A 57,671-nucleotide genomic window follows, 5' to 3' on the forward strand; every position below is an offset into this window, starting at 1 on the left:
CAGCGGTTCAGCAAGTGTTTGTGGTGCCGGTGGACGACGTTGAATTTGGCCAGCGGCCCGTTGCCGTGGTTGAGATTAGTTCCGGATGTGAGTTTAACGACATTGCCGCCTGGCTTGACGGAAAACTGCCACGTTTTCAGAGGCCTGTGCGCTGGCTGGCGCTGCCGCAGGAGTTAAAACAGGGCGGGATTAAAATCTCCCGCCGCAGGCTGAAAGAGTGGGCTGCAGGGGCATAACCCCTGCAAGGTATTACTTATTGTTCTTCAGTGCCTGAAGTGCATTCGCTACCCCGGCACCGTATTCAGGATGTACCTGGCTGAACAGGCAAATCTGACGGTTCTGAATGCTTTCCGGGACGTCTTTCATCTCACCCGCAATGCGCACAAACATACGCTGATGCTCTTCATCGCTCAGCAGGTTATACAGTGCGCGCGGCTGGCTGAAGTAGTCGCTATCTTCGCGATGGTTCCAGTGGTCGGCTGCGCCTTCCAGGCTCAACGGCGGCTCGCTGAAATCTGGCTGTTCCTGGAAAACGTTAAAGCTGTTTGGCTCGTAGGTTGCGCCATTGCCGCTGTTGCCGTCCACCCGCATGGCTCCGTCGCGGTGGTAGTTGTGGAACGGGCATTTTGGCGCGTTCACCGGAATTTGATGATGGTTCACGCCCAGGCGGTAGCGGTGTGCGTCACCGTAGGAGAACAGGCGACCCTGCAACATGCGATCGGGTGAGAAACCAATGCCCGGTACGACGTTGGCCGGGGACATCGCCACCTGTTCAACGTCAGAGAAGTAGTTTTCCGGGTTGCGATTCAGTTCCAGCACGCCCACTTCTATCAGTGGATAGTCGCCGTGTGGCCAGACTTTGGTCAGATCAAACGGGTTGTACGGCGTTTGTGACGCTTCGGCTTCCGGCATAATTTGCACGAACAACGTCCAGCGAGGGAAATCACCAGCCTCAATGGATTCGTACAGATCGCGCTGGGAGCTTTCGCGGTCCTCTGCGATCAGGCGGCTGGCTTCATCATCCATCAGGTTCTCAATACCCTGCTGGGATTTGAGATGGAACTTCACCCAGAAACGCTGATTGTCGCTATTGATAAAGCTGAAGGTATGGCTGCCAAAACCGTGAATGTGACGATAAGAGCGCGGTAAGCCACGGTCGCTGAAATCAATGGTCAACTGATGAAGGGCTTCCGGCAGGTGCGAGAAGAAATCCCATTTATACGTAGGGTTACGCAGGTTGGTGCGTGGATCGCGTTTGACGACGTGGTTCAGGTCGGGGAATTTCAGCGGATCACGGAGATAGAACACCGGCGTGTTGTTGCCCACCAGGTCCCAGTTGCCCTCCTCGGTATAGAATTTCATGGAAAAGCCGCGAATATCTCGTTCGGCATCCGCCGCGCCGCGCTCACCGGCCACGGTGGAAAAGCGCAGGAACAGCTCAGTTTTTTTGCCGACTTCTGAGAATAATTTTGCCCGGGTGTAGCGGGTGATGTCATGCGTCACGGTGAAATGACCAAACGCGCCGGAGCCTTTAGCGTGCATGCGGCGCTCAGGGATCACTTCGCGGTCAAAGTGGGCGAGTTTTTCAAGGAACCAGACGTCTTGAAGTAGCATCGGGCCTCGCGGGCCTGCGGTAGCAACGTTGTTGTTGTTTACAACGGGAGCGCCTGCGCCGGTTGTTAATCCTTTCTTGCTCATTAATGCCTCCTTGGGAGCCAGGTTTCACAGTAAAAAAGCGTTTATTTAAATCCACTTTTTTACTGTGTTTATTATTCACCTGCTCAATGTGTCATTTCGCGCTACCCGGCTGCATTGATCTTGTCACACAAAAAGGCGTCTTTTCATTTTCTTACAATCAAGGAAATATTGGCATTTTCTAGCGTGTTAATAAGATAATGCGCCACGCCATCCAATGGCATTTTTAAGGGCAGCCCTTTTTCTTTTTCAGGAACCAAGGAATGAATAAATTACTTTTAGCCGGCGGCGCGGGTTTGCTGCTGGTTTCCGCAGGTGCCAGCGCAATTGGCGTGAGTGCTGAAGTCGGCAAAGAATACACTAACCTCGGCGTGGGTTTTGGCACCGAAAGTAGCGGCATCGCGGTAACCGGTAACTATGCGCATAACGACGACAACGGTGATACCGTAGGCCTTGGCCTCGGTTTTAATATTCCTCTGGGGCCGATGATGGCAACCGTAGGCGGTCGTGGCGTTTACCTGCACGCAAAAGATCGCAAAGAAGGTTATGCGCTTGCGGCGGGTGGCGGTTTGAGATGGCCAATCACTTCTGACATTGCCATTTTTGGCGATTACTACTATTCCCCGGACTCTCTGTCCAGCAGCGTGAAGGACTACAAAGAGGCCAGCGCCGGTGCAAGCTGGAACTTTATGCGTCCGTTTTCAGCGCAAGTGGGTTACCGCTATATTAGCCTTGGCGGCAAAGACGGCGATCGTACCGACACCGTGGCCGACGGTCCGTATGTGGGCGTGAGCGCCAGCTTCTAATCCATTAACGCGGCTTTTAGCCGCGTTAATGTTGCAGACAAAGAGGAAAAAAGCGTGGTTTTTCCCTCTTTGCGGTTATCAGCCGAAAATCAATGAATTGATTTTCCGTTTTTTGACGAATCCTTTGGCCTTTTTTCTATGCCCAGAGGTTGGTCAGTAGTCTAAGCGCGGCTTTTAGCCGCGTTTTTTATGTCTGCCGTTCTTTGGTGCCTGCGCTATAGTGGGGCGTTCCCCTGCTGCGGAGTAAAAGATGTTAAAAGTAGAAATGCTGTCCACCGGCGACGAAGTGCTGTACGGGCAAATTACCGATACCAATGCGGCCTGGCTTGCCGACTATTTCTTTCATCAGGGTTTACCCATGTCGCGCCGCAATACGGTCGGCGACAGTCTGCCTGACCTGGTTGCCGTGCTGAAAGAGCGCAGCCACGAAGCGGATGTGCTGATTGTTAACGGCGGCCTGGGACCAACCAGCGATGATTTAAGCGCGCTGGCGGCGGCGACGGCGGCGGGCGTTGAGCTGGTCGAGCACGCGGAATGGTTAACCTATATGGAGCAGTTTTTTGCCGAGCGCGGGCGAGTGATGGCGCCGAGTAACCGCAAGCAGGCGCTAATCCCGGCTAACAGTGAAATGATCGACAATCCCGTCGGCACCGCCTGCGGCTTTGCATTGACCTTAAACCGCTGCCTGATGTTTTTCACTCCCGGCGTACCGTCAGAGTTTAAGGCTATGGTGGACAAACAAATCATGCCCCGGCTGCGTGAACGTTTTACCCTCCCTGAACCGCCGATATGCCTGCGTTTAACGACTTTTGGACGCTCAGAGAGCGAGCTGGCGCAATCGCTTGAGCCGCTGGTGCTGCCGAAGGGCGTGGTGATGGGCTATCGCTCATCGATGCCGATCATTGAGCTTAAACTTACCGGCCCGGCCGGCCAGCGTGAAGCGATGGAGGCCGTCTGGCCGGAAGTCCGCCGCGTGGCAGGTGAGAGTCTGATTTTTGAGGGCACTGAAGGGCTTCCCGCACAAATAGCGCGCCGCCTGGGCGAACGCTCCCTGACTCTGGCCGTGAGCGAACAGTTCACCGGAGGCCTGCTGACGCTGCAGTTAAACCGGGCGCAGGCCGTGCTCCGGGCGAGCCGCGTTTTACCGCAGGCACCTGAAACATTGGCTCAGGCATTAGCATCCAGCGCAGAATGGCGCCTGAATCAACAGAGCGATCTGGCCCTGGTGATTTCTGGCGAAGAAGATCAGCAGATAAATTTTGCGCTCTCCACGCCAGACGGCACTTTTGGCCTGGGCGTGAAGTTTGGCACCAGCCGCCACGCGCTGGCAATACGCCAGGAAGTTTGCGCCATGATGGCGCTGAACGTGCTGCGCCGCTGGTTCAACGGCCAGCCGCTGGAAAGCGAACACGGCTGGATTAAGGTCGTAGAGTCAGCCAGCCTTTAACCTTCAGGCGAGCGCCCGGGCAAGTAGCGTGATCGGGTGCTCGCAGCGTTTGCTGGTCGACATTTCTATCTGCCATTTACAGGTTTCGCAGTCCGTCACCACCAGGTCTACGCCACTCTCTTCTATTTGCTGGAACAGCGGGGCGCCAATTTGCTGGGAAGTCGGGTAATTTTCCTTTTTAAACCCATAGGTCCCGGCAATGCCGCAGCACTGGGAGTCCAGCATCACCAGTTCCACGCCGGGAATGCGGCGCAGCAGCTCAATGGAATAGAGCGTCCAGCCCATTTTCTCCATATGGCAAGGCGTATGATAGGCGATACGCAGCGGCGTGTTTTTTAACGGTAGCGTTCTGCCATCCTCTTCCAGCAGTTTCCAGATATAACGCGTGGCGAGTTCAATCTGCTCGCGAACCGGGGCCGTGTCGATACCAAGAATATGCGGATATTCATCGCGCAGCGTGAAGGTACAGGTTGACGAGGTCGCAATGACCGGCAGCCCGCGCTGTATGACGGCCTCTTCCAGCGAGCTGGCGTTTACCCTTGCCTGTTTCTTTGCCTTTTCGATAAAGCCGTTGGCAATAAGCGGCACGCCGCAGCATTTTTCTCTTTGCAACAGCTGGACGCCGATGCCCATCGCGTTAAGCACTTTGACCATGTCTTTGCCGAGCTGCGGATGGTTGTAGTTCACGAAGCAGCCGTGGAAGAAAGCAACCTGCTGCGGGAAGCTGGCCTGGTGCGCGGCCTGGCGCCGATACCACTGGCGAAATGTGCCGAAGGAATATTTGGGCAACTCGCGGTGGGAATCAATTTTGAGGGTTTTATCCAGCAGCTTGCGTACGGGCTTCAAACCGGTCGCGGCGTTGATCAGCGGGGCAAAAGGCGTGGAGAGCGTACCGAGTAAATCAGTATGACTGAGAACAGCATCGCGCAGCGAAGGTTTATGTTCGCCATATCTGGCCCGCGCCCGCTGGATGATATCGCCAATGTTGACTTCGGACGGGCAGGAGACTTCGCAGCGCTTGCAGTTGGTGCAGTACTTCAGCGCGTCGTCGTACAGGGAGGGATCTTTCAGGCGCAACCTTTCTCCGTCGGGCCCGGCCTGTTTTGGCCCCGGATATTCCGGGCGAACGCGGCTTACCGGGCAAGCCGTGGTGCAGACCGTGCATTTAATACAGCTTTCAAAGCTGGTTTCATCAAGCAGGTTCATGGCAAGCCTCCGCGGCAACAAGGATTTGATTGGCCACACAGAGCGCCGTGAGCATCGATACGCCGGCTCCGCATCCCTGATGAATAGGATCAAAACCCCCCAGCACCGAGCCAATAGCGTAGAGATTTTTGGTGTATTCCCCGTGATGGAACGGCTGGAAGTGGTTATTCACGGTTAGCCCAAATTGCAGCCAGGGCTGCGGCGTAAAGAAATCTGTTTTGCTCCAGGCGGCTCGCTCGGCCTCGATGTTCACGTCCAGCCCGAAGATGGGCTCGATGACATGTTGCCGGGTAGCCTCCAGCCCACCGCTGAAAAAGCTGCCGCTGGCCAGGATGACATGCCGGGTCCGCAGCGGCACTTCACGATGATTTTTGGTGAACAGGGCATTGATACGCCCTTGTTCAAGCTGAGCGCCGGTTACGGTATCTCCGGGCATAATAAGCCCGCCCAGGGTCTGAAAACGGCGGCGGAGCGCATTGTGTAGCCTCATCCCAAGCACCGAAGGCGGTAGCGTTGGCAGGAGTTTTACCGGCACGCCGAGGGCTTGCTCAACGGCGGCTACCGTTCGTGCTTCCAGGTTCAGGCAAGCGGGCAGAATCATAGCCTCGCCGCTGCCCAGCAGCAGCCTGAGTTCATCCACCAGCGCCGGAAGATTTTCCGGCAGATCCAGCACCCGGGCGATGTTCACGGCGCGAAACTCGCTTGGGTTGTTACGTAAGACATCCAGTACGGGCAGGGTGAGCTCGGCGACGTGCGCGTTACAGCCGATGGCAGACAGTGAACCCGCCACCAGCTCTGCCTGAAAATCCAGGAAGCCAGCAATGTTAATTACCGTCACTTTTTGCCAGGGCAACGGCGCCTGCGGCACTTCCGGCGGGCTGAGCCAGCTGGCTCTTTGCTTGCCCAGCGGCGTGATTCTGAGGTGATTTTGGCCATGATGACCCACCAGCGGAATGCCAGCCCTGGCCAGCAGTTGCTCACTCTCTGCAGCGAGCGCCAGCACCCGCTCTTTGCCCATCAGGCTGTAAGGATGCTGAGGCGCTTGCTCCGCCAGGTTTTCCAGCACCGTCTCTGGCTGGTGAACGGGCGTGCCGTCCGGTAACGTTGAAAGCAAATCCAGCGAACCAGAAGAGAAGTGCAGCGCGCTTTGCCCGCGGCTGACGATGGCGCAGCGCTGGCCGCTTTCCGCCAGCTTTATGCCGGCTGTCAGCCCGGCCAGGCCGCTGCCGATGATAATCGTGTCAAATTTCATCCCTGTTCTCCGTTGTCCAGACCGCATAGTCCCTGATAAATCCAGGCGGTAAATTCGCTTTCTCTCAGTGCATTTCCCCAGGCGACAGGGCGAACGCCCTTCCAGCGTTCGTTGAGGAAGTGAGAGAGTTGATCCAGCGATTGGGCAGGCGTAGTGAGCTGGAAGCGTTGCAGGAGACCGGCCGCCCGGCAGGCGCACAGCTCGCCCTGGCAGGTGCCCATGCCCACGCGCGTTCTGCGGCGCAAATCTCCCAGGTTTTTTACGCCGAGGGCATCAATGGCATAGCGTACTTCGCCGGTGGTGACGGCTTCGCATTCGCACACCAGGCTGTTGCTGAGTCGGCTGTTATTAAGCAGCCGCGTGGCGCGGTCGCCGTGCCGCCAGACGGCGGAACCGCGAATTGTCGGTGGCAAGGAGATAACTTTCCCCAGCGTTTGTTCTGCCGTATGTTCGGAGCCCGGCAGCGACGCCGAGGCGGTGGAGCAGGGCGTGGTATTCCCTAAACGCTCGCAAACCAGGTCCGTTGCCCACTCCGCCATCAGACGATAGGTCATCAGTTTGCCGCCGGTAATGGTGATGAAGCCGTCCATGCCGTCGCGTTTCCCGTGGTCCAGCAGCACAATTCCACGGCTGACGCTGCGCCCGGTGGGATCGTTGTCGCTGGCAACCAGAGGCCTGACGCCAGCGTAGGCCCGAAGAATACGGGTTCGGCCAAGCGCCGGAGCCAGCTTTTCCCCTTCACGAATCAGCGTGTCCACTTCATCCGGTGTGACGCACATGTTGTCGATTTGGTCGTAGTCGATATGCGTGGAGGTGGTGCCAATAAGCGAAATTGTATCGCCGGGGACCAGAATATCGGCGTCTGCCGGTTTACGGCAGCGGTTGATGACCATGTTGTTGATGCGGTGCCCGAGGATCAGTAACGCCCCTTTGGCCGGGAACATTTTTACGCTTAGATCGGCGTATTCCGCGATGCGTTGCCCCCAGATGCCTGCCGCATTCACGACCATTGGCGCCCGGAACTCGCCTGCCTGTCGGGTAAGGTGGTTGAATACGCGCACGCCGCAAACGCGTGAGCCTTCACGAATCAGCCCGACGATCTCGCAGCCCGTCAGCACTTCTGCGCCGTGTTCTTTGGCATCAAGCATGTTAGCGGCGGTGAGGCGGAATGGATCGACCGTGCCATCCGGGACACGAACCGCGCCGAGAAGCGAAGGGTTGGCTGACGGCTCCAGCCGCAATGCCTCTCGGGGATCCAACGCTTCTGCGGGAATACCGGCCCGGTGGCAGGCGGCGATAAACCCGCTTTGAAACGCCAGATCATCTTCCGGCAGGGTGATAAACAGGCCATCCGTGGGCTCGATACAGTGGCGGGCAATACGCCGCAGAATGCGGTTTTCTTCGATGCACTCTTTGGCGGATTCCCCGTCGGTGACCGCATAGCGTGAGCCGCTGTGAAGCAGGCCGTGATTGCGGCCGGTGGCACCCGTTGCGATGTCGTGACGCTCAAGCAGCAGGACTTTCAGCCCACGGCGGGCACAGTCTCGCGCAATCCCGGCGCCGGTCGCTCCTCCGCCGATGATTATCACGTCCGTTTCTCTGCTCACATGGCGCTCCTTTATCCTCTTTTTAATTACCGTTATTCAGCCACAAAGAAAGTGTGGAATGTTTGATTGCGAGCAAATTCGAGCAATAAACGAAAATTATTAATGGGAATATGCACCATTTCGCCTTTTTGTAATAAAAATGTAACATTGTGTGCGATGTTTCACAGTAAATACGCGCCCAGATCACTACCATGCGCTCGCAAAAGAACATTTGGCAGGAGCCGCTTGCTCCCGCTGAACATCAACGCCACGGAGGCTCTATGTTAAGTATCTTCAAACCCGCCGCGCATAAGACGCGTTTGCCAGAGGAGCAGATAGATCCGACCTATCGCCGCCTGCGCTGGCAAATTTTCATGGGTATCTTCTTCGGTTATGCCGCTTACTATCTGGTAAGGAAAAACTTTACCCTTGCTATGCCGTATCTGGTGGAGCAGGGCTTCTCCCGAGGCGATCTCGGTTTTGCTCTTTCAGGGATTTCGATCGCCTACGGATTTTCGAAATTCATCATGGGCTCGGTCTCTGACCGCTCGAATCCGCGCGTATTTCTACCCGCTGGGCTGATTCTTGCCGCCGCCGTGATGCTGTTTATGGGCTTTGTGCCCTGGGCAACGTCCAGCATCGCAGTCATGTTTGTGCTGCTGTTCGCCTGCGGCTGGTTCCAGGGCATGGGATGGCCGCCGTGCGGGCGCACCATGGTGCACTGGTGGTCGCAGAAGGAGCGTGGAGGCATTGTTTCCGTCTGGAACTGCGCCCATAACGTCGGCGGCGGTATTCCTCCGCTGCTGTTCCTGCTGGGGATGGCGTGGTTTAACGACTGGCATGCGGCGCTGTATATGCCCGCTTTCGCCGCCATTATTGTGGCAATTATTGCCTTCGGCTTGATGCGCGACACGCCTCAATCCTGCGGCCTGCCGCCGATTGAAGAGTACAAAAACGACTACCCGGACGATTACAGCGAGAAAGCGGAAGAAGAGCTGACGGCTAAGCAGATCTTCATGAAGTACGTCTTCCCGAACCGTCTGCTGTGGTACATCGCCATTGCCAACGTGTTTGTCTATTTGCTGCGTTACGGCATCCTGGACTGGTCGCCAACTTACCTGAAAGAAGTAAAACACTTCGCTCTGGATAAATCCTCGTGGGCCTACTTCCTTTATGAATACGCGGGTATTCCAGGCACGCTGCTGTGCGGCTGGATGTCGGACAAGGTGTTTAAAGGTAACCGCGGCGCGACAGGCGTGTTCTTCATGGTGTTGGTGACGATTGCCACCGTGGTTTACTGGCTCAACCCGCCGGGTAATCCGGGCGTGGATATGGCCTGTATGATTGTTATCGGCTTCCTGATTTACGGCCCGGTAATGCTGATTGGTCTGCATGCGCTTGAGCTTGCACCTAAGAAAGCGGCAGGGACGGCAGCGGGCTTTACCGGCCTGTTTGGTTACCTGGGCGGCTCGGTCGCGGCCAGCGCGATTGTCGGCTACACCGTGGACTTCTTCGGCTGGGACGGCGGCTTTATCGTGATGATTGGCGGCAGTATTTTGGCCGTGCTGTTGCTGATTGTGGTGATGATTGGCGAGCGCAAACACCACGATGAAAAAATGCTGAAAAACGGCTAAGGAGTGCATCATGAAACTGATGGCAAAATCTTTACTGGCGGGCGTGGTGCTGGTGGCGACCAGCAGCGTCTTCGCCCAGACCACGGACAAAATCGTGATTGCCCACCGGGGCGCCAGCGGCTATCTGCCTGAGCATACGTTACCGGCAAAAGCGATGGCCTATGCCCAGGGTGCGGATTACCTTGAGCAAGACCTGGTGATGACCAAAGACGACAGGCTGGTGGTGCTGCATGACCACTATCTGGACAGGGTGACCGACGTCGCGAAGCGTTTCCCGGATCGGGCGCGCAAAGACGGGCGCTACTACGCCATCGACTTTACGCTGGCGGAAATCAAGTCCCTGAAGTTCACCGAGGGCTTCGACATCGTTAACGGCAAGCAGGTGCAAACTTATCCGGGGCGTTTCCCGATGGGCAAATCCGACTTCCGGGTGCACACCTTTGAAGAAGAGATCGAGTTTGTTCAGGGGCTGAACCATTCCACCGGGAAAAACATCGGTATCTATCCTGAGATAAAAGCGCCGTGGTTCCACCACCAGGAAGGCAAAGATATCGCGGCAAAAACCCTTGAGGTACTGAAGCAGTACGGCTACACCGGCAAGCAGGACAAGATCTATCTTCAGTGCTTTGACGCCGCCGAGCTGAAGCGCATTAAAAACGAGCTTGAGCCGAAGATGGGCATGAACCTTAATCTGGTGCAGCTTATCGCCTATACCGACTGGAATGAGACTCAGGAAAAACAGCCGGACGGCAAGTGGGTGAACTACAGTTACGACTGGATGTTTAAGCCGGGCGCGATGAAGCAGATTGCCGAGTATGCCGACGGCATTGGCCCGGACTACCATATGCTGGTGGAGAAGGCGTCAACCAAAGGGAACGTGAAGCTCACCGACATGGTGACCGAAGCACACGCCAGCAAATTGACCGTGCATCCTTATACGGTGAGGGCGGACGCGTTGCCGGACTACGTGAGCGATGTGAATCAGCTGTACGACGTGCTGTATAACCAGGCGGGCGTAGATGGGCTGTTTACCGACTTCCCGGACAAAGCCGTACGGTTTCTTAATAAGCCGTAATCGCTAATGAAAAAGGCCGCATTTGCGGCCTTTTTACATCACTACATCTCGAGTTCGATATCTCCCCGTGCTTTGCAGCAGCAGGGGAGAATTTCACCGGGCTGGATAAACGCCAGCGGCTCGGTCAGCCACTGAACTTCCCCCGCCAGCAGCTTAGTGCGGCATGAACCGCAATAGCCTTCCCGGCACTGATACTCTACGCAGACTTTGTGTGACTCCAGCGCCGCCAGTAGCGAAGGGTGTTCTTCTTCGCTCATCAACTGCGCGCCGGTAATGCTGAGCGTAATGCGGCCCATTGTTTACAGCTGGAAGTTGCTCAGATCGTCGGTATCGACTTCCGAGTCAATCTGGCCCACCAGGTAGGAGCTGACTTCCACTTCCTGCGGCGCAACCTGGACGTTGTCGGACACCAGCCATGCGTTGATCCATGGAATCGGGTTGGAGCGAGTCTGGAACGGCAGATCAAGGCCCACGGCCTGCATGCGGATGTTGGTGATGTACTCCACATACTGGCAAAGGATGTCTTTGTTCAGGCCAATCATCGAGCCGTCGCGGAACAGGTAGTCTGCCCACTCTTTTTCCTGCTGGGCGGCCAGCACGAACAGGTCGTAGCATTCCTGGCGGCATTCAACGGCGATTTCCGCCATTTCCGGATCGTCTTCACCGCTGCGCATCAGGTTCAGCATATGCTGGGTGCCGGTCAGGTGCAGGGCTTCGTCACGGGCGATCAGCTTGATGATTTTGGCGTTACCTTCCATCAGCTCGCGCTCGGCGAAGGCGAAGGAACAGGCAAAGCTCACATAGAAGCGAATCGCTTCCAGGGCGTTAACGCTCATCAGGCAGAGGTACAACTGACGCTTCAGCGCACGCAGGTTCACGGTGACGGTTTTGCCGTTCACGTTGTGTGTGCCTTCGCCCAACAGGTGCCAGTAGCTGGTCATCTCAATCAGGTCGTCATAGTAGCCAGAGATGTCTTTGGCGCGCTTGAGGATTTCCTGGTTGGTGACGATGTCGTCAAAGACGATCGCCGGATCGTTCACGATGTTGCGGATGATGTGGGTGTAAGAACGAGAGTGAATGGTCTCGCTAAACGCCCAGGTTTCAACCCACGTTTCCAGTTCTGGAATGGAGATCAGCGGCAACAGCGCGACGTTCGGGCTGCGGCCCTGGATGGAGTCCAGCAGCGTCTGGTACTTCAGGTTGCTGATGAAGATGTGTTTCTCATGCTCCGGCAGCGCCTGGAAGTCGATGCGGTCGCGGGAGACGTCCACTTCTTCCGGGCGCCAGAAGAAGGAGAGCTGCTTTTCAATCAGCTTTTCGAAGATGTCGTATTTCTGCTGGTCGTAGCGCGCCACGTTAACCGACTGGCCAAAGAACATAGGCTCGGCGAGCTGATCGTTTTTCGTCTGTGAAAAAGTAGTGTAAGCCATGAGGTTAAATCCTGTAATACGTCGGAAAAATCCCCTCGTAAGAGGGGATTAAGCGTTAAATCTTACATGCGCCGCTTTCGCAGCCATCGTCCTGGATGGAAGGTGCCAGGTCATCCTGAGTGTCTTCCGCGCCGTCACGGGTGTTTTGATAGTACAGGGTCTTCACGCCGAATTTATAGGCGGTGAGCAGATCCTTCAGCAGCTGCTGCATTGGCACTTTGCCTGACGGGAAGCGCGTTGGGTCATAGTTGGTGTTGGCAGAGATCGACTGGTCGATAAACTTCTGCATCAGGCCAACCAGCTGCAGATAGCCATCGTTGCTCGGCATTTCCCACAGCAGCTCGTAGTTGTTTTTCAGCGCTTCATAATCCGGCACAACCTGGCGCAGGATCCCGTCTTTCGACGCTTTAATGCTGATGTGGCCGCGCGGTGGCTCGATGCCGTTGGTGGCGTTGGAGATCTGCGATGAGGTCTCAGACGGCATCAGGGCAGAAAGCGTGGAGTTGCGCAGGCCGTGAGTTTGGATGGACTCACGCAGACCTTCCCAGTCCAGATGCAGCGGTTCGTTGCTGATAGCATCCAGGTCTTTCTTGTAGGTGTCGATTGGCAGAATGCCTTTTGCGTAGGTGGTTTCGTTGAACCACGGGCAGGCACCTTGCTCTTTCGCCAGTTCGTTTGACGCTTTCAGCAGGTAGTACTGAATGGCTTCGAAAGTCTTGTGCGTCAGGTTATTTGCGCTGCCGTCGGAGTAACGCACGCCGTGCTTCGCCAGATAATAGGCAAAGTTAATCACGCCGATACCCAGGGTACGACGGCCCATTGCGCCCCGTTTTGCCGCCAGAATTGGGTAATCCTGGTAGTCGAGCAGAGCGTCCAGTGCGCGCACAGCCAGCACTGCCATCTCTTCCAGATCGTCCAGGCTTTCAATCACGCCAAGGTTGAACGCAGACAGCGTACACAGGGCGATTTCGCCGTTTTCGTCGTTGACGTCGTCCAGCGGTTTGGTCGGCAGGGCGATTTCCAGGCACAGGTTGGACTGGCGCACTGGGGCAATCGCCGGATCGAACGGGCTGTGGGTGTTGCAGTGGTCAACGTTCTGGATGTAGATACGGCCGGTGGAGGCGCGTTCCTGCATCATCAGGGAGAACAGTTCCACCGCTTTCACGCGCTGTTTACGGATGCTGTCGTCTTTCTCGTATTTGGTGTACAGGCGCTCAAACTCGTCCTGATCGGCGAAGAAAGCGTCATACAGTCCCGGCACGTCAGAGGGGCTGAACAGGGTGATCTCTTCGCCCTTCAGCAGGCGGGTATACATCAGCTTGTTGATCTGTACGCCGTAGTCCATGTGGCGCACGCGGTTACCTTCCACGCCACGGTTGTTTTTTAGCACCAGCAGGCTTTCCACTTCCAGATGCCACATCGGGTAGAACAGCGTTGCAGCCCCGCCGCGCACGCCGCCCTGGGAGCAGGACTTCACTGCCGTCTGGAAGTGCTTATAGAACGGGATACAGCCGGTGTGGAACGCTTCACCGCCGCGAATCGGGCTGCCCAGCGCACGAATACGGCCGGCGTTGATACCGATGCCTGCGCGCTGGGAAACGTATTTCACGATCGCACTGGAGGTAGCGTTGATGGAATCCAGGCTGTCGCCGCACTCGATCAGTACGCAGGAGCTGAACTGACGGGTCGGGGTGCGCACGCCAGACATGATTGGCGTAGGCAGGGAAATCTTGAAGGTGGAAACCGCGTCGTAGAAACGTTTCACGTAGCTGAGGCGGGTTTCACGCGGGTAGCCGGAGAACAGGCAGGCGGCGACCAGAATATAGAGGAACTGCGCGCTTTCGTAGATCTCACCGGAAACGCGGTTCTGCACGAGATATTTGCCTTCGAGCTGCTTCACCGCCGCGTAAGAGAAGTTCATGTCACGCCAGTGATCGATGAAATCGTTCATCTGCTCGAACTCTTCTTCCGTGTAGTCTTCCAGCAGGTGACGATCGTATTTACCCATCTCAACCATTTTCACAACCTGATCGTAAAGCTTCGGCGGCTCAAACTGACCGTAGGCTTTTTTACGCAGGTGGAAAATTGCCAGGCGAGCGGCGAGATACTGATAATCCGGTGCGTCACGGGAGATCAGGTCAGCTGCGGCCTTGATGATGGTTTCATGAATGTCAGAGGTCTTGATGCCGTCGTAAAACTGGATATGGGAACGCAGTTCAACCTGGGAAACGGAGACGTTGTTCAGACCCTCAGCGGCCCAGTCGAGTACCCGATGAATTTTATCCAGATTGATGCGCTCTTTGCTGCCATCGCGTTTTGTAACCAGCAGACTCTGATTCATGTGAGTTTTACCTGTCCGTGAGATGAGTTTTCCCCTGATTTATACACATCCGCCAGCCTGTGACTAACTCTGTGGATAAATACTATATATAGGGGGTGGGTGACAAAATGGTCACTAGATGGTGAGTATTCTAGTAAGGAATCCGTTCAGTACAAGTATTGATTTCGTCAATAAAATGAGGTTCGGCGGAGCGCTTTTTTCGTAAGTCCACGTCACATAAGGCTTGAGGGAATTGTCAATGGGATGCAAAAAAAATGAAAATTTTGATCGGGTGCTGATTTCTTAAACTTCATCGATAATTGCGCAACGGTTCTGGCGCAATTATCGATAATCAATCCTTATACGATATGCCGATTTATGCTTCAGTATGCAGCATATAATTAACATCTACCCCTGGGCCTAGCTTGAATACGTTGGTGATTGGGTTGAAATGTAATCCGGTCATATGGCGCTCGCGCAGCGGGGTTTCATCCACCCAGCGTAAGAGTTCGGCGGGCTTGATAAACTTTTTAACATCGTGCGTGCCTTTCGGCACCATGCGCATCACATATTCAGCGCCGACGACGGCCATCAGCCAGGCTTTGCCGTTGCGGTTAATGGTAGAGAAGAAGACGTGGCCGCCGGGTTTGACTAAACGCGCGCAGGCGTGAACCACCGATTGCGGGTCAGGCACGTGCTCCAGCATTTCCATACAGGTTACGACGTCGTACTGCCCGGCGTGTTTGCTCGCGTGTTCTTCGACCGTCTCCTGGACATAGTCCACCTTAACGCCGCTTTCCAGTGCGTGAAGGCGGGCCACCTGCAGCGGTTCAAACCCCATATCCAGGCCGGTGACGTTGGCACCTTCACGAGCCATGCTTTCCGCCAGAATACCGCCGCCGCAGCCAACGTCGAGCACGGTTTTACCGAACAGCCCACCGGCGCGCTGGTTGATATAGCCCAAACGCAGCGGGTTGATGCGGTGCAGCGGCTTAAATTCACCTTCCAGATCCCACCAGCGGGAAGCGACAGCTTCAAATTTGGCGATTTCCTCGTGGTCGACGTTCTGCGTAACCGGTTGGTTTTCAGCATTCATTACAGCGGTGACTCCTTGCAGATGTTAAGGCTGGCAGTATATCAGGCTAACGGCGTGAATAAAGCGCCGACAATTGCGTTGAGGTTTCCCCACACAGGGCCGGATGTGTTATAATTTGCGACCTTTGAATCCGGGAAAACAGTAGAGGGATAGCGGTTACATGAGCGACCTTGCCAGAGAAATTACGCCGGTCAACATTGAGGAAGAGCTAAAGAGCTCGTATCTGGATTATGCGATGTCGGTTATTGTCGGCCGCGCACTGCCAGATGTCCGCGATGGACTTAAGCCGGTACACCGTCGCGTGCTTTACGCGATGAACGTATTGGGCAATGACTGGAACAAAGCATACAAAAAATCCGCCCGTGTTGTTGGTGACGTTATCGGTAAATATCACCCTCATGGTGATACCGCGGTTTATGACACCATCGTCCGTATGGCACAGCCATTTTCCCTGCGTTACATGCTGGTCGACGGCCAGGGTAACTTCGGTTCCGTAGACGGCGACTCCGCCGCGGCGATGCGTTATACGGAAATCCGTATGTCGAAAATCGCCCACGAGCTGATGGCAGACCTGGAAAAAGAGACGGTTGATTTCGTCGATAACTACGACGGCACCGAAAAAATTCCAGACGTCATGCCAACCAAAATTCCTAACCTGCTGGTAAACGGTTCATCCGGTATCGCAGTCGGGATGGCGACGAACATTCCGCCGCACAACATTACCGAAGTGATCAACGGCTGCCTCGCCTATATTGAAGACGAGAACATCAGCGTTGAAGGGCTGATGGAACACATTCCAGGCCCGGATTTCCCGACTGCCGCTATCATTAACGGCCGCCGCGGTATTGAAGAAGCGTATCGCACCGGCCGCGGTAAAATTTATATTCGCGCCCGTGCTGAAGTAGAAGCGGACGCGAAGACCGGCCGCGAGACCATTATCGTTCACGAAATTCCGTATCAGGTGAACAAAGCTCGCCTGATCGAGAAAATCGCCGAGCTGGTGAAAGACAAACGCGTGGAAGGCATCAGCGCCCTGCGCGATGAGTCTGATAAAGACGGTATGCGTATTGTTATTGAGATTAAACGCGACGCCGTGGGCGAAGTGGTGCTCAATAACCTGTATTCCCAGACTCAGCTGCAGGTTTCCTTCGGTATCAACATGGTGGCATTGCACCATGGTCAGCCGAAGATCATGACCCTGAAAGAGATCCTGTCTGCGTTCGTGCGCCACCGCCGCGAAGTGGTGACCCGTCGTACCATCTTCGAACTGCGCAAAGCCCGCGATCGCGCGCATATCCTTGAAGGGTTGGCTATCGCCCTGGCGAATATCGACCCGATCATTGAACTTATCCGTAACTCGCCAAATGCTGCCGAAGCGAAAGCGAGCCTGGTAGCCCGTTCCTGGGACCTGGGCAACGTTTCTGCAATGCTTGAGCGTGCGGGTGATGATGCCGCACGTCCTGAGTGGCTGGAGCCAGAGTTTGGCATCCGCGACGGTAAATACTTCCTCACCGAGCAGCAGGCTCAGGCGATTCTGGATCTGCGTCTGCAGAAACTGACCGGCCTTGAGCACGAAAAACTGCTCGACGAGTATAAAGAACTGCTGGAGCAGATCGCTGAATTACTGCACATCCTGGGCAGCGCAGAGCGCCTGATGGAAGTGATTCGCGAAGAGCTGGAAGCGATGCGCGATCAGTTCGGCGACAACCGTCGCACCGAGATCACCGCCAACACCGCAGATATCAACATTGAAGATCTGATCAACCAGGAAGATGTGGTGGTCACCCTGTCTCACCAGGGCTATGTGAAGTATCAGCCGCTGACCGATTATGAAGCGCAGCGCCGCGGTGGCAAAGGCAAGTCGGCCGCCCGTATTAAAGAAGAAGACTTCATTGACCGCCTGCTGGTGGCCAACACCCACGACACGATCCTGCTGTTCTCCAGCCGTGGTCGCCTGTACTGGATGAAGGTTTATCAGCTGCCGGAAGCGAGCCGTGGCGCGCGTGGCCGTCCAATTGTGAACCTGCTGCCGCTTGAGCAGGACGAGCGTATTACCGCGATTCTGCCGGTGCGCGAGTACGCAGAAGGCATCAACGTGTTCATGGCGACCGCAAGCGGTACCGTGAAGAAAACTGCGCTGACCGACTTCAGCCGTCCGCGTTCAGCGGGCATCATCGCCGTTAACCTTAACGAGGGTGACGAGCTGATTGGCGTTGATTTAACTAACGGTAGCGACGAAGCCATGCTGTTCTCGGCGGCAGGTAAAGTGGTGCGCTTCAAAGAAGACGCCGTTCGTACCATGGGCCGTACCGCAACGGGCGTTCGCGGGATCAAGCTTGCCGGTGACGACAAAGTGGTGTCTCTGATCATTCCTCGCGGTGACGGCGCGATTCTGACCGTTACCCAGAATGGTTACGGTAAACGCACCGCGGCGGGCGAGTATCCAACCAAGTCTCGTGCAACGCAGGGCGTTATCTCTATCAAAGTCACCGAACGTAACGGCAGCGTCGTTGGGGCGGTGCAGGTGGAGGATACCGACCAGATCATGATGATCACCGATGCCGGTACGCTGGTGCGTACCCGCGTGTCTGAAGTCAGCGTGGTCGGGCGTAACACCCAGGGCGTTATTCTCATCCGTACTGCGGAAGACGAAAGCGTTGTGGGCCTGCAGCGCGTCGCCGAACCTGTGGATGACGAAGAGCTGGACAGCATCGACGGTAGCGTGGCGGAAGGGGACGATGATATCGCGCCTGAAGCGGATACCGATGATGATGTTGCCGACGAAGCGGACGAATAATCCAGAATAGTCGTAAATAAAGGGTCGCTTTGGCGGCCCTTTTTGTTTGCCGTTGCGGGACAAAGGTTTTGCGGCTACCTTAAGCGCATCTTCGTTCACTCGCTCGCGTACTTTCAGGCCCAATTTGAAATACTTCGTCTCTTTTCGCAGCACCCTTAAAATTTCGCGCTACCTGTTCAGGGCGCTGGCGCTTCTGCTCTGGCTGCTTATCGCGCTGTTTTCCGTGTTTTACATCGTCAACGCGCTGCACGATAAAGAGTCGGAGATTCGCCAGGAGTTTAACATCAGCTTTGACCAGGCCCAGCGCTACATCCAGCGCACTTCGGACGTGGTGAAAGAGCTGAAGTACATTGCTGAAAACCGTCTCACGGCGCCCAATGGCGTGCTTCCTCCGCTCGATCAAAGCGCGGATAAAACCGAGGCGCCAACGTTTATGCCGCTTTTCCCGGACTCTGACTGTTCGGCAGTGAGCGTGACCTGGCGAAGCTCGCTGCAGTCTCTCTCCTGGTTCCTGCGCTACTGGCGCGATAACTTCTCCGCGGCGTACGACCTCAACCGGGTGTTCCTGATTGGCGGCGATAATCTCTGCATGGCAGATTTTGGGCTGCGTGATATGCCGCTGGAACGGGAAAACGCGCTGAAAACGCTGCATGAACGCATCATGAAGTATCGTACCGCGCCCCAGGATGAACGGGCGAACAGCATTTACTGGATTGGGCAGGGGCCGCGCCCCGGCATTGGCTATTTCTACACGCTGACGCCGGTCTATCTGGCGAACCGCCTCCAGGCGCTGCTGGGGATTGAGCAAACGGTGCGTATGGAGAACTTCCTGACGCCGGGCACGCTGCCTATTGGCGTCACTATCCTGGATGAAAACGGGCACCCGCTGATATCGCTGACCGGCCCGGAATCGCGCATTGAACCGGAAAGTCGCTGGATTCAGGATCGCTCCTGGTTCGGCTATACCTCTGGCTTTAAGGCGCTGGTACTAAAGAAAAACCTGCCGCCGTCCTCGCTGAGCGTGATTTACTCTGTGCCTGTCGATTTGGTGCTGGAAAGCATCAGAATGCTTATCCTCAATGCGGTTTTACTCAACGTCCTGGTAGGCATTGTGCTGTTTACCCTGGCGCGAATGTATGAGCGCCGGATATTTATTCCGGCCGAGAGCGATGCCCAGCGGCTGGAGGAGCACGAGCAGTTCAACCGGAAGATTGTCGCATCTGCACCCGTGGGTATCTGTATTTTGCGCACCCAGGACGGCACTAATATTCTGAGTAACGAACTGGCGCACAATTACCTCAATATGCTGACGCACGAGGACAGGCAGCGGCTGACGCAGATTATTTGTGGCCAGCAGGTCAACTTTGTCGATGTCATGACCAGCAACCACACCAATCTGCAGATCAGCTTTGTGCATTCGCGCTACCGCAATGAGAACGTGGCAATTTGCGTGTTGGTTGACGTCAGCGCCCGCGTGAAGATGGAGGAGTCCCTGCAGGAGATGGCTCAGGCCTCGGAGCAGGCGAGCCAGTCTAAATCTATGTTCCTCGCCACTGTCAGCCATGAACTGCGTACGCCGCTGTACGGCATCATCGGTAACCTGGATCTCCTGCAGACCAAAGAACTGCCGAAGGGCGTGGACAGGCTGGTCACGGCGATGAACAACTCATCCAGCCTGCTGCTGAAAATCATCAGCGATATTCTCGACTTCTCGAAAATCGAGTCAGAGCAGTTGAAGATTGAGCCGCGTGAGTTTTCTCCGCGCGAGGTGATGAGCCACATTACCGCCAACTATCTGCCGCTGGTGGTTCGCAAGCAGCTGGGGCTGTACTGCTTTATCGACGATGATGTACCGCTCACGCTGCAGGGTGACCCTATGCGCTTGCAGCAGGTTATCTCCAACTTACTGAGTAATGCGATTAAGTTCACCGATATTGGCTGTATTATCCTGCATGTTTCTATCAACGGTGATTACCTGAGCTTCCGGGTGCGCGACACCGGGGTAGGGATCCCGACCAAAGAAGTGACCCGGCTTTTTGACCCGTTCTTCCAGGTGGGGACCGGCGTGCAGCGTAATTTCCAGGGAACCGGGCTGGGGCTGGCGATTTGCGAAAAGCTAATCAGCATGATGGATGGCGATATTTCGGTGGATACCGAGTCGGGAATGGGCAGCCAGTTTACGGTGCGTATCCCGCTGTATAAAGCGCAGTTTGCGCCGAAGAATAATGTTGAAGGGCTGGCGGACAAGCGCTGCTGGCTGGCTATTCGCAATGATTATCTCAGTAGCTACCTGGAATCTTTGCTGATCAAAAACGGGCTACAGGCGCAGTCCTGGTCGGGTGAAACGCCGGGCAGCGACGATATTCTGATTACCGATGATAATCTGGTGGCGCCGTGGGGCGGCCGGGCGGCAATTGTCTTCTGCCGCCGCCATATCGGTATTCCCGTTGAATTTGAACCTGGCCGTTGGGTGCACAGCGTCGCAGCGCCGCACGAGTTGCTGCCGCTGCTGGGGCGGATTTACAGCATTACTGTGGATGTGCCTGGCAGTTCTCCGGCGCTGACGGCGGCCAGTGAGATAAGCGAGCGAAACGATGACATGATGATCCTGGTGGTGGATGACCATCCGATCAACCGTCGCTTGCTGGCCGATCAGCTCGGATCGCTTGGCTATCAGTGCAAAACGGCGAATGACGGGATCGATGCGCTGAACGTGCTCAGCAAAAATCATATTGATATCGTACTCAGTGACGTCAACATGCCGAACATGGACGGCTATCGCCTGACGCAGCGCATTCGCCAACTGGGGCTGACGCTGCCGGTCATCGGCGTGACGGCAAACGCGCTGGCGGAAGAGAAGCAGCGCTGTCTGGAATCCGGTATGGACAGCTGCTTGTCTAAACCGGTCACGCTGGATGTGATTAAACAGACGCTGGCGGTTTATGCTGCCCGAGTGCGAAGTACACGCGATGCCTCGTAAACTAAGCTCATAAAAAAGCCCCGCATTTTCATGCGGGGCTTTTTCTTGGTGGCCGTGGCGGAGATTACTCTTTGTCCGCCGGCGTCAGGCTCACTGAGGAAAGGTAATTCAGCAGGGCAATGTCGTTCTCGACGCCCAGCTTCATCATCGCTGATTTCTTTTGGCTACTGATAGTTTTGATGCTGCGGTTCAGCTTACGGGCTATCTCGGTCACCAGGAAACCTTCGGCGAACAGGCGCAGAACTTCGCTTTCTTTCGGCGACAGGCGCTTATCGCCGTAGCCACCTGCGCTGATTTTTTCCAGCAGGCGGGAAACGCTCTCAGGGGTGAATTTCTTGCCTTTCTGCAACGCGGCGAGCGCTTTTGGCAGATCGGTTGGCGCACCCTGTTTCAGCACAATCCCCTCAATGTCGAGATCCAACACCGCGCTAAGGATTGCCGGGTTGTTGTTCATGGTTAGCACGATGATCGACAGGTTAGGGAAGTGGCGCTTGATGTATTTGATCAGTGTGATGCCGTCGCCGTATTTATCGCCTGGCATGGACAGATCGGTTATCAGTACGTTGGCTTCAAGCTTTGGTAAATTATTGATCAGTGCCGTGGAGTCTTCGAATTCACCGACAACATTCACCCATTCGATCTGCTCAAGAGATTTGCGAATGCCGAACAGAACAATCGGATGGTCGTCAGCAATAATTACGTTCATGTTGTTCATGTAATAGGCTACCTTGCTACAGCAGACTTTTGACGTAAGCATCAATGTCGCTGATATATTTTTGTATGTTTGAAGCATCACTTTCACGAATGTGGTGCTCCAACGTTTCACATAACTGTTTGCCGGGCACCAGATTCAGCATCGCAAACACGCCCTTCAGGCGGTGCGCAGTCTGCGCCAGAGCGGCAAAGTCGCCCGCTGCAGATTCAGTATACAGTCTGGTGACATCTTCCGGTACCGTGTCGACAAACAGCGCGTAATAACCGCTGGCGTGCAGCTGAGCGTTTTCGTCGCCGCCCAGAGGCGAATCGGGTGTGTCTTCCTCCGCCAGTTGGTTTTCAATCAGCTGCAGAACGGCGTCCTGCATCGCGTTGCTGATATTAAAGTTTACCCGGAACTGGCCAGGTGCAATCTTCCGCATCCCGTTTTCATCATCGCTTAAAAGCAAGCCCGAAGCAGTAAGATTAGACGGATTATCAGTGAGGAAGATATCAAAGTCTTGACTCGCGAGTCTTTCGTCCGGGGAAATGCAGTTCGCGCCCCAGTTTTCCAGCATGCGGGTCACAATCGTTCGGACCTCGTTGGAGGTGATATCCAGCATCGCCACAACGTCATCCAGCAGTCTCTCATCCCGCGAATCTGCCTGTGACTCTGCGGCCATCCTGATATGTAAATTATAGCGTGTGCCGATGTCCGGGCGCGTTTTGATGTTCAGATGCCCGCCGAGCTTACGAGCAAGGCGATCGCAAAGGTAGAAAGCCAGCCCGTTGGCCTGCCCATAGCGGTCTTCGCTGGTTTCGTTGAGGAACGGGAAGTGCAGGTTATCAATTTCACCGCCGCCGATACCGTTACCGGTATCCAGGACGCGGAACAAGAGGCGATCTGGCCCGGCTTCCTCCTCGCTAATATCAAGCGTGATCTTGCCAATCTGCGTAGTGGTCACGGAATAGTGCAGCAGCAGCTCAAGGATTTTGCGCAGCACGTCTTTGTCGCCGTGGCGTTTTTCATCGGCCGGCAGGTTATTGTTGATGAGCAGCTGCAGCCCTTTACGCTTGATAATCGGCAGCATCGACAGGGCAACTTCATCAATCAGGGACTGAATAGAAAACTCGCTGACGCTGGTTTTCCAGCTGTCGGCTTCCAGCATGTTGAGGAGCTGGATCTCGTCGACCAGACGGACAATGATCTGGGCATCATTTGCCAGCTGCAGATGTTTGCTGTCGTTAATTTCTGCGGCATGTTCCGCCAGTTGCTTAACCGGAAGCTGCAGGGCTTCGCCGATATGCTGCATGAAGGCGGCCCGGCCCTGCTGGTTTTTCTCATACAGACGCTGGGCCTGTTTGAGTTTTTTGTTCACCAGAATTTCGCGATCCTGATCGCGGATCACAAAAATCTGCGTGCGCGGGGCTATCTGGCTGCGGAACTGGCGAATCTCATACAGCTCGTTGTTGACCGTGGCCTGAATGACCCCCTGATGCTGGTCCGCCATCGAAATAATATTTTGCAAATTCAGGTGGGGGAGCAGGTGATCGGCAATTTTATTGCTGATCACGGTACGGTTCGCGTCGAGGTCGTGAACCAGCAGGCCAAGGGGCAGGATCGCGACGATCTCTTCATTTAGCGCACGCAGTATTTGCAGCTCGCCATTCCCCGAATTGCTTTCCGCCTGCCGCTGAGGCTGCTGGCGGAAGGTTGCAAAGCCAAAAACGGCCAGACCGAGCAGCGCGATGTTCAGCAACAGCGGCAGAAGAATATTTTGCAGCGTGTCCATCATCAGCGTCCCAAACGGAACTTGCCACACCAGCTGGAGCTGCGTCGTCGCTACCGGAGCCGTAATTTCAATTCGTGCACTATTAAAGTTAATGCTGACGCTGTCCGGATCGTCTTTATCCGTTGAAGTTGTCGCGGCTGTCCGCTGGCGTTCGTCAGGATCCAACTGGAAGCTGTCCAGGGACATAGTGGGCGGGATAAGATCGTTAATCGGCAGATCGAATGCGACCACGGTTGCCAGATGCCCAGGCTGATTAAAGGTGGTTCTCAGCGTGAAATAATGGCCGTTTTGCCAGTTAAGTTTGCGCAGAGGCGAGAAGCTTTCCCGCTCATCGAGGGCATTAGCCTGCTGCAGCATCTCCGCGCGGCGTGAATCCACGATGGTGCCGACGCCGGAGTCTTTGAAACCAGATGACAGGTCCTTGAGCGGCAGCGTTGAGACCAGAATCATGCTGTTGTCCTGGCCATTAAGGTAGTACATCGACCAGGGGCTACTTTCCGCTCCCCACAGCGTGTCCAGGTAGCCGGATATCCGCTGCGTCATTTCCAGCGTGGAGCTGTCATGGGAGCCAAAAATCAGCGCCTCGGTTTTGCTTCGCGGTTTATCGAGGTAATAGACGTCCTGACGCAGCCGGGTTTCCTGGAGATTTTCGCCAGAGGCTGCCGGGGCAGTCGCGATATTGTCATAGATTTGCCACGTAGCGTAACGGTAGGTCTCTACACGTTTATGCAAAGCATGGGTGATATCGACAATCTGGTAGCTTTTGTCCTTTAGCCAGGCATTAACGGCGCTTTGCACCAGGACGCCCATCGAGACGAGCAGAACGACGATCAGCAGCAAAAAGAAGCGGGTAATGTTGCCGGGGAACAGTGAAAACTTATTTAGCGACGTATTTTCAGACTGGCTCATTGTATGTATGCAACCCGGCGAAGCCTCGCCAATCCTGGATGATAGGTAGCCCAACTGCTTGAGTGAGCCGTTTCGCCTTAGCGGTTTAGCGCTTGCAGATGCTAAGAATACCTTTATATGGCGGTGTCGTCAGCAATCTGACGCAGTATAAGGTGTTCTCCGTTTTTTTTCAGGTGACTGATTATTAGGAAAAATCCTTAAATAATAATTTACCTTAAGTCTTGTTGGTAATTTGTACAGCTGGGCGAGATTTGTACAAATATTCGCTGAGGGTATGTTGGGCGTGGGAAATAGAATTGTTTAAGAAAAATCCGCATTCTGTATGAAATATGGAGAAAAAAAGCAAACTGATTAATTAACAGACGTTACAAATTGCATAGCTAGCACGCAGATATTAAATTTGTGTAAAGATGAGTAAAAAAAAACCGGATGCAAGCATCCGGTACTAATAGGGGTAAACGGACATTCAGATTCGAATGACGGTAATAAATAAAGTTAATGATGATAGCGATAATGATTTTATCGCCTAAGTTAAGAAAAAAATTATCATTGAGTGCTACTTTTGTGTTTTTGGTTTAAATTATTGATTTAATTGTGATGTTATTATTTTTTGATTATTGATGCTTATATTTTTAGCTATTCGTGCTAAAAAAAGTTCCCTTCAATTTACATTTAGATACATCTATATTGATAAATGAAACATCTATATAGTTTTCGTATCATATTCTCGTTGGATTATTCAGTATTTGTTTTGGACAATGAATTTGCCGACTGATTAGAGGGTTAATCAGTAAGCAGTGGTAAATAAAATAAGGCATATAACAGAGGGTTAATAAGATGAAAGTTAAAGCACTGTCCCTTCTGGTACCGGCTCTGCTGGTAGCAGGCGCTGCAAATGCAGCCGAAATTTACAACAAAGACGGCAATAAATTAGACCTGTACGGTAAAGTTGATGGTCTGCACTATTTCTCCAACGATAAAGGTAATGACGGCGACAAAACCTACGTTCGTTTTGGCTTCAAGGGCGAAACTCAGATCAACGACCAGCTGACCGGTTACGGCCAGTGGGAATACAACGTTCAGGCGAACAACACTGAAAACTCCAGCAACCAATCCTGGACTCGTCTGGGCTTTGCTGGTCTGAAGTTCGGTGATGCGGGTTCTTTCGACTACGGTCGTAACTACGGCGTTGTTTACGATGTCACTTCCTGGACTGACGTTCTGCCAGAATTTGGTGGCGATACTTACGGTGCAGATAACTTCCTGCAGTCTCGTGCTAACGGCGTGGCAACCTACCGTAACACTGACTTCTTCGGTCTGGTTGATGGCCTGAACTTTGCTCTGCAGTACCAGGGTAAAAACGGTAGCCAGTCTGGCGAAGCTAAATCCGAAGGCGGTCGTGGTATTGTAAACCAAAACGGTGACGGCTTCGGCGGCTCCCTGACCTATGCACTGGGCGAAGGCTTCAGCGTTGGTTCAGCGATCTCCAGCTCTAAACGTACCGCAGATCAGAACGCTGCCGGCGTGCTGGGTCACGGTGATGATGCAACCACCTACACCGGTGGTCTGAAATACGACGCGAACAACATCTATCTGGCAACACAGTACACTCAGAGCTATAACGCTACTGCTATCAACAAATCTGGCTTTGCAAACAAAGCACAGAACTTTGAAGTGGTTGCTCAGTACCAGTTCGATTTCGGCCTGCGTCCATCCATCGCTTACCTGCAGTCTAAAGGTAAAAACATCGAAGGTTACGGCAGCCAGGATATCCTGAAATACGTTGATGTGGGCGCGACCTACTACTTCAACAAAAACATGTCTACCTACGTTGACTACAAAATCAACCTGCTGGACAAAAATGCCTTCACTCAGGCAACCGGCATCGGTACCGATGACGTTGTGGGTGTAGGCCTGGTTTACCAGTTCTAATTTAGCTCAAGCTAACAAAGGCGCCGCAAGGCGCCTTTTTTATGTCTCAAACCTCAATGGCTCGCCGCTTGCTCCCTCTCCCGGCCGCTTTTGCTGTACCCTTACGCTCCCGAAACTGGAGACTGACACCATGGATTCACGCATTATTCGTCACGGCTGGCTTGCCGTCGCTCTTTTCGCTCTCTCAGGCTGCGATAACGCTCAGCCTGACGCCACAAAGGCCATGGTGCTTGAGGGGAAAACCATGGGAACTTACTGGCGCGTGAGCCTGGCGGACGTTGATGATGCACAGAAAGCCTCACTGCAGAAAAAAATTCAGGATCAGCTGGATGCCGACGATCGGCTGATGTCGACCTGGAAAAAAGACTCGGCGCTTTCCCTTTTTAACCAGTCCGCCAGCACTGAGCCGTATCCGGTGAGTGAGGCGATGAGTGATATTGTCACAATGTCGCTGCGCATCGGTGCGAAAACCGATGGGGCGATGGACATTACAGTCGGGCCTTTGGTCAATCTGTGGGGCTTCGGGCCCGATAAACAGCCGCTGCACACGCCGAATCAGGCACAGATTGATGCCGCCAAAGCCTTAACCGGTTTGCAGCACCTGAAGGTGGTGAATGCTGCCGGTAAGCAATGGCTGCAAAAAGATCTTCCCGGCCTGTATGTCGATCTGTCGACCATCGGGGAGGGTTACGCCGCCGACCATCTGGCCCGCCTGATGGAGCAAAATGGCATTAGCCGCTATCTTGTTTCTGTCGGAGGCGCGGTCACCACTCGCGGCACTAATCCGGCGGGAAAAGCCTGGCGGGTGGCTATTCAGAAACCGACCGATCGGGAGAATGCCGTGCAGGCAATGGTGGATATCAACGGCCACGGGATCAGTACCTCAGGCAGTTACCGCAACTATTACGAGCTGGACGGCAAGCGTATTTCCCACATCATTAACCCACAGACCGGGCGGCCTATTGAACATAAATTAGTTTCCGCTACCGTCATTGCACCAACGGCGATGGAAGCCGATGGCTGGGACACGGGGTTGATGGTCTTAGGGGAAGAAAAAGCCAAACAGGTTGCGGAGAAAGAAGGCCTGGCCGTTTACCTTATCAGCAAAGAAGGGGACGGATTCCGGAGCTGGATGTCGCCTCAGTTCAAAACCTTCTTGCTTGACGAAAAAAATTAAAAAGCAAGAACCCGAGTTTTTCATCCGGCCTGTGCTGCCATGATGGTATCGTTAAATTAAGCATGAGGTCGCGATGATGAAGCAGACAAACGGGTATATTACAGAGCAGCAGCGCTGGCAGGCGGTGGAACAGCGCGACACGCAGGCCGACGGGCAATTCGTTTTTGCCGTCAAAACCACCGGTATTTTCTGCCGGCCTTCCTGCAGCGCGCGCCGTCCGCTACGTGAAAATACCGCTTTCTACGCCACACCCGAAGCGGCGCTAGAGGCCGGGTTTCGCGCCTGCAAGCGCTGTCAGCCGGATAAGCTTGCCCCTGAGCGCCAGCGAGTGGCGCGTATTGCAGAAGCTTGCCGGATTATTGAATCCAGCGAAGTACCGCTGACCCTGGATGAGCTAGCCGGGCGGGTCGCCATGAGCAGCTTTCATTTCCACCGCCTTTTTAAAAGCGTCACGGGCCTGACGCCAAACGCATGGCAAAAAGCGCATCGCGCTCGTCGTTTACGTGCTGGCCTGGCACAAGGGAAAGGGGTGACAAACGCCATTTTTGATGCGGGTTTTCAGTCAGGGAGCGCGTATTACCATCAGGCGGATGCTGCGTTGGGCATGACGGCAAGCCAGTATCGTAAAGGTGGTGCCCGTGCTCATGTCCAATTTGTAGTTGGCACCTGCCAACTGGGGGAATTCCTGGTGGCGGAAAGCGAGCGCGGTATTTGTGCAATCCTGTTGGGTGAGAACGCCGAAACGCTTATCGGTGAGCTGGAAACTGAATTTCCTTCGTCACAACTTACTCCGGGCGATGAGGCATTCGCTTCACGCGTGGCACAGGTCATTGGTTTTATCGAATCGCCTACGGCTGAGTTTTCGCTGCCGCTGGACATTCGCGGGACGTCATTTCAGCAACAGGTATGGCAGGCGTTACGATCCGTTCCGCCAGGATCTACCGTTAGCTATAGCGAACTGGCGGAACGTATCGGTAAACCTGCTGCCGTGCGGGCGGTGGCCGGAGCCTGCGCGGCTAATACGCTTGCAGTCGCCATTCCCTGCCACAGGGTGATCCGCAGCGACGGTGGTTTGTCCGGCTATCGCTGGGGCGTGGAGCGCAAGCGTCAGCTGCTGGAAAACGAAACGAGAAGGCAGAAAGAATAATGCTGGATTTGTTTGCTGATGAATCTCCGTGGGAAGAGCCGCTTGCCGAGGGCGCGACAATTCTGCGGCGCTTTGCCCGGGAAGAGGCCGCCGCGCTGCTGGCCGGTGTTGGGCAGGTTTCTCAGCAGGCGCCTTTCCGCCATATGGTGACGCCTGGCGGCTACACCATGTCGGTGGCTATGACCAACTGCGGCGCATTAGGCTGGAGCACCAATCAGAATGGTTACCTCTATTCGCCACAGGATCCGCTGACCGGGCAGGGCTGGCCATTGATTCCGGAAGTATTTCTGTCCATTTGCCACCGAGCCTCGCGCACGGCGGGTTATCTGGATTTTGAACCCGACGCCTGCCTGATCAACCGCTATGCCGCAGGCACCAAACTCTCTCTTCATCAGGATAAAGACGAGCCTAATTTGCGCCAGCCCATTGTTTCGGTTTCGCTTGGCTTGCCTGCCATATTTCAGTTTGGTGGCCTGCAGCGCGGAGACCCTTTGCAACGTATCATGCTGGAGCATGGTGACGTTGTGGTATGGGGGGGCGCATCAAGGCTTTTTTATCACGGTATTCTGCCGCTCAAACCCGGTTTTCATCCTCTCACCGACCAATTCCGCTACAACCTGACCTTTCGTCGTGCTTCGTAAGGCGAATAAAAATAAGAATTATTCTTGATGTGGGCGGCGAGCCGTTTAAACTGCTCGCTGTTTTATTTTGCCGGTAGGGAATTATGGAGCTACTTCGTGTGGTTTATCGCCAGTATCGCTGGCCTTTTGTAATGGTCATGGCGTTAAGCCTGGCCAGTGCGGCGCTAGGCATTGGCCTGATTGCGTTCATTAACCAGCGTCTGATTGAGACACCCGATCTTACCTTCGCGGTTCTGCCAGAGTTCATGGGATTACTCTTGTTGCTGATGGCCGTGACGCTGGGTTCGCAGCTGGCGTTAACCACCCTTGGACACCATTTTGTTTTTCGTCTGCGTAGCGAGTTTATCAAGCGCCTGATGGACACCGACGTAGAGCGCGTCGAGCAGTTGGGCAGTGCTGCGCTGTTGGCGGGGCTAACCAGCGACGTGCGCAACATTACGATTGCCTTTGTTCGCCTGCCGGAACTGGTGCAAGGCATTATTCTGGCTATCGGTTCCGCCGCTTACCTTGCCTGGCTGTCACCTAAAATGCTGGGCGTGACCACCGTATGGCTGGTTATCACCATTGTGGGCGGTTATCTGCTGGTGGCGCGGGTATACAAACACATGGCCCAGCTTCGTGAAATTGAAGACCAGCTTTATGATGATTATCAAACCGTTATCGAAGGGCGCAAGGAACTGGCCCTGAACCGCGAACGTGCGGAGCGGATGTACGAAGACACCTACACGCCTCACGCTGCCGATTATCGAAACAATATTATCCGCGCAGATACCTACCACCTTAGCGCCGTGAACTGGTCCAACATTATGATGCTGGGTGCGATTGGGCTGGTGTTTTATATGGCTAATAGCCTGGGCTGGTCCGACACCAACGTAGCGGCAACCTTTTCTTTAACGTTGCTATTTTTGCGTACGCCACTCCTTTCCGCCGTCGGGGCGTTACCGACGCTGCTGAGCGCCCAGGTTGCCTTCAATAAGCTGAATAAGTTCCAGCTCGCCCCGTACGATGCTGCGTTCCCCCGTTCGAAGGCCGCCGGGAACTGGCAGCAGATTGAAATGCGCGATGTGGTGTTTCAATACGGGGATAATAGCTTTAGCGTTGGCCCGCTGAACCTCACTATCAAGCGCGGGGAACTGCTGTTTCTGATTGGCGGTAACGGCAGCGGAAAATCGACCCTGGCGATGTTGCTGACAGGACTTTATCAGCCGGTCAGCGGGGCGATTTATCTTGATGGCCAGCGCGTTGAGGCCCGGACGCAGGATGACTACCGCCGGCTATTCTCAGCGGTATTCACCGACGTTTGGCTGTTTGACCGCCTTCTGGGGGCACAGGGTAAACCGGCTAATTCTGAGCTGGTAAACAGCTGGCTCGAGCGGCTGAAAATGAGCAGTAAGCTAGAGCTGGACAACGGCACCATTCTCAACCTCAAGCTTTCGAAGGGGCAGCGCAAGCGCGTGGCGCTGCTGCTGGCGATAGCGGAAGAGCGAGATATCATCCTGCTCGACGAATGGGCCGCAGACCAGGATCCTCATTTCCGGCGTGAATTCTACCAGGTATTGCTGCCGTTAATGCAGCAAATGGGGAAAACGGTCTTTGCCATCAGCCATGACGATCACTACTTTATTCACGCTGACCGGCTTCTGGAAATGCGCCAGGGCCAACTCAGCGAGCTGACCGGCGACGAGCGGGCACAAGCTTCACGCGATGCCGTGGCAAGAACGGGTCATTGAGTCAGCGCCACCTAAACAAAGTAAAAAAACCAGCCAATTAAGGCTGGTTTTTTGTTTTCTTCATCCCGTCAGGCTATAAACTAACTCGTCGTTTCCAGGGAATTATTTTATGACCGCCATTCAGAAGTACAGCACCAAAGAGCGTGACCAGGACAGGGCACGTATTCTGCAAATTCTGTTGACCAACAAAGCCGTCGCCAGCGGTATTCTGGCCAAAGAACCTTTCGCTGAAACACAGAGCGCCGAGCAGGATATCGCCGAGATAGTGACGCTGGTTGGGCGATTGCCCGCGCCGGATCTCGCCGATGTCCTGGAAGCCTTGCCAACGGAAGAGCGCTTAGCGCTATGGAGCCTCGTCACCGAAGACCGACGCGGTAGCGTGCTGGTTGAGGCTTCAGAGACGGTCTGGGATGACCTGATTGAAGATATGAGCGATAAAGCACTGCTTAATGCGCTGCGCCCGCTGGATATCGACGATCAGATCTATCTGGCGCAGTACCTTCCTCGCGATCTGGTCGGGCGTTTGCTGGCCACGCTGCCGCAGAATGAGCGCACGCAAGTTCGCCAGATCCTGCATTATGACAAGCACAGCGTTGGCGCAATCATGGATTTTGAAGTGATCACCGTGCGCCCAGATGTCACGCTTGCCGTTGTGCAGCGCTACCTTCGTATTCGCGGCAAAGTGCCGCAGAACACCGACAAACTGTTTGTCACCAGCCGGGACAAAACGCTGTTGGGTGAGCTGGACCTCACCGCGATTCTACTGCATTCGCCGCAAACGCCGGTGCTGAAGGTGATGGACTACAACCCCACCTGCTTCGCGCCGGAAGATCATGACGAGCAGGCCGCGCGTACCTTTGAACGCGATGACTTGATCAGCGCCGCAGTGGTTGACAGTACCGGCAAGCTGATGGGGCGCTTAACGGTGGATGAGATTGTTGACGTGGTGTACGAGGAAACCGACAACGACCTGCGCCGCATGGGCGGCCTGAGCACCGAAGAGGATGTCTTTGCACCCGTCAGCAAAGCCGTGCGCACCCGCTGGGCCTGGCTTGCCATTAACCTTTGTACGGCGTTTGTGGCCTCACGCGTGATTGGATTATTTGAACATACCATTTCGCAACTAGTGGCTCTGGCATCGCTGATGCCGATCGTGGCGGGCATCGGTGGTAACACAGGTAACCAGACGATCACCATGATTGTGCGTGCGCTGGCGTTGCAGCATATTCAAGCGGGTAACATCTCCTTCCTGATGCTGCGTGAGCTTGGCGTCGCGTTGATCAACGGGCTGGTCTGGGGGGGCGTGATGGGGGGCATTACCTGGCTGTTGTACAACGACGCGGCGATGGGCGGCGTGATGACGCTGGCGATGATCCTGAATCTTCTGGTTGCGGCGTTGATGGGCGTGGTGATTCCAATGACGATGACCAAACTGGGCAAAGATCCTGCCGTCGGCTCAAGCGTGATGATCACCGCCATTACCGATACCGGCGGATTCTTTATCTTCCTGGGGCTGGCTACGCTGTTTCTGTTGTAAGTGTAAAACACCGCACAAAGCCGCCAGTTCAGGCGGCTTTTCTTTTGGCTGTTCAGGCAAAATCTAGGCACAAAAAAACCAGCCATAAGAGGCTGGTTTTCAATGTTTATTTGGTCGGCACGAGAGGATTTGAACCTCCGACCCCCGACACCCCATGACGGTGCGCTACCAGGCTGCGCTACGTGCCGACGCAGAAGAATCATAGTACATTTTTCCGCGTTGATTGCAAGGGAATACGCGGCTAACTGTCTTATAAATAAACAATTAGTTGGCGATGAAGCGCTTCTCGTCAGTCAGCACCTGCAGCAGCAAATCAAGCTGCGGCTTGGTTTCATTGATCCGTTTACCCTGCAGATCGTACATCCGATAGTTGCCGTTGTTATTCAGCACCAGCGTCATCTCGGGCGTTGTCACGGCCAGGGTTTGATTGTCGGCACCAATCACCCAATTGTTACGGCGCGTCGCGGCAAATAAATCCTCCCCCTGAGAGTACTCATTGGCCGCCGTTTTAACGTGCAGCAGACGCTGCATCAGGGTGGTCATCACGTCCTGATGATCGGTGAGTTTGGTGATGGTCTGCGCAGGTGTGCCCGGCCAGTGAATCACTAGCGGCACCTGAATCCGCGCACGTGACCAGGCGAAAGAATCACGCTGGTCGCCGAGCGGAATCCCGTGGCCTGCGGTAATGATAACCACCGTGTTTTGCAGCTTGCCTGCAGCTTCCAGCGCATCCAGTACGCGTTTAATTTGCTCATCAACATTACCGGCTGCGCGGGAATAGCGCTGCTCAAAGCCCTGTTGATTTCCGTTATCGTCGATGCTGGTGCCGTTAAAGGCGACCCAGGAGAACCAGCGATTGTCCTCGGAAGCATACTGGTTAAGCCAACTGATCCACTGTGTTGCCGTCTGGCCGTCGGTCTGGTTTTTGGCCGGGCGCAACGAGAAATCAGACAGCAGGGCCTGGCGGTACATCGCCGAGTTAAAGCCGTCGGATGCAAACAGGCCAAGCTGGTAGCCCTGCTGATTTAAACCCGTAATCAGTGCGGCAGGGGTGCGGTTTGACAGCACACCGTCCATATAAGCCGGGGAGATACCGTAGAACAGGCCGAACATGCCGCTATCGGTGTTATTCCCGGAACTCATGTGCTGAGTAAAGCGGATATTATCGTGGGCAAATGCCTTTAGCGCCGGCATATCTTTGCTCATGCTTGCGGCATTCAGCCCGTCAACGGTAATCAGCAGCACATTGTTACCAAGACCCATATCGCGAAATTGCAGATTACTCAGCGGATACTGGACCGACAGCGCTGCCGGGCTACCTTGCTCCACCAGCCTGCGCTGGTATTCCTTAGCATCCAGCAGGCCGTGTTTTTCAAGGAAACGACGGGCGGTCATTGGGTATGAGAGCGGCAGATTAGCCCGCTGCATGGTAATCGGGCGATAGAAGTTAGCATCCGCCCAGATGTACATCAGGTGGCTACTAAAGAAAGAAATAAAGAACAGAATCACTAAAGGACGCGCGTATTGCCGACGACGCCCGAGGCTGCGCAGTTTTTGCCAGCTCCATGTCGCAAACAGCATCTCAATAAGCAAAATCACCGGCACGCTGATAAACATCAGCTGCCAGTCACGGGCCATCTCCCCCTGGTCAGGGTTAATCACCAGTTCCCAGACGGTGGGATTCAGGTGGAGGTGGAAACGCGTGAAAACTTCGCTGTCTATCAGCAGTAACGTCATGCCAGCCGTGGCCAGGGCCGCGCTGATAAAGCGCAGCAGGCGCTGCGACATGACGATAAACGTCAGCGGAAAGATAAGCAGTAAATAGGCGGCAAACACCAAAAAACTGAAGTGCCCAACAACGCTCACGTACGAATAAATTCGCCCCGTCAGCGTCGTTGGCCAGTCGGCGATAAACAGATAGCGGCTACCCAGCAGCATGGCCAGCAGGATATTAAACAGGGCGAACCAGTGCCCCCAACTGACCATTTGGGAAACTTTTTCGCGGTAGCGCTGACGGTTAGTCACCATAACTTGTTACGATAGTTCCTTAGTGGGCTTTATCTTCGCTCACCGAAGCTTGAAGCGCCTCAGCAAAGGAGCGAGCCAAAGGACGACGCTGAGCGGACGCCACGTCGGTGTTTATCAGATTGGTGACCATATTTCCCAATACCATCAGGGAAAGATCGGTAGGCGCGTGGTGTTTTTCCAGCACGGCTGCCAGTTCGGTCAGCATCGCTTCAACTTGTTCGTCACTGTAGCGGGATGTTTGTGGCATAAATTAAAAATCATTCGTATTCGGGAAAGGGCATTATCTTACCGTAGCAGGGACGATTTTTCCGCTTTTTTATCACGACTTGCGTCCCGGGAGCGGCAGTGGTTGAATACCGCCCGGTCTTAAAGGAGAGTTTAACATGAGTCTGGATATCAACCAGATTGCCCTGCATCAATTGATTAAGCGCGATGAGCAGACGCTGGACGTCGTGCTGCGCGACTCGCTGCTGGCAACTGACGGTGCCGTCGAAGAGATGATGGCGGAACTGCATCGCGTATATAGCGCTAAAAATAAAGCTTACGGCCTGTTCAGCGAAGAGAGCGAACTGGCCGAAGCGCTGCGCCTGCAGCGAAATGGCGATGAGGATTTTCTTGCCTTTACCCGTGCGGCGACCGGTCGTCTTCGCGATGAGCTGGCAAAATACCCGTTTGCCGACGGCGGTATCGTGCTGTTCTGCCATTATCGATATTTGGCGGTCGAATACCTGCTGGTGGCGGTGTTGAACAATCTGAGCAGCATGCGCGTTAACGAAGAGCTGGATATCAGCGCGACTCACTATCTCGATATCAACCATGCGGATATCGTGGCGCGTATTGATTTGACCGAGTGGGAAACCAACCCGGAATCTACCCGCTACCTGACCTTCCTTAAGGGCAGAGTGGGGCGCAAAGTGGCCGATTTCTTTATGGATTTCCTGGGCGCCAGCGAAGGGTTGAACGCCAAAGCGCAGAACAAAGGTCTGCTGCAGGCGCTGGACGACTTCACGAACGAAGCTCAACTGGACAAAAACGAACGCCAGGCCGCGCGCCAGCAGGTTTACGCTTACTGCAACGAACAGCTTCAGGCGGGGGAAGAGATTGAACTTTCTTCGCTGGCGGATGAGCTGCCGTGGGCGGTTGATGACAAAAACTTCCAGCAGTTCACCGCCGAAAAAGGCTATGAGCTGGAAGAGAGCTTCCCGGCGGATCGCGGCACGCTGCGGCAGCTGACCAAATACGCTGGCAGCGGCGGCGGGCTGACGATTAACTTCGATGCCATGCTGCTGGGGGAGCGTATTTTCTGGGATCCGGCAACCGACACCCTAACCATTAAAGGGACGCCGCCGAATCTGCGCGATCAGCTTCAACGCCGTTCCTCTGGTAAATAACCTGCCAACACGGCCCGCCTGTTTTTAGCCGGGCCGTATCATCCTGCTGATGCTTAAGGCGACATCGTCGGGGCAGTATTCGGGATGTAGTCTGGCTCCGGTCCTTCGTTTTCAGGCAGTTGCTGCAAATGGCGGATCTCCAGCTTTTGCCCCATCCAGACGGCGTGATCGGTATGATCGGCCCTGGGTTGCCCGGTGTTGGGATGCAGCAGTACGGTTAACCCGCAGCGGTTCAGCATCAACCACGGCGCAAATCGCGCAAACGCCTCCGGCATAAAAGCAACCTGATACATTGGCAGCGCATGAGGGCCAACGGGCACATCGTGCCAGCGCCCCAGCAGGACTGAAAAACGCAGCGCAATCTCTGCCCGAATCCGTTCCGCAATCAGCCTTTGTTCAGGCGTCTCGAAATAGATATGGGCGTGGTAGCTTTGTATCGTCCTGATAGCCTGGATATCCTTCTCTACGGCGGGTACCCGCGATGCACCCGCAGGGATTTTTTCAACCATGGAATTTGTCTCTTTTGGCCAGGCGTGGCGTCGGAAATGCTTATATAACAAAAAACCCCGCCGAAGCGGGGTTTTTTTCGAACTTAACTCGCGATTAAGCGCGAACGAAGTCGATGTGAGTCAGTTTTGGCTTGAACGGGTGACGCTGCACAGCCTGAACTTTCACTTTTACTTCTTTACCGTCGATAGACAGGGTCAGAACTTCTTCGTAGAAACCAGGTTTAGCCTGCTGGTTCATTACGGCGTCGTGATCCAGTTCGATGGATACAGGAGCTTCCGCGCCACCGTAAACGATAGCTGGGAATTTGTTTGCTGCACGCAGGCGGCGGCTCGCACCCTTGCCATGCTCTTTACGTTCTACTGCATTGATAGTAAACATTGACTGTTTCTCTTTAAATAAGCCTGCTACAGGCGACCCAGCAGCAGGTAAAGTTTTCTGCTTTGCGGATGCAAAAGCGGGCGGCATTATAGCCGTATCCGGCTCTGTCGGCAATGAAAAGTACCCGTTAGCCGCGTAATTCGTTGGCCCGGCGGAAGCGCCCCTGGTAGTCAAAAACCTTTTCACGGACGTTCCAGAACTGGCCATTTTTACGGGCTACCACAAAATCTGGATGGCGTAGCAGCGGCTGCTGAGCCACAACATCCGCGACGGTGATCCAGCGTAACGGCACGCCGGGCGCGCGCGAGTGCGGGCGGATAAACAACTGTTCGAACGCCATGCGCTGGGCCGGCGTCTGGAGACGGAAGCGCTCGCTGACGTCTGCGCCATCTTCGTCGTAATAGGTGATTTTAAGCCAATCGCCTTTAGCGTCTCCGCCGGACTGAAGCGTCATGCCGCTGCAGCGCAGCACCAGGGCATCTTTCAGCTTCAGCGCCGCTTTAAGCATATCGTCCGGGTCGACCAGGACGTGGTCACACTGATGGCAGCGGCGGGCGGCGATATCGTTTTCAGCATTGCAGTTTGGGCAGTTTTTGAAGCGGAAGCGGTAATCGCACTGCTCGCGCAGGCCGTCATCGTCTTCAAACCAGCCCTGACAGCGGCGGCCAAAGTGTTCAATCACCTTGCCATCAGCGGTGGTTTTTCCCCAGAAGGTATTGGCAAACCCGCAGGCAGGGCAAAAAACCTGCACCGGCACGTTGTCGCTCCTCCCTTTGGCGTGGCCCACTTCCGGCGTGAATAAATCGTGTGGGTTTCCGGCATAGTCGAGAATCAAACAGTCTTTTTTCCCCGGAGAGAGACGCAGGCCGCGACCAACAATTTGTTGGTAAAGGCTCACGGACTCGGTAGGGCGCAGAATGGCTATCAGATCCACGTGCGGCGCGTCAAAGCCGGTGGTTAGTACCGCCACGTTCACTAAAAAGCGGAACTGCTGATTTTTAAAAGCGTCGATGAGCGTGTCGCGGGCAGGCCCTGGCGTGTCGGCTGTAATCAGGGCCGCGTCGCTTGCGGGCAGCAGGGCGGTTATCTCTTTCGCGTGCTCTACCGTGGCAGCAAAGATCATCACGCCGTGCCGGTCTGCGGCAAATTCAACGATCTGGCTAATGATATGCGGCGTGATGCGTTTTTGTTGTTTCAGCTCGCGGTTCAGATCCGCTTCGCTGAACAGCCCGTTGGACTGCGCCTGCAGACGGCTAAAATCGTACTGCACCACCGGCATATCCAGCCGTTCCGGCGGCGTCAGGTAACCATGCTTAATCATATAGCGCAGCGGGAGCTCGTAAATGCAGTCGCGAAACAGCGCCTTTTCATCGCCGCGAACCATGCCGTGGTAATGAAACTGATAAATCCAGCCTTTGCCGAGGCGGAAGGGCGTGGCGGTCAGCCCCAATAGCCGCAGCCGGGGATTGTTACCGCGCAGATGCGCCAGAATTTGCTGATACTGGCTTTCGTCACTGTCGCCGATGCGGTGGCACTCATCGACAATCAGCAGGGAAAACTCACCGTGGAAATGCTCGAGGTTGCGGGCCACGGACTGAACGCTGCCGAACACGACTTTGCCCTGGCTTTCCTTGCGCTGCAGGCCAGCGGCGAAAATATCTGCCTCCAGCCCGAGAGAGACATACTTCGCATGGTTTTGCGCCACAAGCTCTTTCACATGAGCCAGCACCAGCACGCGCCCGCGCGCCACTTTTGCAAGCTCCGCAATCACCAGGCTTTTGCCCGCACCGGTGGGCAACACGATGACGGCAGGTTCAGGATGCTTGCGGAAGTAGCTGAGGGTGGCATCCACCGCTTCTTGCTGGTAAGGACGAAGAGTAAAAGACATGGCCGGGCGGTTTTTCAACCTTGTTATCAAATGACTGCAACGATTATGCCATAAAGCACCGTTTTACCTTGAGAGAGTTTTTGATGTCGCTATACTGGCAAACTAATTATCAGGCAAACCAATTTCCACCTGAATGTGGGCTCCAGCCCCTGCCGCACGCTCACTTGTCGGCACCTTCATGAAACAGGCAATACACTAATGCGACTCGACAAATTTATCTCTCAGCAGCTCGGCATCAGCCGTGCTATTTCTGGCCGTGAAATCCGTGCTAACCGCGTCACCATTGACGGTGAAGTTGTGCGCGACGCCTCTTTTAAACTGCTGCCGGAACATCAGGTCGCGTTTGACGGTAATTCACTGACCCAGCAGCACGGCCCGCGCTACTTCATGCTGAACAAGCCGCAGGGGTACGTCTGTTCTACCGACGATCCCGATCACCCAACGGTGCTTTACTTCCTCGACGAGCCGGTGGCGCACAAGTTACATGCTGCAGGTCGTCTGGATATTGACACCACCGGCCTGGTACTGATGACGGAGGACGGCCAGTGGTCACACCGCATTACCTCTCCACGCCATCACTGCGAGAAAACCTATCTGGTGACGCTGGAATCACCGGTTGAAGAAGGCACGGCGGAACACTTCGCCAAAGGCGTTCAACTGCATAATGAGAAAGACCTCACCAAACCTGCCGTGCTGGAAGTGATTACGCCGACGGAAGTGCGTCTGACCATCAGCGAAGGCCGTTACCATCAGGTAAAACGCATGTTTGCCGCCGTGGGCAATCATGTGGTTGGCCTGCACCGTGAGCGGATTGGCGACATCGCCCTGGATGCTGAACTGGCGCCGGGGGAGTACCGCCCGTTAACCGAACAGGAAATTGCCAGCGTCGGCATGCCCTAATCACCGGAGTCACTTTTGAGCCGTAAACAGAACTCTTCTGTCGGTATTATCGTAATCCTTGGCCTGCTGGCGATGCTGATGCCGCTGTCCATTGATATGTATTTACCGGCGCTGCCGATGATAGCCCAGGGCTTTAATGTCCCGGCGGGCAGCGCACAAATGACCCTCAGTACCTATATTTTGGGTTTTGCCATCGGGCAGATCTTCTACGGGCCGATGGCCGATAGCCTTGGGCGCAAGCCGGTGGTACTGGGCGGCACTCTGGTGTTCGCGCTGGCGGCAATTGCTTGTGCGCTTTCACAGACTATCGATCAGCTAATTTGGATGCGTTTTCTGCACGGCCTTGCGGCGGCGGCGGCGAGCGTGGTGATCAACGCCCTGATGCGCGATATCTACCCGAAGGAAGAGTTCTCCCGGATGATGTCCTTCGTGATGTTGATTACCACCATTGCGCCGCTGGTTGCGCCAATGATCGGGGGCGCAGTGCTGGTGTGGTATAGCTGGCACACGATCTTCTGGATTCTGGCCGCCGCCGCGCTGCTTGCATCGGCGATGATTTTCTTCTTTATTCACGAAACGCTCGCCCCAGAAATGCGGCAGAAGTTTAATCTGCGCACCACGGCGGGCAATTTTGCCACGCTTTTCCGCCATAAGCGGGTGCTGAGCTATATGCTGGCCAGCGGCTTCAGCTTTGCCGGGATGTTCTCGTTCCTCAGCGCCGGGCCGTTCGTCTACATCGAATTAAACCATGTATCACCGCAGCACTTTGGCTACTACTTTGCGCTGAACGTTGTGTTTCTGTTCTTCATGACCATGATCAACAGCCGCTTTGTGCGTCGGGTTGGGGCGATCAACATGTTCCGTACCGGGCTATGCATTCAGTTTGCCATGGCGGTATGGCTGGTGGTCAGTAGCCAGCTGGGTTTTGGCTTCTGGGCGATGGTGCTTGGCGTGGCGGTGTTTATCAGCTGCGTGTCGCTGGTGTCATCCAATGCGATGGCGGTCATTCTGGATGAATTCCCGCATATGGCCGGCACGGCGTCTTCGCTGGCCGGAACATTCCGCTTTGGCATTGGCGCGTTAACCGGGGCGCTGCTCTCGGTGGCCACCTTTAACACCGCGTGGCCGATGATCTGGTCCATCGCTATTTGTGCGACGGCCTCCGTGCTGTTCTACTTCTACGCCAGCAAAGCCCGCCACTCGAAAGCCTGAAAACTGCGGGCGTTTCTGTTCAGAAACGCCCGTACTCTTCCCGAAAATTCCCGTATAATCTCTGTTGATATAGGATATATGTTTCGCATATGTAAAAGGCTCAACTGTAAAAAGTCACAACTTTGTAGTTAAAAAGGTTGAGTTAGATCTCAGAAAGCGATACATATAGCGCCGAAACGCGTGCCATAGCACAAAAATAAAGCGTTAGTTTTGAAATCTCTACATGAGATGTGAGCCGTTTTAATGCTCGTTTAAACGCAATTTATCAACATTGTGTTAACCTTTGTGTAAAGAGTTTGAGATAAATTGCCGATTGGAACTTCCGGGGAAATGAAATTGAACACCATACAACTGTCCATCGTGCATCGTTTGCCGCAGAGCTACCGCTGGTTGACGGGTTTTGCAGGCTCCAGAGTTGAACCGATTCCGCAAAATGCGCAACAGGATGACGATTGCCTGATTGGCCTGAAGCTGCTTAGCCCGGACGGGGAAAAAGCGTGGCCAATCATGGATACGCTCAGCCAGGCATTAAGCGATATTGAAGTGGACAGCTCCGTCGTGGAGTGTGAAGGCGAGCCGTGCCTGTTCGTTAACCTGCAGGACGAGCTGGCGGCAACCTGTCGCCTGAAAAACGTGGGCGTTGCTATCGCTGAATCTTTTTCCAGCCATAACCCTTTCTGAATCTCAGGCGAGCGCCAGAAGCTGACGCGTGTAGTCGCTTTGTGGGGCGCTAAAGATCTGCCTGCAGTCTCCCTGTTCGACCACTTCTCCCTGACGCAGTACCACCATCTGATGGCAAAGTGCTTTCACTACCTGTAAATCATGGCTGATGAAGATATAAGCCAGGCGGTGTTTTTCCTGCAGAGATTTTAGCAGCGTCAGAATCTGAGCCTGAACCGAGCGATCGAGCGAAGAGGTCGGTTCATCCAACACGATAAGCCGCGGCTGCAAAATCAACGCTCTGGCGATAGCGATGCGCTGGCGCTGGCCACCGGAAAACTCAGCCGGGTAGCGGTGGAGCATATCCGCCTGCAGCCCGACCTCTTCCAGCGCCTGAACCACTTTGGCCTTACGTTCTGCGGCGTTTAACGCCGGATGATGCACCCGCAGGCCTTCCTCTACAATTTGCAGCACATCCAGGCGTGGATTCAGTGCCGAATTAGGATCCTGGAACACCACCTGCACTTGGCGGCGCAGCGGCAGCAGCTGCTTACGGTTGAGCTGGTGGAGCGGCTGGCCGTCAAACCAAATAGTGCCCGTGGAATGAATCAATCGCAGCAGCGCCAGGGCGGTGGTGCTTTTGCCCGATCCTGATTCCCCAACCAGCCCGAGGCTTTCCCCTGGCCGCAGTTCAAAGCTAAGATTTTTAAGCCCGTAGTGGTGTCCCACCGTTCTTTTCAGCAGGCCCCGGCGAATGGGAAACGCAACCTGCAGATCCTCAACTTTGAGCAGGGGAATAACGACTGCTGCCAGCGGCACCGGGTCGCCGGACGGTTCAGCGTTCAGCAGCTGCTGGGTATAGGGATGCTGTGGATGACTGAACAGATCGGTGGTGGGCTGTTGCTCCACGCATTTGCCGTGACGCATCACCGCCACGTTGTCCGCCAGCTTTTTCACGATACTCAGGTTGTGGGTGATAAACAGCAGGCCCATATTCAGTTCCTGCTTCAGCTCTTGCAGCAGCTGCAGGATCTGCGCCTGAACCGAAACATCCAGCGCCGTTGTCGGCTCATCGGCAATCAGCAATTCAGGGCGAGTTAGCAGCGCCATCGCAATCATTACGCGCTGGCGTTCGCCGCCGGACAGCAGGTGAGGGTAGTCCTGGAGTCGGGTCGCAGGGTTGCGAATACCCACGCGATCGAGGCAGGTGAGGATCTCCGCGCGGGCGGCTTCAGGCCGCATTCCGCGGTGCAGGGAGAGGACTTCATACAGCTGCTTTTCGAGGGTGTGCAAAGGATTCAGCGACACCATCGGCTCCTGAAAAATCATCGCAATTCTGTTGCCACGCACGCCACGCAGCGCTTTTTCCGGGGCATTTAGCAGGTCTTTGCCGTGAAACAAAATGTCCCCTGAGGGATAAACCACCGGCGGAGACGGCAGCAGGCGCAGCACGGAGAGCGCCGTCACGCTCTTGCCTGAGCCAGACTCGCCGACCAGCGCAAGGGTTTCACCCGCTTCCACCTGAAGCGAAACCGAGTCCACCACCTGCCGCAGGTTTCTGCCCTGCTGGAAAGCAATAGAAAGATCGTTGATAGCGAGAAGCGGAGTGGTCATGGTCAGCGCGCCTTAGCCGGATCAAAGGCGTCACGAACCGCTTCGCCAATAAAAATTAACAGGGAGAGTAAAATGGCCAGAGATAAGAACGCGGAGATGCCCAGCCATGGAGCCTGAAGGTTGTTTTTGCCCTGTAACACCAGTTCCCCCAGAGAGGGCGACCCCAGCGGCAGACCAAAACCGAGGAAATCCAGCGAGGTTAATGTCGTTATCGACGCACACAGAATGAACGGCAGGAAGGTCAGGGTAGCCACCATGGCGTTGGGCAGCATATGCCGGGTCATGATTGACCAGTCGCTGACGCCCATGGCTCGTGCCGCGCGGATGTAGTCGAAGTTGCGGGTGCGCAAAAACTCTGCCCGCACAACGCTCACCAACCCCATCCAGCCAAACAGGACGGTAATACCCAGCAGCCACCAAAAATTGGGCTGCACCACGCTGGAGAGCATGATGATCAAAAACAGCGTCGGCATGCCGGACCAGACTTCAATCAACCGTTGTCCCCACAGGTCAATGCGTCCGCCGTAGTAGCCCTGTACCGCCCCGGCCAGCACGCCAATGATGCTGGAGAAAAAGGTCAGTAATAGACCGAAGAGCACGGAAATGCGCGTGCCGTAGAGGATCCTCGCCAGCACATCGCTGCCGTTGGCGTCGGTGCCAAGCCAGTTTTGTGCACTGGGCGGGGAAGGAAAAGGGACATTGCTGGCGTAGTTGATTGTGTTGCTGCTAAAGCGGATCGGCGCCCAGAGGATCCAACCTTTTTCATTCAGGCGTTCCGTTAGCCAGGGATCCTGGTAGTCCGCAGGGGTTGAGAGCGGGCCGCCAAAATCACTTTCGCTGTAGTTTTTCAGCGCCGGGAACCAGAGCTTGCCCTCGTAGTTCACCACCAGCGGGCGCTCATTGGCGACCAGCTCAGCCCCCATGCTCAGGACAAAAATCAGCGCAAAGATCCACAGCGACCAGTAGCCGCGACGGTTCTGACGAAAGCGCGCCCAGCGCGCTTGGTTTACCGGGCTTAATCGGCTCATCCGCGTCCCTCAAAATCGATACGGGGGTCGACCAGCGTGTAGGTGACATCGCTGATGATGTTGGTCAGCAGGCCAATCAGACTAAAAATATAAAGGGTGCCGAAAATCACCGGGTAGTCGCGGGAAATCGTGGCTTCGTAGCCCAACAGGCCCAGCCCGTTCAGGGAGAACATCACCTCAATCAGCAGCGAGCCGGTGAAGAACATGCTGATAAACGTCGCCGGGAAACCGGCAATCACCAGCAGCATCGCGTTACGAAAGACGTGGCGATACAGAATTTTTTTCTCATCGAGCCCTTTGGCTCGCGCCGTCACCACGTATTGCTTGCGAATTTCATCGAGAAAGGAGTTTTTCGTCAGCATGGTTAACGTAGCAAAGCCGCCGATAACCGTCGCCAGCACCGGCAGCGTGATGTGCCACAGATAGTCAGTGATTTTGCTGTACCAGGGCAGGGCGTCAAAATTGGCCGACGTTAGTCCTCGCAGCGGGAACCAGTCGAGATAAGTCCCGCCGGCAAACAGCACAATCAGCAGGATGGCAAACAAAAATGCCGGAATGGCGTAGCCGATAATAATGAAAATGCTGCTCCAGATATCAAAGCTGCTCCCGTTGCTGACCGCCTTACGGATCCCCAGCGGAATCGACACCAGATAAATAATCAGCGTGCTCCACAGTCCGATGGAAATGGAAACGGGGAGGCTGTCTTTTATCAGCTTAATCACCGAGGAGCTACGGAACAGGCTGTTGCCAAAGTCGAAACGCAAGTAGTCGCCGAGCATAGTGAAATAGCGCTCGTGTAGCGGTTTGTCGAACCCGTAGCGATGCACAATATCGGCAATGACTTCCGGGTCAAGGCCGCGGCCCCCACGATACTGGCTGCTGGTGGCGTCACCCACGCCCGTTCGGGCATGACCGCTGCCCATAGCGTCGTTGCTCATGCCTGGCATGCCGGTTGTGTGGCCCATTTGTATGGCGGCAATGGCCTGATCCACCGGCCCACCAGGGGCAATCTGCACGATGAAAAAGTTGATGGTGATTATTGCCCACAGCGTGGGAATGATAAGCAGCAAACGCCGCAGAATATAAGCGCCCACGTTATTCCCCCTGACGCCGGTCGGCAGGCAGCTTCGCCGCTTTGTTGACGTCATACCACCAGTTATCAAACCCGGTGCTGTAGAGCGGATGAATGGCGGGGCGGGAGAACTTATTCCACCAGGCCAGGCGGTCGGCCGACATATACCACATCGGCAGCATGTAGTTGTTCCAGGTCAGCACGCGGTCAAGGGCACGGCCCAGCGGCAGCAGTTTTTTCTTGTCGCCCTGGTTGGCGATAATCATCTCAATGAGCTTGTCGACCACCGGGCTTTGTACCCCCGGCGCGTTATAGCTGGAATTGATGTACTCCGAGGCCCAGATAATTTGCAAATCCGGGCTTGGGTAAGGCATTGCGCGGTATAAACTTGGCATCATGTCGTAGTCGCGGCTGCGCAGGCGGCTTGAAAGCTGCGAGTTATCGACCTGGCGGATATTCATGGTGATGCCCAGGCGCTGCAAATTGCGCTGGAAGGGGAGGATCCATTGCGTGTTGCCGGCCGTGCCGGTCAGCAGTTCGAACACAAACGGCTGGCCGGTGCTGACATTCACCAGCTTCTGGTCTTTTAACGCCCAGCCCGCGTCTTTAAGCAGGCTGAGCGCCTTGAGCAGATTTTCCCGGTCAAACCCGCGTCCGTCTGATTTCGGCGGGTTATAGATTGAGGTGAAGACCTCCGGCGGGAGATCCTTTTTCATCGGCGCCAGCAGCATCAGTTCGTCGGCGTCCGGATAACCGCGAGCGGCGTATTCCGTATTCTGGAAATAGCTGTTGGCCCGGCTGTATGCGCCATAAAACAGCGCCTTGTTCATCCATTCGAAATCAAAGGCCAGGCCGATGGCTTCCCTTACCCGGCGGTCGCTGAAAAGGGGGCGCTGGATGTTAAACGCCAGCCAGCGGGTGTCCTGGGCGGATTCGTTTTTCTGCTCATCCTTGACGATGTAATGGTTGCTGAAGTTTTTCCCGATGTAGCGCGTGGCCCAGTTTTTGGCTGAGACTTCAGTACGATAATCAAATGCCCCGGCCTTGAACGCCTCAAAAGCCACGTCATCATCGAGATAATAGTCGTAGCGGATGGTATTAAAGTTCCAGCGCCCGCGGTTTACCGGCAGGTTTGCCGCCCAGTAATCCCGCACTCGCGAATAGGTAATGTATTGCCCCATTTTCCAGTCGGTGATTTTATAGGGCCCGCTGGAAAGCGGTGGGGTAGAGAGCGGGTCGCTCAGCTTATGATCCTTCCAGAACTTCTCCGGGAACACCGGGAGCGAAAACAGGCCCAGCATCCGGTCTTTGCTTGGTGTGGCAAGCTCAATACGCACGGTGAGCGGCGCAATGGCGCGTACCGTTGCCCCTTTGTAAATCAGGCGGAACTGCGGCACGCCTTCCGTCATGAATTTATTGAAGGTGAAGGCGACATCCTCGGCGGTAATCGGACTGCCGTCCTGAAAGCGGGCGCGCGGGTTAATGGACACTTCCGCCCAGGCAAAGTTGGACGGGTAGCGGGCCATCTCGGCAATCAAAGGATAATAGCTGCCGGGTTCGTCATCGGAAGTGGTGAACAGGGTGTCATACAGCGTGTCGGTGCGAACGCCCGGATTACCCCGCATGGCAAAACGGTTGAAGTTATCAAAAGTGCCAATGGCCGAGAGCGTGATATTGCCGCCCTTGGGGGCTGCGGGATTGACGTAATCAAACTGCGTGAAGTTGACGGCGTATTTCGGTTCGCCCAGGACGGCAAAAGAGTAGCTTTCGTTTATCTCTGCGGCGCGTGGCGTAAGGGAAAAGGTGCTCAGGCAAAGCAGCATCAGTGCACGTACAGCTTTTGTCATCTTCATTCCTTGCCCGGTGGGTGGGAAAGCGCAGGCGTCACGCTCCGCGCCCGGTAAACCCATGATGGTTAATCATAAGTTAGCCAGTGAAGATTGCGCAATGCCTGTCAGTCTTTCAATTCGTCATAAAGCGTGTGGGAAGGATTCCAGCTGACAAGCTGGCTTAAGGTCAGAGGGCGGCTGAAGTAATACCCCTGCAGGAAGTTACAGCCGCGTTCGATAAGCCATTTCGCCTGCTCCGGCGTTTCTACCCCTTCAGCCACCGTGTTCATGTTCAGGCGCTGAGCCAGCGTCAGCACGGCGTCCAGCACCGGCGCGGTCACCGTTTCCATACCGATAGAGTTGACGAAGCCGCGGTCAATTTTCAGATAATCCAGAGTAAAACGCTCGAGGTAAATCAGGGCGCTGTGGCCGGTGCCGAAGTCATCCACCGCAATTTCAAATCCCTGCTCGTGCAGCCAGGCGAAAATGCCCATCGCCTCTTTTTCTTTCAACATGTCGCGTTCGGTTATCTCAAACACTAACTGGAAATGGTGCGGCGGCAGTGACGCGGCGAAGGCCTGAATGTCCTGCTTAAACGTCGGGGAGTGAAGGTGGCTTGGGGCGAGGTTCACGCCGAGCTTGGCCCCGGCGGGCAGAACTTTTTGCAGCGTGGGCGCGTCCCGGGCAATCAATTCAAACAAATGGCGCGTGAGTGGCACAATCAACTGCTGAGCTTCGGCAAAGCCGATAAACGCATCCGGGGGGATCATACCCGCCGTTGGGTGCTCCCAGCGCATCAGCACCTCTATGCCACGCATCTGCAGAGCCTGTGAGTCGACCACGGGCTGGTAAACAACAAAAAATTGCCCCCGCTTGATGCCGGTAAGAATTTCTTTCCCCGCCCGTACCTTGACCGACAGAAAGTAACCGCACAGCGCGACGCTCAGCAGGCCGGATAATAGCCCGGCCAGAATGGCCAGTTGAATATCCTCCAGCGGCCACGGTGTACCATAAATGTAGAGTTTAATCGGGTAACCATTAAGGACTGAGATTCTGGTGGGCGAGGGGGGAAGCTCATCGGTATTTATCACGTCCGGTGAATAGGACGTGAGTGCCTTGTTGCCCACCACCAGGGCCATGGAGCTGATGTCCTGCTGACGGGAGGTGAAAACCAGATAGGGCGTGAGATTGACGTTTAGGGTGGTAAAAACGCCGCGCCCCGAGGCCAGCGGGTTAAGAAACCAGGCGGCAATCACCGGCTTGCCCGGCATCATTGGCGTGCCGTTCATAATCGCCAGGTCGACGGTTTTATTGATATTGATCTCGGGTTCCAGCGCATCCATCGACATTTCCATGTTGCCGGTGGCGGAAGAACAGTAGGCAATGCCGTTACGCACCAGCAAAAAGGCTCGTACGTTAGGATTAAAAGCCGCACGAGAAGTCAGTTCGCCGCTGACCCTTTCACACTCGTTCATGGTTAAAGGCTGGATACCCTCGGCAGTGGCGTGAAGTTCTTTAAAAAAGATATCCAGGTAGTTACTGATGTCGCGAGAGAGGAGGTTATAGGCGGACTCACGCTTTGAATGGAGCGCCAGGCTGGTTAGCCCACCGATAAATAATGCGGCAAATAATCCCATTAGCAGGCTAAACGCGACTATCTGCTTTGGGGTGCTAAAGTAGCGTGAAAAAATATTTCTATAAGACATGGAATTATGAGTCCCGCAGGGGCAAGCGAATCATCGTTTGTTTTGTGCTTTTTTCTGACTATAACCCATAACCAGGAAATTGTTTAACTTGTTTCACAGGGTAACTATTTCATCTTTCAATTTTAAGAGGAAAGAGTAACCGTCTGAATTTTAGGCATAAAAAAACGCTGCATTGGCAGCGTTTTTAACGTTGGTGGTTTTGCTGAGTAGCCAAGGGAATAACTCTCAACAAAACATATCTTGTGGCGGCGTTAGCTGCGGCTTAGCACCCGGCGCGCTTCGTTGTAACGCTTCTTCCAGTAAGGCTCGTCCATGCTGGAGATCACAACACCGCTGCTGGTGGAAGCATGTACAAATTGGTTATTGCCAATGTAGATGCCTACGTGACGGCCAGTTGAGCCTGCACGGAACAGCACTAAATCACCGGTGCGTAACTTGTTACGCGAGACAGATTTACCGGACTCCTGCTGCTCAGACGTTGAGCGAGGCAGGGTTAAACCAAACTGTTCCTGGAAAGTGCGCTGCACGAAGGCAGAACAATCAATACCAGCTCTGCTGCTGCCGCCAAGACGGTAGCGTACACCTTTCCAGCTCGCGTATTGCTCCATAATGCGTGACTTCACGTCAACATTACGAACCATCTCTTCGAATTCATCCTGAGAGGCTTGCAGTAAAAAACCATCTTTTTCACCGACTGCATGCGTCTCAGAATGCATATTTGCTGTGTTAGTCGAACTACAGGCGGAAAGCATAACTGCCACCGCAATCGCGGGTATCGCCCGCAAGATGTATCTCAAAATAGGCTGAGATTTGACCATTTTGTTTGTTTTCCCTTGATGTCCTTAACGAATAATTCGTTATACAAAAATACCAACGTGACGAGACTAATTACCTAAAAGCCACGAGACAATTATTCATGCACAAAAATGTGGAACATCGCACACTTTTATTCACAGCACAAATAGATCAGCCGTAGAGCAAACTTTCCCGAGACTACCCGATAAAACCAGGCTATGCGAGCGTTTTTATTCTTATTTTTATAAGAAATTGTGATGATTCGTCGCGAAAGGTTATTTCGAACAAATGATCGGCAATGCTGCTGATTTTATCGTCAGGTCATTCAAATTGAAGCGGATTTTGTATGAGTAAATATTCATCTGGCTGTCATGATGCTGAAAAAATAAACAGAGGCCCGGGTGGGCCTCTGTTCGGTGACTATCTTCATCACTTATTAACCGTCAGCGGGACGCTTTATATTTTCCCGGAACAGTGCGGTTCAGTATAGAAATTAACCGGTCGCTGACTGGGGTTAATAGCACCCAGGGCAGGCCAACCAGAGCAATAGAGACTGACCCGACGTAGACATCGGTAAACCAGTGCGCGCCTATCATTATTCTTGGCGAAGAGAAGATAAAGAAGATCGCGAGGGCAATAAGAAACGCTCGTGGGCCGAAATAACGCAGCATAAAACCGGTGAAGATAAGCAGCATCAGGCCGTGATCGCCAGGGAAGCTATCGCTCGAGGCGTCTTTCGTCGGGAAGTGCAGCAGTTCGCTGACGCGATGAATGTCTTTAAAGTACAGCGTAGGGCTGGCGTGCACCACCGGGATAACGTGGCCGAGCTGGTTGATGACCACGGCGCACAGCAGCATCACTACGCCCATCAGCACCAGGCGGCGGCGGCCAGCGGCGTCTTCATGCAGCCAGAACCAGGAAAACAGCGCGCCCATCGCCAGCAGCGAAATGCCGTCGAAGGCCCGGTTATTGGTGATGGCAATCAGCGTTAAAAAGGTATGGCTCTTAACCAATTCATTATTAAAGAAATGGAACAGCGTGGCGTCAATGTTGAACCAAAATCCATGGTTCTCTGGCAGGTACCAGCTAAAGAATAGGGCAATGCCCAGGACGTTCAGCAGCAGGAGAAGAGGGAGGCGATTAATCATGATACAGCTTCTAAATCTCATTCTGGGGGCGCGAAGGTAGACGCGCTAACTTAAACGTAAGCTCAACAGGCTGGCTTGCAGAACGTTCCAGTCGGGCTGAGCCGGGTGAATCAATTCGATGCGGCTGTCCAGCGGCGGCGAGGGTTGCGTTTCAATATGCAGGTCGTTGCCCTGGCGGTTGATACGTACCAGGCCTTCGGGAATACGCAACACGCCTTTGACTCGCTCAACCGGGGCAAGACGCGCCCACTCCAACAGGCCAATGGTGTCGAACACGGTTTCTTCATCGAAAATCCAGCCACAGGCGTAATAACCCTGCCCACTGTTCACGCTCCGGCGCCAGCGCTGATGCCCCGGCAGGCTCAGCGCAGCAAGACCATGAGGAACCGATTGGGCATGCTGGTGCTCAGAGCTTTGCGGCAGCTCGCGTTGGTTCTGTCTTGGTTTGTCGAGGAGCGCAATGCTGACGGCTCCTTTTTCTACGTGCATAAGTTCGCGGCTGTCGCCATTGTTTTGATACCAGCGCGCTAAAGCGGCCTGGCTTTCCGGCGTGGCGCGATCTTGCTTGTTGGCTACAATGATGTCCGCCGCCGCAAGCTGATCGCGGAAGTTGCCATTATTCAGGGCTTTTTCATCCAGAAGCTGGCGCGAGTCGAGCAGGCAAAGCGTGGCCCGCAGGTCAATCCACGGCTGATATACGTCGGCGGTGAGCATGTTCAGGATTTGTTTTGGGTGGCCAAGGCCGGTAGGTTCAATCAGCAGGCGGTCGGGCTTGCCCTGGCGCAGCAGCGTATTGAGGCCGACCTGCATCGGCAGGCCGTTAACGCAGCACATACAGCCGCCAGGGATCTCTTTCAGCAGCGCGCCGCTATCTGCCAGCAGGGCGCCATCAATCCCCACTTCGCCAAATTCATTGACCAGCACCGCCCATTTTTCATCGGCGGGCTTGTTGGCCAGTAAATGCAAAATGGTGGTGGTTTTACCGCTGCCCAGAAAGCCGGTAATTAAATTCGTTTTTGTCACGGTGACTCCGGGGGTTTACTGCCTGCAAACCACGTCAATCTATCAGTGATTATTCATTATTTACGCTGACTATCCTGACGACAACCCGGAGAAAAGAGAAGCCTTAACGCGGCTTACCGCACGGTAAGACCACGTTAAGCGCATTGATTGTTAACTTAAGCGCAAGTTTTCGACCGCGCCGCGTGCGCCCAGGCGGATGAGTTGCTGCCAGGCTTGCCGCACGTTTTCGACAAATTTTTCGTTTTTGGGCAGGTCATCACCAAAAATTTCGTTCAGGCTGAGGAGGGCGCTGACGCGTTCGTTTTCGCCGCTGTCGCTCACCAGCATCTGGATTTTGCCCTGGAGCGGATCGCGAACGTCAATCGCATGGCCCTGTTCGTCGAGGCCGCTAACGTAGCGCATCCAGCCTGCGATCCCGAGCGCCAGGCATGGCCAACTGCTCCCGTTTGCCAGATGCCAGCGCACGCTTTCCAGCCAGCGCTGAGGAAGCTTCTGACTGCCGTCCATGGCGATTTGCCAGGTTCGGTGCTTCAGCGCCGGATTTGCGAACCGCTCGAGCAGGCTGGCGGCGTACTGATTCAGGTCGATGCCCCGAATGTTCAGCGTCACCGCCTGCTCCTGCAGCATCAGGTGCTTTGCTGCACGGGCAAAATGTTCGTCAGCCATACAATCATTAATATGCGGATAATCGGCGAGGTAGCCGAGATAAGCCATAAATGAGTGGCTGCCGTTGAGCATCCGCAGCTTCATCTGCTCGTAGGGCACCACATCGTCAACCATTTCCACCCCGACGGCTTCCCATTCCGGGCGTCCGGCGACGAAATTATCTTCGACGACCCACTGAATAAACGGCTCGGCGGCAATGGCGCAGGGGTCTTGTACGCCCAGTATTTCCGCAATTTCCTGCAGCGATTCCTCCGTGGCCGCCGGAACAATGCGGTCGACCATGGTGCTGGGGAAGGTGACTTCTTTGGCAATCCATTCTGTCAGCCCGGCGCTTCGACTCGCGGCCATACCCAGCACGGCCTGGCGAACCAGGTGCCCGTTATCAGGAATGTTATCGCAGGATAAGACCGTAAACGGGCTTAGCCCACGCTCACGGCGACGGCTTAACGCCTCCACAAGTATTCCTGGTACGGAATGCGGAGACTCCGGCGACGCCAGATCGTGAATAATCCGCTCATTGGTGGAATCAAGTTTTCCGCTGGCGGGATCGATGCAGTAGCCTTTTTCGGTCACGGTCAGGGAGACAATGGCGACCTGCGGTTCACAAAACTTCTCTATGATGGCTTCCATGCCATCCAGCCTCGCATTCAGGCATTCTTTCACGGCACCGATGACCCGCGCCTGGTTTCCCGCCGCCCCTTTTTCCAGCACCGTGAAAAGATGATCCTGTTGCCTGAGATCGTGCATCAGCTTATCGCCGTTAAACAGGCTGATCTCACAGATCCCCCAGTCGCCGCCCAGTTTGTTGAGCACCCGATCGGTGAGCAGGGCCTGATGCGCACGGTGGAAAGCGCCAAACCCAAAATGCACGATACGGGTTTTCAGCGCGCGGCGGTCATAGTTTGGCCGTTGAACGGTATCCGGAAGTGAAGCAGTGGCAAGGGTATCCATAGAGTCGCATCCTGTGTAGGGAGGTGGAAATCTATGCAGTGTAAAGCTGTATGACAGGAAATAAAATTGGTCTGTTTAGTTAATCACTTTTGTGTGATGTAGGTCTGATAATAAAGCAGGATGATGTAATTGGTATAATAACTTTGGTTGTGAGAACAAAAAAAACGCTCCCGAAGGAGCGTCATTTATTATTAGTCTGCGCGGCCCATAGAGCGTTTTTCTGCGATATGAATGCGGATTTTTTCCCCGGCAACCATGTATTCCGGCACCTGAATCACCAGGCCGGTGGACAGCGTTGCTGGCTTGGTACGGGAGCTGGCGGAAGCGCCTTTGATGCCCGGAGCCGTTTCGATGATTTCCAGATCCACGGTCTGCGGCAGCTCCAGCGCCAGCAGCTGGCCGTCCCAGGTCAGCACCTGCATGTCCGGCATACCGCCTTCGGGAATGAACTGCAGCTCTTCTTCGATCTGGTCTTTGGTGAAGATGTACGGCGTGTAATCTTCTTTATCCATGAACACATATTCGTTGCCGTCGATATAGGAGAAGTCAACGAAGCGGCGGGTCAGGGTGATAGTGTCAACGATATCATCACCTTTGAAGCGCTCTTCCACTTTCTGCCCGGTGCGAACATCGGAGAAACGCATCTTGTACAGGGTTGCTGCGCCGCGTGCGCTGGGAGCCTGGATATCAATGTCTTTAACAATCAGCAGCTTGCCGTTGTAATTGAGTACCATGCCTTTTTTGATTTCGTTAGCTCTTGCCATCGGTGTTTCCTGTCAAAAATTGAGATGCGAAAATATTGCGTCAAAGTACTCGTGAGGCGCGTTTCAGGCAAGTGGATTTAATAAAGAAGCACAAAAGTAAGGGGCTTAAGGCAAGCGTGCCGACAACATCCTGCTTTGCCGACACGCCGGTGGCTTAACGCGCCTTAGCCGCGGCCATCCTTAGGCGCTAAGAAATAGAAAGCAAATGGCAGCGAACATAGAATAGTGAACATGATCGTGTAGATAGTGACCCACGCGCCCTGCATGATAAACATGTCCAGCGTCCACTGTTCCATTGGCCAGTTGTACTGCTCTTCCACGCCTTCAAAGGTCACCTTCGAAATAAGCGACACGACAATAGTGAAAACGATGGCAACCGCGATAAGGAACTTTTTACCTTCCGGCGTACGAAGTTTTGCAAGCATATCAGCCTCCTGGCTGGGAAATGATTAAGCGTAATGGCCCCGACAACCGGGGCCAGGTAATTAAAACGTGACGTTCACTTTGCCCCAGACCGTCCGGCCTGGTTCATTGACCGGGGTATTGGACGAATAGCCAAAGCTGCTGTTGCCCGCCAGGTTCAAGTGTTCGCTGTAGGTTTTGTTCAACAGATTATCGACCCCTGCGCTGAGCTTGATGGCTTTGCTTAGACGGTAAGCCGCGTTGGCGGAAAAAATCGCAAAGCTGCTGCTTTTATCGAAGTCTTTCCCGACCACGTTACCCTCATTCAGCGCCACGCGATGCTGGCCGCTGACCAGCCGCAGCAGGCCGGTGCTGCTCCAGTCTCCTCGCTCCCAGGTCAGGCCGAAGCGTGTTTCCAGCGGGGCTATTTGCGGCAGCGGCTGATGGTCACTGGTGTTTTGCCCCCAGGCATACGCCAGGCTTGCGTCCGCTTTCCATGCGTCGGTCAGCGCGTAGCTCATGCCCATTTCGCCTCCCATAATGGTGGCGTCCACGTTATCTGCCTGACTGACGCGGGCGTTATTAGGGTCATAGCGGAAGAGAATAAAATCATTCACCCGGCCAAGGTAGGCGGAAACCCAGCTGTTGAAGCGCTCCCCGCTGTACTGGGCGCCAATATCCAGCTGCGTCGTTTTTTCCGTTTTCAGCTTATCGAAGACATTTTTAGTGCCGTCCGGCCCGTAGGTGGGGGAAAACAGCTCCCAGTAATCCGGGAAGCGCTCGGTGTAGCCCACGCCAGCGTACAGCATGACGGGGATATCGCTCAGCGTTTGTTCGTAGCGCACAAAACCTGCCGGTAGCGTTTTGCTCCGCACGCTGGCACCTGCGTCCGTATCATTATTGACGCGAGTTCGATCGAGGCGCGCGCCGCCGATAACTTTGCTGCTGTCGGTGGCATTCCAGGTCAGTTCGCTAAAGATACCTGCGTCCTGGAAACGGGCATCCTGCTTCCAGCCGGCGTCCTGTTTGCTGCGGTGGGTGCTTTGCTGCCCGTCGATACCGCTGCGCAGTTCGTAGTCAGACCACAGCCACGTGCCCATCATGCGCCCGCCAACCGTGCGGCGATCGAGCTGCATCGCCATCGGCATATTCATGCTCATGGATGAACCCATGTCCATCGAACTGCCCATATCCATGCCCATCGAGGAGGCCATATGCCCGCCGGACATACCGCTGGACATTGTTCCCGGCGAGCGGAGGGAATAGTTGTCCATAATATGATTGGCGTAGTTGTAGTAGACGCTGCTTTCAAACTTGTTGAATACCTCGCCGATGTTCGACATTTCAAAGCGCGCCCCGAGGCTGTCGCGCCTGAACTGGGAGCCGTCCATACTGCGGCCCGCGTAGCGGGCTTCGCCGTTGCCTTTGCCTGCCGTCAACTCCAGCAATGTGTCTTTGTTAGGCGTCCAGCCCAGCGCAACGTCGGCGTTCCATTTATCCCACTTTGAAGCCACCCGGTTGCCGCTGCCGTCTTCGTAATCGCCGGAATGGGACTTATTGCCGATCAGGCGTAAATAGCCGTCCTCACTCCCCAGACTGACGTCTGCATTGCTGTCCCAGCGCTGATTAGAGGCAGTAAGCAAGCTGGCCGTGCCCTGGATGCCAGCTTTATCAAAGCGCGGCGGTTCCCTGTCGAAGCGGACGGTTCCCGCGGAGTTACCCGGCCCCCATAGCACGCTTTCCGGCCCTTTAATCAGCGTCAGCAGATCAAAGCTCTCCGGTGAAATATATGAACTTGGGGCATCCATTCTGGCCGGACAGGCCCCCGGCATTTCACCATTATTGGTCAGGATACGCAGGCGAGAACCGAACATGCCGCGAAAAACCGGGTCGCCGTTGGTGCCGCCGTTGCGGATTTGCGAGAAACCGGGGATGGTTTTCAGGTAGTCAGATCCGTCGCTGGCTGGCACAGGCTGACGCGGCGTTTTAGGGGACGTCACAACTTCCAGCGGTGATGATGCCGGAGAGGTGACGATCATCACGGCATCGTCCGGCATAGTCATCGTGTCATGCGAACCCGCCGCGATGGCTGCGGGAGGAGTGATAGCCAGCAGTATCCAGGATACCAGCGGCTTTAAATGTGTTTTCATCATTGCCTTACTGTCCTTCAGGCGTAACGTTGCCGCTCTTTATAAAAAGAACAGCTCGAGACAACGCTTCAGCGTCGCCTGCGGCATTACGCGGTTAATTATTGGTGTTTTAAGCGAAGTAACAGGCAGCAGAGGGCGGGGCGCGGGCCGGGTGAGGTGACCAGGGGCGAGAAATCGCCGCGCAGCAGAGTGCGACCACCGGCGTCCGGCGCACGCAAATCAACAATAACAGCAGTAAAACGGTGAGGCAGAATTCAATAAAAGGCAGGTGGATCAGCAGCTGGCAATAGCCGCAGGCGATCTCTTCTCCCGGCGACATGCCCGGGCCGGACATCAGCATATTGTGCGGCATTGACGCCTGAGGGCACGGTTCGGGCACAGGCATGTGATGGTCCATGTCAGACATGTCCATTGTCATCATCATGCTGCTGTGTTCGCAGGCTGAATGGTGCATCAGCGATTTTGAAATTACCGGTGCAATAAACAGCATGGCAACGGCAAGCAGCGCCAGCCAGCAGGCTGTTCGGTGAAAGTGATTGCGCCGTGACAAAACGTTACCGATCCGTAGTCGTTGTGGCGCAAGTGTATCCTGAAAGAAGGAATGATGTTAAATGAATTGTTAGATTGACGCAGGCAGTGGGTCTGCTATTGTCACGCACCTTTTGACGCCGGT

General features: G+C 54.8%; 46 protein-coding genes and 1 tRNA gene (1 of these 47 only partly in view). 18 read left to right on the forward strand and 29 right to left on the reverse strand.

What is annotated here, in order from left to right; translation table 11 throughout:
* Positions 1-236 carry the final stretch of an o-succinylbenzoate--CoA ligase gene (gene menE / locus ACREYP_RS06880; RefSeq protein ID WP_336819240.1) on the forward strand. Its footprint begins 1,120 nt before the window's first position, so the window shows 236 of its 1,356 coding nt (coding positions 1,121-1,356); its start codon lies beyond the left edge, outside the window; it ends in the stop codon at positions 234-236.
* 13 nt (positions 237-249) lie between these two features.
* Here menE and katA read toward each other — a convergent pair whose 3' ends face one another.
* The gene (gene katA / locus ACREYP_RS06885) at positions 250-1,698 is read right to left on the reverse strand and encodes a catalase KatA (RefSeq protein ID WP_008459821.1); all 1,449 of its coding nucleotides are present in this window, start codon (positions 1,696-1,698) and stop codon (positions 250-252) included.
* Between the two features lie 260 nt (positions 1,699-1,958).
* Between katA and ACREYP_RS06890 the strand changes: the two genes are divergently transcribed.
* Both ACREYP_RS06890 and ACREYP_RS06895 read left to right on the forward strand, forming a co-directional pair.
* Positions 1,959-2,501, forward strand: coding sequence for a YfaZ family outer membrane protein (locus ACREYP_RS06890; RefSeq protein ID WP_008459823.1), 543 nt, complete (start codon positions 1,959-1,961; stop codon positions 2,499-2,501).
* A 250-nt stretch (positions 2,502-2,751) separates the two neighbouring features.
* Positions 2,752-3,948 carry a nicotinamide mononucleotide deamidase-related protein YfaY gene (locus ACREYP_RS06895; RefSeq protein ID WP_336819239.1) on the forward strand — a complete coding sequence of 399 codons (1,197 nt, stop codon included), beginning with the start codon at positions 2,752-2,754 and terminating at the stop codon, positions 3,946-3,948.
* Positions 3,949-3,951: 3 nt separating this feature from the next.
* On the opposite strand, the gene glpC is transcribed toward ACREYP_RS06895, so the two are convergent.
* From glpC to glpA, 3 genes are read right to left on the reverse strand one after another with little or no spacing between them, the layout of a single operon-like run.
* A complete protein-coding gene (glpC, locus tag ACREYP_RS06900; protein WP_336819238.1) occupies positions 3,952-5,154 on the reverse strand; it encodes an anaerobic glycerol-3-phosphate dehydrogenase subunit GlpC in 1,203 nt (400 codons plus the stop codon).
* Positions 5,141-6,406: a glycerol-3-phosphate dehydrogenase subunit GlpB gene (gene glpB, locus ACREYP_RS06905; RefSeq protein WP_008459829.1), complete on the reverse strand. Its 1,266-nt coding sequence runs from the start codon at positions 6,404-6,406 to the stop codon at positions 5,141-5,143. The genes glpC and glpB overlap by 14 nt, the downstream gene beginning before the upstream one ends.
* Positions 6,403-8,013, reverse strand: a complete 1,611-nt coding sequence (gene glpA / locus ACREYP_RS06910) for an anaerobic glycerol-3-phosphate dehydrogenase subunit A (RefSeq protein WP_008459832.1) — start codon at positions 8,011-8,013, stop codon at positions 6,403-6,405. Before glpA ends, glpB begins: the two co-directional genes overlap by 4 nt.
* Before the next feature lie 260 nt (positions 8,014-8,273).
* On the opposite strand from glpA, the gene glpT reads away from it, so the two are divergent.
* Both glpT and glpQ read left to right on the forward strand, forming a co-directional pair.
* Complete coding sequence (gene glpT, locus ACREYP_RS06915) at positions 8,274-9,626, forward strand: glycerol-3-phosphate transporter (RefSeq protein ID WP_166990981.1); 1,353 nt, start codon at positions 8,274-8,276, stop codon at positions 9,624-9,626.
* Between the two features lie 10 nt (positions 9,627-9,636).
* Entirely contained in the window at positions 9,637-10,701 is a 1,065-nt protein-coding gene (gene glpQ / locus ACREYP_RS06920; protein WP_498881204.1) for a glycerophosphoryl diester phosphodiesterase, read from the forward strand.
* Positions 10,702-10,742: 41 nt separating this feature from the next.
* Here glpQ and yfaE read toward each other — a convergent pair whose 3' ends face one another.
* From yfaE to ubiG, 4 genes are all read right to left on the reverse strand, one after another.
* Positions 10,743-10,997, reverse strand: a complete 255-nt coding sequence (gene yfaE, locus ACREYP_RS06925) for a class I ribonucleotide reductase maintenance protein YfaE (RefSeq protein ID WP_008459838.1) — start codon at positions 10,995-10,997, stop codon at positions 10,743-10,745.
* 3 nt (positions 10,998-11,000) lie between these two features.
* Positions 11,001-12,131, reverse strand: coding sequence for a class Ia ribonucleoside-diphosphate reductase subunit beta (gene nrdB / locus ACREYP_RS06930; RefSeq protein WP_008459840.1), 1,131 nt, complete (start codon positions 12,129-12,131; stop codon positions 11,001-11,003).
* Positions 12,132-12,186: 55 nt separating this feature from the next.
* The gene (nrdA, locus tag ACREYP_RS06935) at positions 12,187-14,472 is read right to left on the reverse strand and encodes a class 1a ribonucleoside-diphosphate reductase subunit alpha (protein WP_336819237.1); all 2,286 of its coding nucleotides are present in this window, start codon (positions 14,470-14,472) and stop codon (positions 12,187-12,189) included.
* 355 nt (positions 14,473-14,827) lie between these two features.
* The gene (gene ubiG / locus ACREYP_RS06940) at positions 14,828-15,547 is read right to left on the reverse strand and encodes a bifunctional 2-polyprenyl-6-hydroxyphenol methylase/3-demethylubiquinol 3-O-methyltransferase UbiG (protein ID WP_166872251.1); all 720 of its coding nucleotides are present in this window, start codon (positions 15,545-15,547) and stop codon (positions 14,828-14,830) included.
* A gap of 160 nt (positions 15,548-15,707) precedes the next feature.
* On the opposite strand from ubiG, the gene gyrA reads away from it, so the two are divergent.
* Positions 15,708-18,344: a DNA topoisomerase (ATP-hydrolyzing) subunit A gene (gene gyrA, locus ACREYP_RS06945; protein WP_336819236.1), complete on the forward strand. Its 2,637-nt coding sequence runs from the start codon at positions 15,708-15,710 to the stop codon at positions 18,342-18,344.
* Between the two features lie 124 nt (positions 18,345-18,468).
* Positions 18,469-21,324 carry a two-component system sensor histidine kinase RcsC gene (gene rcsC, locus ACREYP_RS06950; RefSeq protein ID WP_008459848.1) on the forward strand — a complete coding sequence of 952 codons (2,856 nt, stop codon included), beginning with the start codon at positions 18,469-18,471 and terminating at the stop codon, positions 21,322-21,324.
* Between the two features lie 64 nt (positions 21,325-21,388).
* Here the strand turns inward: rcsC and rcsB are convergent, their stop codons facing one another.
* Positions 21,389-22,039 carry a response regulator transcription factor RcsB gene (gene rcsB, locus ACREYP_RS06955; RefSeq protein WP_008459849.1) on the reverse strand — a complete coding sequence of 217 codons (651 nt, stop codon included), beginning with the start codon at positions 22,037-22,039 and terminating at the stop codon, positions 21,389-21,391.
* A 16-nt stretch (positions 22,040-22,055) separates the two neighbouring features.
* Complete coding sequence (rcsD, locus tag ACREYP_RS06960; protein ID WP_498881205.1) at positions 22,056-24,719, reverse strand: phosphotransferase RcsD; 2,664 nt, start codon at positions 24,717-24,719, stop codon at positions 22,056-22,058.
* Positions 24,720-25,556: 837 nt separating this feature from the next.
* On the opposite strand from rcsD, the gene ACREYP_RS06965 reads away from it, so the two are divergent.
* The 6 genes from ACREYP_RS06965 to mgtE all read left to right on the forward strand — a co-directional run bounded on the left by ACREYP_RS06965 (position 25,557) and on the right by mgtE (position 32,883).
* Positions 25,557-26,651: a porin OmpC gene (locus ACREYP_RS06965; protein WP_213712754.1), complete on the forward strand. Its 1,095-nt coding sequence runs from the start codon at positions 25,557-25,559 to the stop codon at positions 26,649-26,651.
* Between the two features lie 130 nt (positions 26,652-26,781).
* Positions 26,782-27,828 carry an FAD:protein FMN transferase ApbE gene (apbE, locus tag ACREYP_RS06970; protein ID WP_336819234.1) on the forward strand — a complete coding sequence of 349 codons (1,047 nt, stop codon included), beginning with the start codon at positions 26,782-26,784 and terminating at the stop codon, positions 27,826-27,828.
* Positions 27,829-27,901: 73 nt separating this feature from the next.
* Positions 27,902-28,975, forward strand: a complete 1,074-nt coding sequence (gene ada / locus ACREYP_RS06975; RefSeq protein ID WP_498881206.1) for an Ada family protein — start codon at positions 27,902-27,904, stop codon at positions 28,973-28,975.
* Positions 28,975-29,616: a DNA oxidative demethylase AlkB gene (gene alkB / locus ACREYP_RS06980; RefSeq protein WP_336819232.1), complete on the forward strand. Its 642-nt coding sequence runs from the start codon at positions 28,975-28,977 to the stop codon at positions 29,614-29,616. The genes ada and alkB overlap by 1 nt, the downstream gene beginning before the upstream one ends.
* Before the next feature lie 83 nt (positions 29,617-29,699).
* A complete protein-coding gene (locus ACREYP_RS06985; RefSeq protein ID WP_498881207.1) occupies positions 29,700-31,346 on the forward strand; it encodes a multidrug ABC transporter permease/ATP-binding protein in 1,647 nt (548 codons plus the stop codon).
* 109 nt (positions 31,347-31,455) lie between these two features.
* Positions 31,456-32,883, forward strand: coding sequence for a magnesium transporter (gene mgtE / locus ACREYP_RS06990; protein WP_498881208.1), 1,428 nt, complete (start codon positions 31,456-31,458; stop codon positions 32,881-32,883).
* Positions 32,884-32,994: 111 nt separating this feature from the next.
* Here the strand turns inward: mgtE and ACREYP_RS06995 are convergent.
* The 3 genes from ACREYP_RS06995 to ACREYP_RS07005 form a co-directional block, all read right to left on the reverse strand.
* Positions 32,995-33,071 (reverse strand) — tRNA-Pro (locus ACREYP_RS06995).
* Between the two features lie 76 nt (positions 33,072-33,147).
* The gene (gene yejM / locus ACREYP_RS07000) at positions 33,148-34,911 is read right to left on the reverse strand and encodes an LPS biosynthesis-modulating metalloenzyme YejM (RefSeq protein ID WP_008459861.1); all 1,764 of its coding nucleotides are present in this window, start codon (positions 34,909-34,911) and stop codon (positions 33,148-33,150) included.
* Positions 34,912-34,930: 19 nt separating this feature from the next.
* Positions 34,931-35,158 carry a YejL family protein gene (locus ACREYP_RS07005; protein ID WP_008459871.1) on the reverse strand — a complete coding sequence of 76 codons (228 nt, stop codon included), beginning with the start codon at positions 35,156-35,158 and terminating at the stop codon, positions 34,931-34,933.
* Positions 35,159-35,294: 136 nt separating this feature from the next.
* On the opposite strand from ACREYP_RS07005, the gene yejK reads away from it, so the two are divergent.
* Complete coding sequence (yejK, locus tag ACREYP_RS07010) at positions 35,295-36,302, forward strand: nucleoid-associated protein YejK (RefSeq protein WP_008459874.1); 1,008 nt, start codon at positions 35,295-35,297, stop codon at positions 36,300-36,302.
* A gap of 53 nt (positions 36,303-36,355) precedes the next feature.
* Here yejK and ACREYP_RS07015 read toward each other — a convergent pair whose 3' ends face one another.
* From ACREYP_RS07015 to radD, 3 genes are all read right to left on the reverse strand, one after another.
* Complete coding sequence (locus tag ACREYP_RS07015) at positions 36,356-36,811, reverse strand: DOPA 4,5-dioxygenase family protein (protein WP_336819230.1); 456 nt, start codon at positions 36,809-36,811, stop codon at positions 36,356-36,358.
* A gap of 94 nt (positions 36,812-36,905) precedes the next feature.
* Positions 36,906-37,190: a 50S ribosomal protein L25 gene (rplY, locus tag ACREYP_RS07020; protein ID WP_008459879.1), complete on the reverse strand. Its 285-nt coding sequence runs from the start codon at positions 37,188-37,190 to the stop codon at positions 36,906-36,908.
* Between the two features lie 127 nt (positions 37,191-37,317).
* Positions 37,318-39,078: a DNA repair helicase RadD gene (radD, locus tag ACREYP_RS07025; RefSeq protein WP_336819229.1), complete on the reverse strand. Its 1,761-nt coding sequence runs from the start codon at positions 39,076-39,078 to the stop codon at positions 37,318-37,320.
* 198 nt (positions 39,079-39,276) lie between these two features.
* Here radD and rsuA point away from each other — a divergent pair, with 198 nt between their 5' ends.
* From rsuA to ACREYP_RS07040, 3 genes are all read left to right on the forward strand, one after another.
* Positions 39,277-39,978 (forward strand): 16S rRNA pseudouridine(516) synthase RsuA, encoded by a 702-nt coding sequence (gene rsuA, locus ACREYP_RS07030; RefSeq protein WP_336819228.1) that lies wholly within the window; start codon positions 39,277-39,279, stop codon positions 39,976-39,978.
* Positions 39,979-39,993: 15 nt separating this feature from the next.
* Positions 39,994-41,190: a Bcr/CflA family multidrug efflux MFS transporter gene (locus ACREYP_RS07035; RefSeq protein ID WP_008459885.1), complete on the forward strand. Its 1,197-nt coding sequence runs from the start codon at positions 39,994-39,996 to the stop codon at positions 41,188-41,190.
* Positions 41,191-41,526: 336 nt separating this feature from the next.
* Positions 41,527-41,871, forward strand: coding sequence for a YejG family protein (locus ACREYP_RS07040; protein WP_008459886.1), 345 nt, complete (start codon positions 41,527-41,529; stop codon positions 41,869-41,871).
* Positions 41,872-41,874: 3 nt separating this feature from the next.
* On the opposite strand, the gene yejF is transcribed toward ACREYP_RS07040, so the two are convergent.
* The 13 genes from yejF to ACREYP_RS07105 form a co-directional block, all read right to left on the reverse strand.
* Positions 41,875-43,464 (reverse strand): ABC transporter ATP-binding protein, encoded by a 1,590-nt coding sequence (gene yejF / locus ACREYP_RS07045; RefSeq protein ID WP_498881209.1) that lies wholly within the window; start codon positions 43,462-43,464, stop codon positions 41,875-41,877.
* 2 nt (positions 43,465-43,466) lie between these two features.
* A complete protein-coding gene (locus ACREYP_RS07050; RefSeq protein WP_336819226.1) occupies positions 43,467-44,492 on the reverse strand; it encodes a microcin C ABC transporter permease in 1,026 nt (341 codons plus the stop codon).
* A complete protein-coding gene (locus ACREYP_RS07055) occupies positions 44,489-45,586 on the reverse strand; it encodes a microcin C ABC transporter permease YejB (protein ID WP_166872295.1) in 1,098 nt (365 codons plus the stop codon). Before ACREYP_RS07055 ends, ACREYP_RS07050 begins: the two co-directional genes overlap by 4 nt.
* A 1-nt stretch (position 45,587) precedes the next feature.
* Positions 45,588-47,387: an extracellular solute-binding protein gene (locus ACREYP_RS07060; RefSeq protein ID WP_442892741.1), complete on the reverse strand. Its 1,800-nt coding sequence runs from the start codon at positions 47,385-47,387 to the stop codon at positions 45,588-45,590.
* Between the two features lie 131 nt (positions 47,388-47,518).
* The gene (gene pdeN / locus ACREYP_RS07065) at positions 47,519-49,099 is read right to left on the reverse strand and encodes a cyclic di-GMP phosphodiesterase (protein WP_498881210.1); all 1,581 of its coding nucleotides are present in this window, start codon (positions 49,097-49,099) and stop codon (positions 47,519-47,521) included.
* Positions 49,100-49,350: 251 nt separating this feature from the next.
* Complete coding sequence (gene mepS, locus ACREYP_RS07070) at positions 49,351-49,917, reverse strand: bifunctional murein DD-endopeptidase/murein LD-carboxypeptidase (RefSeq protein WP_039295455.1); 567 nt, start codon at positions 49,915-49,917, stop codon at positions 49,351-49,353.
* A gap of 420 nt (positions 49,918-50,337) precedes the next feature.
* Positions 50,338-51,042 carry a hypothetical protein gene (locus tag ACREYP_RS07075; protein WP_498881211.1) on the reverse strand — a complete coding sequence of 235 codons (705 nt, stop codon included), beginning with the start codon at positions 51,040-51,042 and terminating at the stop codon, positions 50,338-50,340.
* A gap of 45 nt (positions 51,043-51,087) precedes the next feature.
* Positions 51,088-52,065, reverse strand: coding sequence for a CobW family GTP-binding protein (locus ACREYP_RS07080; protein ID WP_008459909.1), 978 nt, complete (start codon positions 52,063-52,065; stop codon positions 51,088-51,090).
* A gap of 150 nt (positions 52,066-52,215) precedes the next feature.
* Positions 52,216-53,682, reverse strand: a complete 1,467-nt coding sequence (locus tag ACREYP_RS07085) for a mannitol dehydrogenase family protein (protein WP_336819220.1) — start codon at positions 53,680-53,682, stop codon at positions 52,216-52,218.
* A 191-nt stretch (positions 53,683-53,873) separates the two neighbouring features.
* Positions 53,874-54,446, reverse strand: a complete 573-nt coding sequence (yeiP, locus tag ACREYP_RS07090; protein ID WP_008459912.1) for an elongation factor P-like protein YeiP — start codon at positions 54,444-54,446, stop codon at positions 53,874-53,876.
* A 164-nt stretch (positions 54,447-54,610) separates the two neighbouring features.
* A complete protein-coding gene (locus ACREYP_RS07095; protein WP_008459914.1) occupies positions 54,611-54,871 on the reverse strand; it encodes a DUF2534 family protein in 261 nt (86 codons plus the stop codon).
* A 60-nt stretch (positions 54,872-54,931) separates the two neighbouring features.
* Positions 54,932-56,998, reverse strand: coding sequence for a TonB-copper family protein (locus ACREYP_RS07100; RefSeq protein WP_498881394.1), 2,067 nt, complete (start codon positions 56,996-56,998; stop codon positions 54,932-54,934).
* Positions 56,999-57,107: 109 nt separating this feature from the next.
* The gene (locus ACREYP_RS07105; protein ID WP_237717590.1) at positions 57,108-57,455 is read right to left on the reverse strand and encodes a DUF2946 domain-containing protein; all 348 of its coding nucleotides are present in this window, start codon (positions 57,453-57,455) and stop codon (positions 57,108-57,110) included.
* Here ACREYP_RS07105 and ACREYP_RS07110 point away from each other — a divergent pair.
* Positions 57,394-57,528 (forward strand): hypothetical protein, encoded by a 135-nt coding sequence (locus ACREYP_RS07110; RefSeq protein ID WP_286130864.1) that lies wholly within the window; start codon positions 57,394-57,396, stop codon positions 57,526-57,528. The genes ACREYP_RS07105 and ACREYP_RS07110 overlap by 62 nt on opposite strands.
* Positions 57,529-57,671: the final 143 nt, after the last annotated feature.

This window comes from Enterobacter sp. TMH.L2, assembly GCF_050847315.1.
Lineage (GTDB): Bacteria > Pseudomonadota > Gammaproteobacteria > Enterobacterales > Enterobacteriaceae > Cedecea.

Excerpts from the sequence above, each read along its gene's own strand:
- ACREYP_RS07050 (WP_336819226.1), bottom strand. The coding sequence starts at position 44,492 with ATGAGCCGATTAAGCCCGGTAAACCAAGCGCGCTGGGCGCGCTTTCGT.
- glpC (WP_336819238.1), bottom strand. The coding sequence starts at position 5,154 with ATGAACCTGCTTGATGAAACCAGCTTTGAAAGCTGTATTAAATGCACG.
- ACREYP_RS07100 (WP_498881394.1), bottom strand. The coding sequence starts at position 56,998 with ATGAAAACACATTTAAAGCCGCTGGTATCCTGGATACTGCTGGCTATC.
- ACREYP_RS07015 (WP_336819230.1), bottom strand. The coding sequence starts at position 36,811 with ATGGTTGAAAAAATCCCTGCGGGTGCATCGCGGGTACCCGCCGTAGAG.
- ACREYP_RS07085 (WP_336819220.1), bottom strand. The coding sequence starts at position 53,682 with ATGGATACCCTTGCCACTGCTTCACTTCCGGATACCGTTCAACGGCCA.
- yejK (WP_008459874.1), top strand. The coding sequence starts at position 35,295 with ATGAGTCTGGATATCAACCAGATTGCCCTGCATCAATTGATTAAGCGC.
- gyrA (WP_336819236.1), top strand. The coding sequence starts at position 15,708 with ATGAGCGACCTTGCCAGAGAAATTACGCCGGTCAACATTGAGGAAGAG.
- ACREYP_RS07005 (WP_008459871.1), bottom strand. The coding sequence starts at position 35,158 with ATGCCACAAACATCCCGCTACAGTGACGAACAAGTTGAAGCGATGCTG.
- ACREYP_RS07110 (WP_286130864.1), top strand. The coding sequence starts at position 57,394 with ATGTCAGACATGTCCATTGTCATCATCATGCTGCTGTGTTCGCAGGCT.
- alkB (WP_336819232.1), top strand. The coding sequence starts at position 28,975 with ATGCTGGATTTGTTTGCTGATGAATCTCCGTGGGAAGAGCCGCTTGCC.
- glpB (WP_008459829.1), bottom strand. The coding sequence starts at position 6,406 with ATGAAATTTGACACGATTATCATCGGCAGCGGCCTGGCCGGGCTGACA.
- radD (WP_336819229.1), bottom strand. The coding sequence starts at position 39,078 with ATGTCTTTTACTCTTCGTCCTTACCAGCAAGAAGCGGTGGATGCCACC.
- apbE (WP_336819234.1), top strand. The coding sequence starts at position 26,782 with ATGGATTCACGCATTATTCGTCACGGCTGGCTTGCCGTCGCTCTTTTC.
- ACREYP_RS06965 (WP_213712754.1), top strand. The coding sequence starts at position 25,557 with ATGAAAGTTAAAGCACTGTCCCTTCTGGTACCGGCTCTGCTGGTAGCA.
- ACREYP_RS06985 (WP_498881207.1), top strand. The coding sequence starts at position 29,700 with ATGGAGCTACTTCGTGTGGTTTATCGCCAGTATCGCTGGCCTTTTGTA.
- rsuA (WP_336819228.1), top strand. The coding sequence starts at position 39,277 with ATGCGACTCGACAAATTTATCTCTCAGCAGCTCGGCATCAGCCGTGCT.
- ACREYP_RS06895 (WP_336819239.1), top strand. The coding sequence starts at position 2,752 with ATGTTAAAAGTAGAAATGCTGTCCACCGGCGACGAAGTGCTGTACGGG.
- ACREYP_RS07060 (WP_442892741.1), bottom strand. The coding sequence starts at position 47,387 with ATGCTGCTTTGCCTGAGCACCTTTTCCCTTACGCCACGCGCCGCAGAG.
- rcsB (WP_008459849.1), bottom strand. The coding sequence starts at position 22,039 with ATGAACAACATGAACGTAATTATTGCTGACGACCATCCGATTGTTCTG.
- yfaE (WP_008459838.1), bottom strand. The coding sequence starts at position 10,997 with ATGGGCCGCATTACGCTCAGCATTACCGGCGCGCAGTTGATGAGCGAA.
- ACREYP_RS06890 (WP_008459823.1), top strand. The coding sequence starts at position 1,959 with ATGAATAAATTACTTTTAGCCGGCGGCGCGGGTTTGCTGCTGGTTTCC.
- glpQ (WP_498881204.1), top strand. The coding sequence starts at position 9,637 with ATGAAACTGATGGCAAAATCTTTACTGGCGGGCGTGGTGCTGGTGGCG.
- ada (WP_498881206.1), top strand. The coding sequence starts at position 27,902 with ATGATGAAGCAGACAAACGGGTATATTACAGAGCAGCAGCGCTGGCAG.
- rplY (WP_008459879.1), bottom strand. The coding sequence starts at position 37,190 with ATGTTTACTATCAATGCAGTAGAACGTAAAGAGCATGGCAAGGGTGCG.
- ubiG (WP_166872251.1), bottom strand. The coding sequence starts at position 15,547 with ATGAATGCTGAAAACCAACCGGTTACGCAGAACGTCGACCACGAGGAA.
- ACREYP_RS07095 (WP_008459914.1), bottom strand. The coding sequence starts at position 54,871 with ATGCTTGCAAAACTTCGTACGCCGGAAGGTAAAAAGTTCCTTATCGCG.
- rcsD (WP_498881205.1), bottom strand. The coding sequence starts at position 24,719 with ATGAGCCAGTCTGAAAATACGTCGCTAAATAAGTTTTCACTGTTCCCC.
- katA (WP_008459821.1), bottom strand. The coding sequence starts at position 1,698 with ATGAGCAAGAAAGGATTAACAACCGGCGCAGGCGCTCCCGTTGTAAAC.
- yejF (WP_498881209.1), bottom strand. The coding sequence starts at position 43,464 with ATGACCACTCCGCTTCTCGCTATCAACGATCTTTCTATTGCTTTCCAG.
- mepS (WP_039295455.1), bottom strand. The coding sequence starts at position 49,917 with ATGGTCAAATCTCAGCCTATTTTGAGATACATCTTGCGGGCGATACCC.
- ACREYP_RS07075 (WP_498881211.1), bottom strand. The coding sequence starts at position 51,042 with ATGATTAATCGCCTCCCTCTTCTCCTGCTGCTGAACGTCCTGGGCATT.
- nrdA (WP_336819237.1), bottom strand. The coding sequence starts at position 14,472 with ATGAATCAGAGTCTGCTGGTTACAAAACGCGATGGCAGCAAAGAGCGC.
- glpT (WP_166990981.1), top strand. The coding sequence starts at position 8,274 with ATGTTAAGTATCTTCAAACCCGCCGCGCATAAGACGCGTTTGCCAGAG.
- yeiP (WP_008459912.1), bottom strand. The coding sequence starts at position 54,446 with ATGGCAAGAGCTAACGAAATCAAAAAAGGCATGGTACTCAATTACAAC.
- yejM (WP_008459861.1), bottom strand. The coding sequence starts at position 34,911 with ATGGTGACTAACCGTCAGCGCTACCGCGAAAAAGTTTCCCAAATGGTC.
- mgtE (WP_498881208.1), top strand. The coding sequence starts at position 31,456 with ATGACCGCCATTCAGAAGTACAGCACCAAAGAGCGTGACCAGGACAGG.
- nrdB (WP_008459840.1), bottom strand. The coding sequence starts at position 12,131 with ATGGCTTACACTACTTTTTCACAGACGAAAAACGATCAGCTCGCCGAG.
- pdeN (WP_498881210.1), bottom strand. The coding sequence starts at position 49,099 with ATGTCTTATAGAAATATTTTTTCACGCTACTTTAGCACCCCAAAGCAG.